Source organism: Klebsiella sp. KTE92 (assembly GCF_000398905.1).
GTDB classification, from domain to species: domain Bacteria; phylum Pseudomonadota; class Gammaproteobacteria; order Enterobacterales; family Enterobacteriaceae; genus Klebsiella; species Klebsiella variicola.
Window position 1 is genome coordinate 264,337 of sequence record NZ_KB976100.1, and the last position, 52,999, is coordinate 317,335.

A 52,999-nucleotide genomic window follows, 5' to 3' on the forward strand; every position below is an offset into this window, starting at 1 on the left:
GTCCGGTAGCCCGGGTAAGGCGGAACGCCGCGACCCGGGAAATTCCCCGGCTTGCGCTGCGCTTAGTTTGTAGGCCGGATAAGGCGTAGCCGCCATCCGGCACGAAGGCGGAACGCTGCCACCCGGGATGTCGCCCCTATCCGTGGGCGAGGAAGCGGGCCAGGCGCTGCTGCAGCAGGCGATTTTCGCGGGTCAGCCGCGCGTTCTCATCCAGCAGGGTCAGCGCCACCGCGATCCCCGGCCAGTCCAGCTCCAGCTCGTTACGCAGGCGCACCGCGCGATGGACAATCGTCACCGCGCTGTCGTCGAATAGCCAGGTTTCCGCCTGCGGCTGGTGCGGTTCAATCATCCCCAAGCCGACGATCTCCGTCAGCTCCTCTTCCGATACCCCGGTACGCAGGCACAATTCGGTAATGGTAAACGTCACTGTTACTGTAGCCATCAGGCTTTCCCCCATGTCTTACGCGGATCGAAGCTGGCTTCGGCGGCGGCCAATTGTTGCCAGAGCTCACGCGCTTTTTCATCTGGTTTTGGCGGCATGACAATTTTGATGACGGCGAACAAATCGCCAGTGTGGGTTTTGCTCACCAGCCCTTTGCCCTTGATACGCAGTCGCTGCCCTGCCTGACTGCCCGGCGGCACCGTCAGCAGAATGCTCTCTTTCAGGGTGGGCACCGTGACTTTCGCACCCAGCGCGGCCTCCCATGGCGCCAGCGGCAGGACGATCTCCAGGTTATGGCCGACAATATCGAACAGCGGATGCGGGGCGATGTGGATAACCAGCCACAGATCGCCGTTCGGGCCGCCGTTTTCGCCCGGCGTTCCCTGGCCTTTCAGACGGATACGCTGACCATCGACTACCCCGGCGGGGATCTTCACATTCAGCGTTTTCGGCGTTTCACTTTCGATCATGCCAAACACGTTGTACACCGGCAGGTTATAGCTGATGGTGCGGGTCTGCTCGGCCAGCGTCTCTTCAAGGAACACCGCCACTTCGATCTCCAGATCGTGGCCGCGTGCGGCATGCTGACGGCGACGCTGATGCGCCTGCTGGCCAAACATGGAGGAGAATATGTCGTCGAAATCTTGCTGGCTGTAGCTCTGCTCGTGTGTCTGCTGCTGGCGACCGAAGCCGGGATCGTTGCGATGCTGCCAGAGCTGATCGTATTCGGCGCGCCGCTGCTCATCTTTCAGGACTTCCCAGGCTTCGGCGAGATCCTTGAATTTGGCTTCGGCATCGCTTTCTTTACTGACGTCGGGGTGATATTTGCGCGCCAGGCGGCGGTAGGCGGTCTTGATAGTTTTCAGATCGTCGGTTGGTTGCACCCCGAGAATGGCATAATAATCCTTCAATTCCATGATTTTATCTCATCTATGCTCAGTGCGGTGGTTACATATTCCCTGGAACAGGCGTCAGTATAAAGCGTAGGGCAAATGCGCCCTGAAGGGGAAGAAAAGTGGCGGAAACTTGACGCCGTCGGGGTCGGCGGCGTCGTGGGCGAGGCTACTCTTTCGCCTGCGGCCGTGGGCGGCGGCGCCATCCTTCAAACAGCACCAGCAGCGCGCCGACGGCGCCAGCCACGCGCGCGGTGCCGTCCCCGGCGGCGGGAAACAGTTGCTGAATGGTGGGATCGCTGACCAGCATTGAGCCGGCAATCCAGCCGATGAGCATTCCGCCCAACAGCACCACGGCGGGAAAGCGGGTGAGCAGGACCAGGACCAGTTTACTGCCCGCGACGATAATCGGAATGCTGATCGCCACGCCGAGGGCGACCAGCGCAATGTGCCCTTTCCCCGCCGCAGCGACCGCCAACACATTATCCAGCGACATGATCACATCGGCGACGGTGATGGTGATCGCGGTGCGCCACAGGCTCGCGGAGCTGCCGACCTCGCTCTCTTCTTCCTCATTACTCACCAGCTTCATACCAATCCACAGCAGGAGCAACGCGCCGACTATTTTCAGCCACGGCAGCGACAGGAGATACAGGGCGAGTGCCAGCAGCAGCACGCGCGCCAGGATCGCCCCCACGGTACCGATGATGATCGCTTTGGTGCGCTTTTGTGGCGGCAGTTTGCGGCAAGCCATGGCTATCACCACGGCGTTATCGCCGCCCAGCAGTAAATCGATGGCGACAATCTGCAGCATAATCACCGCCATGTCCCATTGTTGGAGTAACGCATTCATTTCGAGAGAAACCACCTGAAAAAAGAGCAAGAAAAACCGCTGCGCAGGGTACTCCGCCTGGGGCGCATTGACCACTGACGCAGACCCACGCCGTCGCGCGGGAAAAGCGTGCCTGAAAAATAAAGTTACGAATCAACGCGCCGTTGGGCAAGGCTTCGGCGAAAAAGGGTGATATTTTGTCACCCAGACTCACCTGCCGTTCACTTATCGCAAGGATCCCCACTATGTCTGGCCACAAGAAATACCTCTCTGTCGCCCTGCTGAGCGCTGTCTTACTGCCGGCGATGGCCTCTGCCGCTGACGCGCCGGCGACTTTCACCCCGGAACAGGAGGCGAAAATCGGCAAAATCGCCGCCGACTACCTGGTCGCCCACCCGGAAGTCCTCCTGCAGGCGAGCCAGAAATTGCAGCAAATACAGGCTGAACAGCAGGCCAGCGCGGCCACTCAGGCAGTGCTGAAAAACGCGGCTGTATTGACCCAGGATAAAAATACCCCGACCTACGGCCCGGCCAACGGCAAAGTCACGGTGATCGAATTCTTCGACTACCAGTGCGTGTACTGCAGCCGTCTGGCGCCGGTGATGGAGCAGGTGATTAAAGCGCACCCGCAGACCCGCTTCGCCTTTAAAGAGTGGCCGATTTTCGGCGGCCGCTGGGAAAGCTCGCTGGAGGCGGCAAAAACCGGCCTGCAGATCTATCAGCAGAAAGGGGCGGATGCCTATCTGGCCTACCATAACGGGATTTACGCTACCGGCCATAACGAAGGTAAGCTGACGACGGCGGATATCCAGCAGCAGGCGAAGAAAGCCGGCTTTGATGCGAAGAAGGCCACCGACGTCGAACCGGTGCTGCAGAGCATTAACGATCTGGCGCAGGAGATTGGTCTGAGCGGTACGCCGGGCGTGATCGTGATGCCGACCACCGGCGCCACGGAAGCCAGCATCACCGTCTTCCCGGGGCTGGCGGATCAGGCTTCGCTGGAAGCCGCCATCAAAAAAGCCGGCGGCTGATCCCCGGCGTCGTAACCCATACAGGCCGCCGACGGCGGCCTTGCTCTCATGCGCGCTCGCTCTCTTCCTGCGGCGGCGGTAACGCGTGGCTTTTTAAATCAATAATCTGCCCGATTTGATCGTGGTAAACGGTGAGCAAATTATAGCGGCTCATCTCCGAGATAATTTGCGGCGCAACGTTAAAGCTGCTCGCCAGCTCATCATGTCGCAGGGTGAGCACCGCGGTATGATGCCGGGTGCGAGCGCGGCGCCGGTTGTAATGATACCAGAGGATCAACAGCCAGCCGTTCAGCGCGGCAATCAGCAGATACACCAGCGCCGTATTCAGTGAAGCCATCAGCGACTCCCAGCGCGGAGAGGGCGGCGCGATGAACTGCATCAGCAAATTGGCGTACAGAAAGAACAGAAAACCGAGCCAGGCCAGCAGCGTTAAACCGGCGTCGACCAGCCGGGGCAGCACACGGTGTTCGGTTAAGATGAGCGTATTTTCATTCATCACAGGCTTCCTTTTCCCCGGTCCGGACTCACCCAGCGCGCGCGGGAACGTTGACGTTTCACCATCACTTTCGGAAAAGCGACCAGCGTGGTCAGCAGGCCGATCATCCAGTAGACCATCGGGAACCAGATCACCCAGAACAGTGATTTGGCGACCTTTTTCTCGTAGCGTCGCTCGATATACAGACTGGCGACGAACTGCAGCAGGCACATCACGCCAAGCAGCATGCCGGTGAACTCCGGCGGAAACAGGCTGTGCACCGCCAGATTGTCAGGCAGCGGCATCAGGCGGCTGAGGATAAACAGCAGAATGGTAACCGCGTAGGCAAAGGCCCACAGCGTGGAGCAGGCATACTCCAGAAACAGCGGCCACATCCGATGATGCTCCCAGTGAAACAGGCGACGGAGGTTGACCAGAAAAACCTCCGCGCCGCCCTGCGCCCAGCGCAGACGCTGCTTCCATAACCCTTTGAGGGTCTCCGGCATCAGGATCCAGCACAGCGCCCGCGGCTCGAAAAAGATGTCCCAGTGGCGGAGCTGAAGCTTCCAGCTGATATCAATATCTTCGGTGATCATATCCGGGCTCCAGTAGCCGACGTCCGCCAGCGCCTGGCGCCGGAAGGCGGCAATCACACCGGAGACGGTAAAGACCCGGCCATAGATCCGCTGCGTCCGCTTGATAAGCCCAATGATCGACGAGAACTCACCCACCTGAATGCGGCCGATCAGCGTGGATCGGGTGCGGATCCGCGGATTGCCGGTGACCGCCCCGACGTGCGGATAGTGGATCAACGGCGCGACCAGCCAGGCCGCGGTATCCCGGTCCAGCAGGGCGTCGCCATCGATGCAGACCAGCAGATCGCCGCGGGCGGCGGCGGCGCCTGCTTTGAGCGCTACCGCTTTTCCCTGATTGGCGGCAAGGTGGATCACCCGCAGCCTCGGCTCCTCCTGCGCCAGCTGCTGGAGCACCTGGGCGGTGTTGTCCGAAGAGCCGTCGTTAATGGCGATCACTTCGAGATTGGCGTAACGCTGGGCCAGCGCCGCGCTGATGGTTTCCCGAGCGTTTTTCTCCTCGTTAAAACAAGGGATCAGGATCGAAATCAGCGGATTGCCCGGCAGCGTCGGCGGCGGGGTATCCTCCCCCCACGGCCAGTGGCGTTCCAGCTGAAACCAGAAATAAAGGCCCCCGGTGATCCACAGCACTGACATAAACAGCGGCCAGAAAAAGACAAAGTCGAGGATAAGCTCGCCGGTAAATACCGCTGCGACGCCTAACGGCAGCCCGAATACGAGGCATAAAATGCACAATGCGATAATGCGATCAGTCATGGTCAGGGTACCACCAGGAAGAAAATTGCGGCCTGATACGGGAGATATCAGGCTGGTTGTTAATAAAATCGTCAGGGTAGTAGCCGTAGTTTTTGACGCCGTTCAGCCGCAGCAAACGCATCCAGTCCGCCAGCTGCTGGTCGGGAATGGCGTTTTGCTGGCGTCGGTTCCAGTCTCGGGCCTGCAGTTCAAAGATGGTTTTCTTCAGCGCGCCCGGGTGGCTGGCGACGGCCTGGACCAGCCGCGTCAGCCAGGCCTGGCTGGCGTCAATCGGTACGGACTCCATCAGCGGCATCGCCATGGGTACCGTCCAGTCATAGGCGGCAAGGAAGTCATCCAGATTCTGCGCGAACCAGGCTTCGCTCTGCGGCTCCAGGATCGGCAGGGCGAAGAGATTACGCGCCGTTTTCACCTGCGGGCCGCGGATGGCCTGCACCGCCTGGCGTAGATCCAGAGTGAAGCGGGTCAGGGTTTGGCTTTTGAAACGCATCCATGCCTGGCGCTCTTGCGGACGTTGGGGCACCGGGCCGGCATCGTGCCCCAGACCCGTCTGCCGCCAGGCGGCGACCGCCTCCGGGCTCACGTCTTCAAAATCGGTCAGCACGGCGTCATCGTGAAACAGAATCCCGCTGAAGCTGGCGTGCCGGGCCAGATCTTCGTAGATGTCGGTGATCCGCTGGCGAACCCGGGGATCCCAGGGCGACAGACGGACGTACGGCTGGCGGGCAAGTAACGCCTTCCCGGTTTGCGGATCCCAGCGCTGAACGCGCGGCAGATCGGACGAGAGATCGAAGGCCAGCACCGGCATCCAGGCATACACCTTCACCCCGCCGCGGGTCTGCAACTGCCAGGAGACGAAGTTAAACAGGTCGGCGCGCATCGGCAGCCAGCGGTTGGGGAAATAGAGCGACTTGACCGTGCCGTCGCCCTGCGGGTCGGAAAAGGCCTGCAGAAAGACATGGCTGATTTTCATGTCATAGACGCGCTGCACCAGCTTATCGATATTTTTCGCCTGCTGGACGGGATTGGGGTCATAGACATAGTCCAGATCCACATGCATCACCCGAACAGGATCGGCTTCCTGAATCTGGGTTACGGCGTTGGCAAAGGCCTTGATCGACGGGTTACCGGCGATCAGCATGCGCGGAATATTGTCCAGATCTTTCACATTGCCCAGGCCGTCGTTCAGCGTAAACGCCAGCTGATACCCCTGCTGTTTGGCGATAGCCAGGGTGCTGCCGCTGGCGGCGCCATAGGGCCACACCCAGGCGCGCGGCGCTTTCCCGGCGACCTCGTGGATTTTCGCCGTCACTTTCTGCACGTCATCGGCCATGCGCCGGGTAAACTGCGCGTCGCTTTCATAGCGGCCGGTGGTTTTATCCCAGCCGCGGTTGGCGGCGGCGGGCTCGCGGCTGCCCTGCGGATTGGCCGGCAGACCGTAGTGCGAGGCCCAGGTGTGCGCGCCGATCTCCACCAGCGGCGAGCGGCTGAGCTCGCGCACCATCTCCCAGGTAGCGAAGCGCTCGCGCGGCGTCATCAGGCCGCCAAAATTAACGGGCTGGTCAGCGGGAGTGTCCACCCAGCTGCCCACCGGCGCCCACAGCGCCGGAACATTCCAGGCTTTAAGTAGCGGCCAGACGCGGGTGTAAAAGCTGCTATAGCCATCGTCGAAGCTGAGAAGAAAAGCCCTGGCCGGCAGCGGCTTAATGCCATGGTGTGCATCGAGAATGTCCTGGACGCTCACCGCATGGTAGCCGTGATGCAGCAGCCAGGCGATCTGCTCGTTGAGCGCACTGGTGCGCACTGAAAGATAACGCTGGTCGGCGGCATCGTCTTCGACGTCATGGTAGGCCAGCACCAGAAAGCGATCCGCCGGCCAGGGTTGATTGGCCTCCGGTTGGGGGCGCTGCTGCGGGGCGAGGAAGGGGACTTCCTCAGCACGCACGCTGAAGATAAGGCACAGCCAGACGAGAAGCATCAGGCCGTTGCGCAGGGTCGTGTTCAGCATGGTCATCCTTAAAACCGTATAGTTGCATCAAGAGTGATGGCGAGGTTGTTTTCGCGTTTACCGTCGTAGGGGCGTTTGTCCCAGTTCAGCATCACCCCGGTGTCGACGACGTTGTTCCAGCGCAGGCGCTGCCCATAACCCAGCACCGTGATCGCCCCGGCGGCGTGATTTTTTTGCCAGTAGCTGCCGCCGCCGGCGAGCAGCTGCTGGCTCCAGACGGTGTCATAGCGCTGGTAAAGCGTGTGATCGACGGCCAGCGCCGCGGTGGCGGCGAGGTCCCGTGCCGGACTGTAGTAGGCGGTGTCGGTGCGGCTATTGGCGCTGGCCGACAGACCGGGCTGCAGATCCAGCGTTAACCACGCCGTCTGCCAGAGGCGCTCTTTACCGGAGAGGGTGTACTCCTGGCGGCGGTTGTGGTCGGTAAACCGGCTGGCGGCCACGCTGACGCGGTACTCCCGGCGTTCGTTTTGATACCAGCGCAGCCAGCCTTCGCCGCGGTTGGCGCTGACGCCGTTGCGTAATGCGCGCAGCGGAGTCTGCTGCGAAATCCGCTCCAGTTCGCCGCCCAGCTGCCAGCGATCGCTGACGTCGTGGGCGGCGGAAAGGCGGACGCCGGGCTTGTTCTCGCCGTGAAAATTGACGCTGGAGAGTTCAAGCTCGCCCCAGTAGTCGCGCGGGCGCCATTCAACGCCGGCGAACAGCTGGCGACGGCTGCCTTTCCCCTCTTCAAAATTGCCTTCAGCGAAGCGGTGCCCGCCGAACAACCGCCAGCTGTCGGCTAGCGGCGGGCTGTAGATCGCCGTCTCAAAACTGAGGTCGTGGGTGCCGCTCACCGGGTTGTCGGAGTGCAGCCCTTTGCCAACGCTCAGGCGAAGTTCGGAAAGATGATGGACCTCGCGCGCTCTGGCCAGGCGCTGGGTATTCAGATCCCGTGGCGAGCGGGCGACGACGTCGTCAGTCAGCAGATCCATTTGCCGCCACTCCTGCAGATCGAGGGCGACCCAGGCCTGCTGGCGCTCCAGCTGCAGGCTGGCGGGTTCCAGATATTCCGCTGCTTTTAGCTGGCTTTCGGCGGCTCGCGGTAGCCCTCTGTCCTGCAGAAGGGCGGCATAATCTATCTGCAGGCCCTGATTGCCGGGGGCCGTTGCCGCCAGGCGCTGCATCCGGGCTTCGGCCTGCGGCAGGGCGTTGGTGGCCGCTAAATAGTGCACGTTAAGCGACTGTGCGGTGAGCCAGTCGTCATTCGGCTGCGGCGTCGGCGAACCGTAGAGACGACGGATGTAGGGTGCATTCCGGGTGAGGCGGGCGACATACTGTTGGGCCGCCGGGTACTGACCGGTGTCCAGCAGGGCGTAGAAAAGCTCGTGTTCCTCATTCTGTTGGCTTGTCAGCCACGAGGGATGCTGGTGAATAAGCGTCAGCGCAGGCTCAATTTGCTTAAGGGCGATATAAGAGGAGATGACCCAGCCGATGGCCCAGTCGGGAACGGTCTGCTGCTGCGCGATGAGATTTTGGTATTCACGGATGACCTGCGCGTAATCTGCATTGGCGTACAGCGCACCCAGACGATCAATGCGCGCCCGGATGATGTCGGGCGCAGCCTGTGGGTCGGGGTGCCAGGCGGCAATCATCGCGTCATACTGCGTGAGCGCCGTGCGGGCCAGCGCGTAACGCGCGTTTTCTTCGCGGGAAGGGGTATCGGCAAGGCGCACCAGTTCGGCGGCGGCGTTCAACTGCAGATTGCGCTTTTCCGCAGGCGTCAGTTCGACGCTATCCGCCAGGCCGAGAGCAGGGGAATCGATCCGGTTGCGGGTAAGGGTCGCCATCAGGCTGGCCAGCGCGGCTTTGTTTTGCGGTTCGCGATCGAGGATCTGCGTGTCAACCAACAGCTGGTCCCAGCTTTTGCCAAGCCGCAGGTAGACATAAGAGAGCGTCTGCAGGTGCGCAACGCTCGCCTGCTCCGTCACCAGGCGACGCGCTTCGCTGAGCGCCTCGCCGTCCTTGCGGGCATCGGCCAGCGTTTTGATATAGCCGATACGATAATCGTCACTGTCAGGGGCCTGGCTGAGAGCCTGCTGCCAGAGGGTGAGCGAGGCTTGCCACTGTTTCTGGTTACGCAGGGCCTGTGCCGCCGCGGCGGTACCGCGTGCGGGAAGCGGCATATAGACTTGGTAGCGTCGCCAGACTTTCACCACTTCATCGTCCTGGCCGGCCCAGAGAGCTACCTGCAGCCAGTCCGCCACCTGAGAAGGGGTTAAGGCATGCCGCAGCTGGTACTGCTGAAGATAAGAGAGAAAGGGGGCGTACTGGCCTTGACGCGCTTGCAGGATCTGCTGGTCATAGAGCGAATCTGCTCCCTGAACCAGCGCCGGGAAGAGCAAAAGCAAGCCGATTGACAGCGAGAGTTTCGTGTTGCGATTAAACAATAACGTATTTGAATAAGGTGATCTTTCCATTTCTATTTGCCATATGTTCATCAAGAATCCATTGCACAACACGACCGTCCTTTGACGGTGAGTTAAAGGATGAGGATGGTCCCATTTAGCTGACTGGCACTGCGGGTGAATGACTTATTGCAAACTAATAAACATATCTCCTGTTGATAATTGAATGGATAATTTATACCCGATACGGCAGCGGATAAATATGGATAAATGATGAGCTGCGTTTTAAGATAATTCTGTAAAATCGACTTAATTCGAGCGGCGTTGTTGAAGTTGGTTTCTTTAACTTACTGAAATAAATAAAAAAGAGAGAGGGTTGGAATTTTGTTTCAAAATTGATGTGCTGCTTATATTGTGAAGAGGTTGGTGGTTTTTACTGGATATTTAAGATGATTTCTGACAAAAATTCTCAATGCCAAAAAAAGCATCTTTTCTGTGGATTTTTTTTATTTATAATTAATCCGTTTATTTTCCATCAGAACGCAAGGAGGGTTTTCACAGCCAGAGTCAGATGCCGCGCTAATGAAAAATCACAGGTCTCGTTATTTTTACCGCCATGCGAAGCGTCCAAAGGGGGAAGGAAAACGTCTGGTTGACGAGAATTTGTTGATTAAATGTTAAAGGGACGATTTGTGGCAACTTCAATGATATTGGTTACTCAGGATTACTATCTTTTTCAAGGGGTTAAGAATTTCTTTCCTGATATCATTCAGTTAGATTCTAGCGGAAAAACGATTTTAGATAATGAGGTTGATGAGGTCTCTCTGCTGGTTGATAGCCGTTCGCCGCTTTGTCATTACGATTACCTGGTGATGGAGGCGGCACAATCCAGAAAGCGAATATGTTGTATCGTCCTCGATATGCGCCATCGGGAAGAGCATTTACTGAGTCTGAAATCGTTTTTAAACATGTCATTATCACCCGCCGATATGGCGACATTATTTGGGCTTTTTCTGGAGATGAAGAGCAAGCGGCTGACCAAAGAGTGGTTTGACGATCTGCGCTTAAGTTTGTCTGAACAGTTAATGCTACGTTTGCTTGGGGCGGGTATGACCATGGAGGAGGTGGCGGTGAATCTGAATACCTCGGTAAAAAGCCTTTACCGGAAGCGCACTGCGCTTTATGAGCGACTGGGGTTAGATAATTTTAATGAAGCCTGCTTATTTATCTTCAGAAATAAACTGCTGGAGCACTCCGTTAGGTCGCCATGAGGCTTGGTTGTACAGGGAGTAGATGACATCGCAAGGTATTTGATAACGGAAATATAATAAATTAAATAGCTATTGATAGGTACAACCGTCGATACCATCCGGTATCCATGGCGGCATTCGACATATAATTCCGGAGCTCTTTGGAAGTAATTACCGCGAATGCGGTTTGCTATGCACAGCGATTATTATAATGAATATATTCCTTGCGCTGCACAGGAATAGTTTTGTCATAAATTAACTCTACCATGGTATTCCGGCCCAGGTGTCGGAATACCATGGGATATCGTGAAAGCATCAGAGGAGCGAGGTGGATGAGAATAAGGGACAGTATTGCTGAACGGTTAGAGGCGAGTGGGCTCTACCGTCGGGCGGCATCCAGATGGATTGAGGTGATGCAGCGCTGCCTGAACGATGATGACAGAGAGTGGATCCGTCACCATCGTAATCAGTGTCTGAAAAAGGCGCAACGTCCGCCAGCGCCGAAAGAGGAGTTTGCCGACCTCCACCAGGCGGCCAAAGAGACGCAATATCGCATGGGTATCGCGAAGCCCTATGGCGAAGCGTTCAGGCTGCCCGGCAAAGGGAAAACGGCCGCCGAGTAATCCCTTTCTTCATGGCGTTTGCCTGACGGCTTCGTCTTATCCGGCCTACGGGTCCCCCACAGGTTCAAACAGCGTAGGCCCGTGCAAGCGCAGCGCCGCCGGGCGATACACATCAGACGGCGTACCCGCGGTTGTGCCTGATGGCGGCATAAATGCCTTATCCGACCTACGGGTCCTCCACAGGTTCAAACAGCGTAGGCACGCGCAAGCACAGCGCCACCGGGCGATACACATCAGACGCCGTACCTGCGGTTGTGCCGGATGGCGGCATAAATGCCTTATCCGGCCTACGGGTCCCCCCGCAGGCTCAAACAGCGTAGGCCCGCGCAAGCGCAGCGCCGCCGGGTAGGGGATCATAGAGTGGAGTTCGATGAAGAGTCCGGATGCAGAAAAGCAAAAACCCGCCTTTTGGGCGGGTTCTTTAAATAGTGGTGCCCGGACTCGGACTAACGCCGCAGGCGTTGAACAGCGCGCTTGTCGCGCTGGCCCCGAAGGGGTGAGCCGCTGTACGGCGAATAATCGAACGGAGTTCGATGGAGAGTCCGATCGTAGAAAAGCAAAAACCCAGCCATAGGCTGGGTTCTCTAAATAGTGGTGCCCGGACTCGGAATCGAACCAAGGACACGGGGATTTTCAATCCCCTGCTCTACCGACTGAGCTATCCGGGCAACGGGGCGCATTAAACCGTAATCCGCCCACCCCGTCAACCAAATTTCTTAAATTACTTATCGATTGCTTATCTTTGCGGCAATTCTGCGTTCAAAGGCGCGTTTTGGCTTAACTTCACTGCATGCCGTTATCACCCTCGCGGGTTTTCCAGCCGCTGGTAATGGCGATTACGTGGCGCAACCCGGAGATAATATAATCGCCAATGACCTCTTCATCCTCGCGCGGGGAGCTCAGCGTAATTTCCGCATCCACGCCGTGGCGATAGGCGCCATGGTGGCTAAAAATAGTGCCGATATAGCACTTCCCGTTCAGCCAGACCGGAATATAGGCCACTGTCTCATAGATATAGTTGATGGCGACGCCGCTGTAGTAGTTATCCGCCTCGTCGGCGGAGGTGCCCGGTGGGATGGGGCAGATCGGCGCATCGTTGTCGCTGACGGGTTTGTCTTTCAGCAGGCTGCCCTGCATGACCTCCAGCGAACGCAGCAGATCCGCTTTATCGCTGTCGCTGAGGGGTGGGGTTAACGGCTGGTCTTTCTCCGGGGAGCGGATGCTGTTCAGCGTATAGCGATAGCGAACCGTCACCGCGGGCGTCTGGCTCGCAGTGCTGAACGGGCGCAGCAGGTAGAGATTATCTTCGCCAAACTGGCCGTTGTACCACAGGGCATACACCTGACCGTTGATTTTGACCCAGTGGTTCCATTGGTTAGCCCCGCGGCCATTGATAGAAAAGAGGGCGCCGGGCACCCCGGCATCGAAATCATCGCCGTTATCACTGTCGCTGCCGTCGACGGCGGCAAAGTCATTATCGCCGCGCCGGAGCACCCCGGTGTAGCTGAAGAGCCCGGTGCCGCCCACGTAGCTGTCGATGATCAGATCGCGTTTGCCGTCACCGTCGAGATCGATCAGGGTAAAGCTGACTTTACCGTTTTCTGAATCTGCGCTGATCGAGGAGCGCAGAAACGCCTGCCACTCGTCATCGCTGATATCCGGGGAAGGTTTGCTGGTCGAAACCAGGGTGTCATCGGCGTAGGTGAGCGTGAAGTCGGTAATATGGCCGGTTAACGGAAACTGCTCGGCGACCTTATTCAGCGACAATTCTGGATCGCTTTTTTGCGCTTTCAGCACTGCGTTATACAGCGTGCGCAGGGCGAGGTTATCCGCCTCTTTCTGCTGCCTGGGGATCACCTGGCTGACAAAGGTCGGCAGCATCCAGGTGCCGCCGGGGGTGATTTCCCGACACATACCGGTGCTGTACTTCAGGCTGGGGGTAAAGGTTTTACCGTCCCAGACGCGGGTTTCGCCGGTTAGGCAGTCGGCAATGCCCCGTTCTTTGTGCAAAAAGACGATAGTGCCGTTGGCGTAGCTCGAGGCCTCGGTGGTCAGCAACCGTGGCTTGTTCAGCTGGGCGTTATCGACCAGCCACAGCGCATAGCCGTCGTTATAGGGCGCTCGCCAGCAGAGCGCCTGCACCAGAGAATGGGTTTTATCCAGCGCGGTCAGCGTGATCTGGCGCTCTGCCGCCGGGATGGCCGGGTTCTGCCAGTCGTCACAGCGCTGGTTCAGCAGCGGCGTCAGGGAGGGCAGCAGCTTCTGACGCTGAAGTATGCTCAGCGCCACCGGCTGCGCGTTATGGATCACCGGGGCGGCGATAATCTCCGGGGCGGCAGTGGCTGGCAAAATGGCATCGTCGCCGGCATCGCCTTTATCCAGCAGCGCGTCGGCGGTGCCAGTGCGTCGCTGAAACGCATCCATTTTACCCAGCACCTCGCGGCTGCCGGCGCTGGAAAGCGGCAGGTGCTGGCCGTTCAGGGTGAATTCGATTTTGCGCTGATTCGCCAGGGCCTGTAGCAGGGCGGCAGTCTGATCGCTGTCCAGACGGAAGTGGCTGTCGTCCTGGGCGTCCAGCGCGCCAAGATCCCGGTCGTCGATCAGCAGGCTAGCGGTGGAGTCGGCGGGGATATCGTGCTCGATTTGCGCAAAGGTGGCCGTGGCGGCGAGGTGCTGTTCGCTGCCGGCGTTGCGGGTCAACAGCACGCTGACCTCGCCCATGCGGACGCCGTAACCCGCCGCCCGGCAGGTGCCAGTGTTATCGCAGGCGAGCTCCCAGTCTTTTTGCGTAAAGGAAAAACCTTGCAGGGGAGCCGCCAGCAGAGGCGTGGAGCACAGCCCCAGCCAGGCAGCCCAGAAGAACGCGCGCATATCAATCCCTGTCAGCAATCAGTGAGGGGGAAATTATAGGCGCGACGTGGCGGTTAGGATATCAGAATCAGGTTAAGGCGCCGCCCATACGACACTGGGCGAAGCGCAGAATATCTTCTGCCAGCCGCCGGGCCGTATCCACATCCGTCTGGCTACGCTTGATCAGCAGACGGCTCAGGCAGCCCTCGACGATCAGCTCCATCTGTTTAGCGACCATTTCCGGGTCATCCACCTCCAGCTGAGTCAGCAGCTCATGAGTATAGGCCAGCGAAGCCTGCTTCTGCTGTTCCGCCAGCTGGTGAATGGGGTGCTGGGGATCGGGATAGAAGGTGCAGGCGGCGATAAACAGACAGCCGGGGTAGCGGTGGTTACTAACGCAGGTGGTGAGCGCGGCATAGCGTGCCAGCAGCTTTTGCTCTGCGCTTAAGGTGTCGTCCAGCAGCAACTGTCGGCGCCAGGCATCCACCTGCTGGCTCAGATAGCGAAGCGCGTCGTACAGCAGCGCTTCGCGATCGGGCCAGAAGCGTTTCAGGTCGCTCGTCGGACAGGACACGCGCTCAGCGACCATCTCCAGCGACGTGTTGGCGATACCTTCAATTTCAAGAATTTTAATGGCTTCTGCCAGGACGTCTTCACGTAGCACGGTGTTCTCCTCCATCTTTCCTCCTAAAGTGTCGCTCACGCTTGCCAATCGCGCAAATGGGCGCTGAATGCCGCGGCATCCATAAAGCCGGTGACTCGCCGCTCAGGCTGTTCCTGACCCTCAGCGTTGAAGAACAAGATCGTCGGCAGACCGAGCACCTGCAGGTGTTTCAGCAGCGCGACGTCTTGCGGGCTGTTCTTCGTCACATCAATCTGTAATAACACGGTGCCTTTCAGCGCCTGCTGCACGTCAGGTGAACTAAAGGTGTATTTTTCAAACTCTTTGCACGCCACGCACCAGTCGGCGTAAAGATCGAGCATCACCGGTTGGCCTTTTGCCTGCGCCAGCGCCTGGTTAAGCTCGGCCACCGAGTTGACGCGGGTGAACGTCAGATGCGCCTGCTGCTCGACTGCCGGAGCGCCAAATGCCCAGTCCTGCAGGGGCCGCGCGCTGACCAGCGCGGCAGCAAGCAGGATGATTTGTACCAGCCGCATCCACGGCCGGGTAGCGCCCAGCGAGGTGATAAACGCCCAGCTGAAGAAGGCGACGCCAAGCATTGACCACAGACGTAATCCCCACGGGTCGCCGACAATGCGCTCCAGCAGGAAAACGGGCAGAGCCAGGATCACGAACCCGAAGGCGGTCTTCACATGGCTCATCCACGGGCCGCTCTTCGGCAGCAGACGGTTGCCAAATACGGTGACGAGGATCAATGGCAGGCCCATGCCCAGCGCGTAGAGGTACAGCGTGCCGCCGCCCAGCCAGAGATTACCGCTCTGGGCGATATACAACAGGATGGCGCTCAGCGGCGCGGTGGTGCATGGGGAGCAGATCAGTCCGGCAATGGCGCCCATCGCGAAAACGCCACCGGGCGAGCCGCCCTGGCGCTTATTGCTGAGCAGCGCCAGCCGCGTCTGCAGCGACGAGGGCAGCTGGAGCGTGAACAGGCCGAACATGGAGAGCGCCAGCAGAATAAATACCACCGACAGTCCTGCCAGGACATACGGGTGCTGCAGGGCCGCCTGGAACTGCAGACCGGCGGCGGCCACCACCAGCCCCAGCGCGGTGTAGGTTAAGGCCATCCCCTGGACGTAAATAAAGGCCAGCAGCAGGGCGCGCGCGGTGGAAAGCCGCTGCTTTCCGCCCAGCACAATGCCGGAAATCAGCGGGTACATCGGCAGCACGCAGGGGGTGAAGGCGATACCAATACCTATCAGCAGCGCCCACAGCGCCGTAAAGGGCAGGCGGGCAGGCGTGTCTGCAGGCGGCACTGCGGCAGGCGCAGGTGATGTGGCGAGCTCCGGGGCCGGTCGCGGCTCAACCGGCAGCGGCGGGTTGAACGCCGGACGGCTGCTCGCCGATGGCGCGGGCTCGATGGCGGTTGCCTGACCGTCGGATGAAGCCGCCAGCACGGCGCTCAGCGGGACCACCTTCGTTTCCGGTGGATAACAGAATCCGGCATCGGCGCAGCCCTGCCAGGTGACGGTGAGGGTGGCGCCTTTCTCCGCCTGCTTCACCGTGACCGGCACGGTCAGGCGCTGGCGGAAAATCTCGCTTTTGCCGTAAAACTCATCTTGATGCCACTCTCCTGCCGGGAGCGCCGGTTCGTCGATCGTCGCCCCGGCGGCGCGGAAGGTAAACTGTTGACGATAAAGATAGTAACCATCCTTGATTTGCCAGCTTAGGTTGACATCGTGCTGTTGCTGCTGAAAGTCAAAGGCGAAGGCCTGGTCAGCAGGCACGAAGTTCGAGCGCCCCGGCGCGTCGAATAACCCGGCGGTGGCTGACGTGCTGCACAGCAGCAGGATCAGCGTAATGATGCGGTAAGCCATGAGAGGTAATCGTTGTCTCCATGAATGACGGGTAGAACCAGCAGTTCAGGGGTTTGATACGGGTGGTGAGACTTCAGGCAATCCAGCAGTGCCTGCTGATGGGCAAGGTCGGTTTTGAGCAGCATCTGAACTTCATACTCCTGCTCGAGTTTCCCTTCCCAGTAATAGAGCGAGGTGGCGCCCGGCAGCAGCGTGGCACAGGCGGCCAGCTTGTCCGCCAGCGCTTTTGCCGCCAGATCCTGGGCGGTCGCTTCATCCGGCGCGGTACAGAGCACAACAACAGCATCAGGCGTAGTCATCATGAACCTCGTATCAGCGAAAAGAGGCACTATAGCACGCAAGATGCGGGGATATTAGCGTCACGATCGGGGGTAGGGGAGGGAAACGGGCAGCGGGCCCGCGCTGGGCCCGCCGCCAGCGGTATTTACAGCATAATCCCGCCAAAGATAAAGCCCAGGATTACGCACAGCGTGATAGCGATAACGCCAGGGATCAGGAAGGCGTGGTTAAAGACGTATTTGCCGATGCGCGTCGAGCCGGTGTCGTCCATCTCCACCGCCGCCAGCAGGGTCGGATAGGTTGGCAGGACGAACAGCGCCGAGACGGCGGCAAACGAGGCGATCGCCGTCAGCGGGCTGACGCCGAGCAGCAGCGCAGCGGGCATCAGCGCCTTGGTGGTGGCTGCCTGTGAGTAGAGCAGCGTGGCGGCAAAGAACAGCACCACCGCCAGCAGCCATGGGTAATTGTGCAGCAGGTCGCCGGCCACGGCCTGGATATCGCTGATGTGCGCTTTAACGAAGGTATCGCCCAGCCAGGCGACGCCGAGGACGCAGACGCAGGCGCTCATCCCGGACTTAAAGGTGCTGGCGTTGAGCACTTCGCCAGTGTCGATTTTGCAGGTGATGCTAATCAGGGTGGCGATGGTCAGCATAAACACCACGATCGCTTCGTTACGCGGCAGCACCGGGTTCTTAATCAGGCCGACGGTATCGCTGATGGCCGTGGCGTAGAACATCACCGCCACGATGCCGATCAAAAACAGGAGGACAGAGCGTTTGGCGTGCGGCTTCAGCTCAAACACCTGGCTGCCGCGCAGTCTAACTTCCCCCTTGGCCAGCCGCTCCTGGTAAATGGGATCGTCTTTCAGTTCGCAGCCGAGGAAGTTGCAAACAATCGCGGTGAGCATTACCGCCAGCAGGGTGACCGGAATACAGATGGCCAGCAGCGTCAGGTAGCTAACGCCCAGCGGCTCAAGGATCCCGGCAAAGAACACCACCGCCGCGGAGATAGGCGAGGCGGTGATCGCTATCTGAGAGGCCACGACCGCAATCGACAGCGGACGAGATGGGCGAATGCCTTGCTCTTTGGCCACTTCGGTGATCACCGGCAGCGTGGAGAAGGCGGTATGGCCGGTGCCGGCGAGTACGGTCATAAACCAGGTCACCAGCGGGGCAAGGAAGGTAATGTACTTCGGGTGGCGGCGCAGCATCCGTTCGGCGAGGCTGACCAGGTAATCCATCCCGCCGGCGACCTGCATGGCGGCGATAGCGGCGATGACCGCCATGATGATTTCAATAACGTCGAAGGGGATCGCACCCGGTTTGATTTGAAAAATAAGCGTCAGGACAAGGACGCCAAGGCCACCGGCAAAGCCGATACCAATGCCGCCGAGCCTGGCGCCGAGATAAATCGCCAGCAGGACAATAACCAGTTCTGCACCAAACATATATGCCTTCCTTGTTTTTTAACAAGTTGATATTGGATTGTTGTATTTTAGTAAAACTAAAAAGCAAAAAAGGCATGTCATCGCTGACATGCCTTTCAATGACTAACCGGAAAGATTACTGTTCGCTTTCATCGGTATAACGCTTCGCTTTATAAGCAGGATGCATCAGGTTTTGCGCGGAGAAAATATCATCCAGCTCCGCCGCCGTCAGCAGCCCACGCTCCAGCACCACTTCCCGCACGCTCTTGCCGGTTTCGGCGCAGATCTTGCCGACGATATCGCCATTGTGGTGGCCGATAAACGGGTTGAGGTAGGTGACGATGCCGATGGAGTTGTAGACGTAGCCTTCACATACCGCTTTATTGGCGGTGATGCCGTTAACGCATTTCTCCAGCAGGTTGTAGCAGGCGTTGGTCAGGATATGTATGGATTCGAACATCGCCTGGCCGATCACCGGCTCCATCACGTTCAGCTGCAGCTGCCCGGCTTCGGAGGCCATGGTCACCGTGGTGTCGTTGCCGATGACTTTAAAGCAGACCTGGTTGACCACCTCCGGCACTACCGGGTTAACCTTCGCCGGCATAATAGAGGAACCCGCCTGCAGCTCCGGCAGGTTGATTTCGTTGAGGCCTGCGCGTGGACCAGAAGAGAGCAGGCGCAGGTCGTTACAGATCTTGGACAGTTTCACCGCCAGGCGTTTCAGCGAGCTGTGAACCATGACGTACGCCCCGCAGTCCGAGGTGGCTTCAATCAGATCTTCCGCCGGAACGACCGGTAAGTTGCTCACTTCCGCCAGCTTCTGCACCGCCAGCTGTTGATAGCCGTCCGGGGTGTTGAGACGTGTACCGATGGCGGTGGCGCCGAGGTTCACCTCCAGCAGCAGCTCCGCAGTGCGCAGAATACTTTTGGTCTCTTCATTAAGCAGCACATTGAAGGCATGGAACTCCTGGCCGAGGGTCATCGGCACCGCGTCCTGCAGCTGGGTGCGGCCCATTTTGAGAATGTCCTGGAACTCCACGGCTTTCGCCTGGAAGCCTTCGCCCAGCTGTTTAATCGCATCGATTAACTTCAGGATGGAGGCATACACCGCGATGCGGAATCCGGTCGGGTAGGCATCGTTGGTGGACTGGCATTTGTTGACGTGATCGTTTGGGTTCAGGTACTGGTATTCGCCTTTCTGATGGCCCATCAGCTCGAGGCCGATGTTCGCCAGGACTTCGTTGGTGTTCATGTTTACGGAGGTGCCGGCCCCGCCCTGGAAGACATCGACCGGGAACTGGTCCATGCATTTGCCGTTATTCAGGACTTCGTCACAGGCGGCGATAATCGCATTTGCCGCGCTTTTGGGAATGGTCTGCAGCTCCTTGTTCGCCAGCGCGGCGGCTTTCTTCACCATCACCATGCCGCGCACGAATTCTGGTATGTCGCTGATTTTGCTGTTGCTAATGTAGAAGTTTTCAATCGCTCGCAGAGTATGAACGCCGTAGTAAGCGTCCGCGGGAACTTCCCTGGTGCCCAACAGATCTTCTTCGATACGAATGTTGTTTAACATGTGAACCTTCTTTTCAAGCTGCCAATGAATTCACCAAATACACAGAATATCCAGGATTCAGTATATTTTCTGGCCGACGATTATTTCCTTAACCGGCCTGGTGCCCAAGATCATATGCTGATGATAGCGAATATCAGTAAGCTTGATCACTTATTACATCGCGGGTGTGAGAAGATTTATTAATCTGTGAAATGGGTCACCGCTTTCCTATTGCTGGAAAAAATAAGCATTTCCGCTGATTGAAAAGCCGCGCAGCATCCCCATCTTAGAGGGATGCGATCAGCAAATTGATGATTACGGGGGCTGAGCTCAGCGCCCGTTGATGAAGGAGACGCCGGTGCGTTGGATTCCGTTTATTGCCTTTTTTCTTTACGTTTACATTGAGATATCGATCTTTATCCAGGTCGCGCACGTGCTGGGCGTCTTTATGACCCTAATCCTGGTGATCTTTAGCTCGGTGGTAGGGATGTCGCTGGTGCGTAACCAGGGCTTCAAAAACTTCCTGCTGATGCAGCAGAAGATGGCCGCAGGCGAGAGCCCGGCAGCGGAGATGATCAAGAGCGTTTCACTGATTATTGCCGGTCTGCTGCTGTTGCTCCCGGGGTTCTTTACCGACTTCCTTGGCCTGCTGCTATTGCTGCCGCCAGTGCAGAAGCACCTGACGATGAAGCTGATGCCGCATCTGCGCTTCAGCCGGATGCCGGGCGGCGGCTTTAGCGCCGGAACTGGCGGCGGTGAGACCTTCGAAGGGGAATTCCAGCGTAAGGATGAGCATCGCGATCGTCTGGACCATAAGGACGATCCCCGCGATTAATACACGCCCGGCCCGGTCAGCAAATGCGACCGGGCCGGTTTCTTTCCTGGCTTACACGCTACCTGTCGCCAGCTTGCGCCTGGGTAAAAACAGCCACAGCCCCGCCAGCATCACCAGCGCGTACAGACTCTTCCAGCCGACCATCGCCAGCAGCAGCAGACAGAGAATACTGCCCACCACCGCCAATAGCCGATAGCGCCCGCGCAGCAAACGACAGCCGGCCAGCATGCACAGCAGATAGATCATGATGAAAATGCCGTTGGCATAGACGATCAGCGCGTCCAGGTTGATATCGAGCAAATAGATACACAGGGTGCTGACCACGCAGGAGCCCAGCACGGCGTTGAGGGCATTGCGCGGGATCTGCCGTGGCGACAGCCGTGCGAGGTAGCTTTCGGGCTTATGCTGCGCCTGCGACCAGACCAGGCGGGCGAAGCTTTGAATATAGATGTTGAGGCTGGCGAAACAGGCGAGATAGCCGATGACGCAGGCCACCCACAGCGCTTCGACACCGAACAGACGGACCACGATGTTCGGTAGCGACGCGGCCGCCGCCATCTCCTCGCCAAAGGCGTGGAAGTGCAGCACCAGCACGGTACAGGCCCAGTAGACCGAACCGGCAAGCAGCAGGCCTATCATCAGCGCCCTGGGGAAGTCACACTCGGGATGTTTAAACTCCGAGGCCAGGTGAGCAAAAGCTTCCAGACCGACAAAGCACCAGAACATGACCGATAGCGCGGAGAAGAGCTGACCATGGTCGATCTCCGTCAGGGCGGGGAAGGGGATCTGCGCCGGGCTTATCCCGCCACGCCACCAGACGGCGACGATCAGCGCCACAATCAGCACGGCAACCAGCGTCTGCAGGTTGGCGCTGGAGCTGGCGCCACGCGAACCGATCCACCAGACGATGGCCAGGGTGCCCAGCTCCGCCAACAGTAGCTGCGCATCATGCCAGCCGAACAGCGCCTGGCCGAAGCCGGTGGCGATGTGCAGCGCGGCGGGGAGTCCGACCGGGATAACGGATAAAAACAGCCAGCCGGTGACGCTGGCCAGACGTGGGCCAAATGCCATATCGACAAAGTGGGCCACGCCGCCCGCGCTGGGAAAATGGCGGCCCAGCAGGGCAAAGACGATGGCAATCGGGAAAACAAGGAGAATGAGCAGCGGCCATGCCCACAGACTGTTATCGCCAGCGACCAGCGCCGCCAGCGCCGGGACGGCGAAGACGCCGGTACCCAGCAATGAGGTGGAAAGTAATCCGACTCCCTGTCCCAGTCCCAACTCCTGTTTTAAACCACTCATGATTCCATCCTGCGCCAGTGAAAAAAAAGAGAGTATCACAATCGCTTTTCCTTATGACGCATTGGCCGATAGCGCTGCTTTTTGCGCGCTAGCGCAAAGGTAAAAATTTTTTTTGATTTTGCCCTTGAAGCGGGAAATGGCCACCCCCATCTCTCTCTGCACTAGCCGGTAAACCGCGTTCGGCCCGGCGTCACCCATAACTGATAATGACTTTCTCGAAGGAGAGCTATCAATGAGTATTCGTCCGTTACATGATCGTGTGATCGTCAAACGTAAAGAAGTTGAAACCAAATCTGCAGGCGGCATCGTTCTGACCGGTTCTGCGGCAGCTAAATCAACTCGTGGCGAAATCATCGCTGTCGGTAAAGGCCGCATTCTGGAAAACGGAACTGTGCAGCCGCTGGACGTTAAAGTTGGTGACATCGTGATTTTCAACGATGGCTACGGCGTGAAGTCTGAGAAGATCGACAACGAAGAAGTGCTGATCATGTCCGAAAGCGACATCCTGGCAATTGTTGAAGCGTAATTCGCACGACCCTGAACGAATTTGAGGAATAAAAGAAATGGCAGCAAAAGACGTAAAATTCGGTAACGACGCTCGTGTAAAAATGCTGCGCGGCGTAAACGTACTGGCAGATGCAGTTAAAGTGACCCTGGGCCCGAAAGGCCGTAACGTGGTTCTGGACAAATCCTTCGGCGCGCCGACCATCACTAAAGATGGCGTTTCCGTTGCTCGTGAAATCGAACTGGAAGACAAGTTCGAAAACATGGGTGCGCAGATGGTGAAAGAAGTTGCCTCTAAAGCGAACGACGCGGCAGGTGACGGTACCACCACCGCAACCGTGCTGGCTCAGGCTATCGTGAACGAAGGCCTGAAAGCTGTTGCAGCAGGCATGAACCCGATGGATCTGAAACGTGGTATCGACAAAGCTGTCATTGCCGCCGTTGAAGAACTGAAAGCGCTGTCCGTACCGTGCTCTGACTCTAAAGCTATCGCTCAGGTTGGTACCATCTCCGCTAACTCCGACGAAACCGTCGGTAAACTGATCGCGGAAGCGATGGATAAAGTCGGTAAAGAAGGCGTGATCACCGTTGAAGACGGTACCGGTCTGGAAGACGAACTGGACGTAGTTGAAGGTATGCAGTTCGACCGCGGCTACCTGTCTCCGTACTTCATCAACAAGCCGGACACCGGTGCCGTTGAGCTGGAAAGCCCGTTCATCCTGCTGGCTGACAAAAAAATCTCCAACATCCGCGAAATGCTGCCGGTTCTGGAAGCCGTAGCGAAAGCTGGCAAACCGCTGGTTATCATCGCTGAAGACGTTGAAGGCGAAGCGCTGGCGACCCTGGTGGTTAACACCATGCGCGGCATCGTTAAAGTGGCTGCGGTGAAAGCACCGGGCTTCGGCGACCGTCGTAAAGCCATGCTGCAGGATATCGCTACCCTGACTGGCGGTACCGTTATCTCTGAAGAGATCGGTATGGAGCTGGAAAAAGCGACTCTGGAAGATCTGGGCCAGGCGAAACGCGTGGTTATCAACAAAGACACCACCACCATCATCGATGGCGTTGGCGAAGAGTCTGCAATCCAGGGCCGTGTAGCTCAGATCCGTAAGCAGATCGAAGAAGCGACCTCCGATTACGACCGTGAAAAACTGCAGGAACGTGTCGCTAAACTGGCTGGCGGCGTGGCAGTAATCAAAGTCGGTGCGGCTACCGAAGTTGAAATGAAAGAGAAAAAAGCACGCGTCGACGACGCCCTGCACGCAACCCGTGCTGCGGTTGAAGAAGGCGTGGTGGCTGGCGGCGGCGTAGCGCTGGTTCGCGTTGCGGCGAAACTCGCTGGCCTGACCGGTCAGAACGAAGATCAGAACGTCGGTATCAAAGTTGCGCTGCGCGCAATGGAAGCACCGCTGCGTCAGATCGTGTCCAACGCCGGTGAAGAGCCGTCTGTTGTTGCTAACAACGTGAAAGCTGGCGACGGTAACTACGGTTACAACGCAGCAACTGAAGAATACGGCAACATGATCGACTTCGGTATCCTGGACCCAACCAAAGTGACCCGTTCTGCTCTGCAGTACGCGGCATCCGTGGCTGGTCTGATGATCACCACCGAGTGCATGGTGACCGACCTGCCGAAAGGCGACGCGCCTGATTTAGGTGCTGCTGGCGGTATGGGCGGCATGGGCGGTATGGGCGGCATGATGTAATCGTGCGCTCTACGGCATAAAAAAGCAGAAACCCCTGGCCAGCAATGGCTGGGGGTTTTTCTTTTGGCGCGCTTTTTAGTATAAGGCTTATACATAAAAATCATTTAAGCTGCATCAGAGCGGCAAGCACCTCCGTTTCGGGCGTGAACTGACAAGCGCGACCGGGGAGGAAATGAACGCGGCTCATGCCGACGCAGTTTGAAGGATGACAGATTTACATCCGGGCCAGTGCGTCCAGCTCATCGATCATGGGGAATAACATGCAGGTAAAATATTTAGCAGGGATTGTCGGCGCAGCCTTACTGTTGGCAGGTTGCAGTTCCAGCAATGAATTAACCTCTGCCGGCCAGAATGTGCGCTTCGTGCAGGAGAAGCCGGGCGCAGAGTGTCAGCTGTTAGGGACCGCGACGGGTAAACAGAGCAACTGGCTCTCCGGCCAGAATGGCGATGAGGGTGGTTCTATGCGCGGTGCGGCGAACGCTCTGCGTAACCAAGCGGCAGCGATGGGCGGCAACGTGATTTACGGCGTCAGCAGCCCGACGCAGAATCTGCTGTCGAGCTTTGTACCTACCGACAGCGAAATGAACGGCCAGGTTTATAAGTGCCCGAACTGATGCGTGACGCCTCTCTCTGCGAGCGCGGAGAGAGGCGTGGTCGCTAGATGAGGATCAGGCGCTAAGCTCCGCTTTCTTCTCCAGATAGAAGGCGTGCAGAGGACGCAGGCACTCTTCCAGACAGAGCATTCTTCCCGGCTGGGAAGGGATAATGGTACTGAAGATCTGGCATGGCGCCAGCTCCGCGTGCATCGCCTTGAGCTTGGGGCTTTTCTCGATAAGCTGCATCACGATGTTGTTTTCCAGTTCAGACAGATGCGGTACGCTGGTTTTGACTACCGCACCGGAGACAATTTTCTTCCCTTCCTCCGTCTCGCAGCAGTACAGCACGCCCAGGTAATGGGAAAACAGGTTCAACTTCCACTCTTCCTGAGGATGCTGCTGATAGTCAATATTCGGCTGAGTGGTTAAGTCGACAGTATAGCATATTAAGAAATCAAGGTTTGCAGCTAAGTAATTTATGACATCTAGATCATTAACAGTTTTCAACGCTTGCTGAATACCAGCGAGTAATGCCTCTACCTGCCTGTCTTCAATACATAATGTGCAAATTTGCTCATTCTGCAGAACCAGAATGAGAGTCGATTCAGTCTCGCTTGGTTTAAGAGTAATCGACATAATACGCCGCTCAGGATTCGGCTGCTGAATCTCCGCCATCTCTACGGCAGGGATGTTAGCGATCAGCGATTCATTATAAGCGATAAGCTCTTCTTTATAGGTTTCCCCTTGTTCGTGTAATCGCTTATACGTCACAAGCAGACGATTTTGAAGTATGAGAACAAGATCGAGTAGTATGGGCGCTTGCAGATAATATTGCTGACAGAGCCCATTTTCCTGCTTTATTTTTAATAACAGCGCCAGAAATCGATCTTCAAAGGTAATGCCTGCAGTATTAAAACCAATAAACGTTCCTTGCATAGTTTTCTCCTTTTAGACTGGCATGAGGTTCTTTGTCTGCGACAGGTCGATAACGCGATCGGCTGAGGCAATTGTGGATGGCCGATGAGCGACGATAATTCGGGTAATGCTTAACGCCGAGATTGACTGGTTGATAACGGATTCATTTTTTAGGTCAAGATGGCTGGTGGCTTCATCCATAAACAGTATGCTTGGTTTACGATACAAGGCACGGGCGATGAGGATACGCTGCTTTTGCCCACCGGAAATACCTAGTCCCAGTTCACCGACGATGGTTTCATAGCCCATCGGCATCTTCATAATTTCGTCATGAATGTTGCAGTGTTTGGCGCATTCCATCACAAAATCAAGGTCGGCGTTATCTTCAAAGCCGCTAATATTATCGATAAGCGAACCGGAAAAAAGGCGGTCTTCCTGCAGTACACAGGCGGTGCCAAGTCGATAATTATTAATACCAATTTTAGTGATATCAAGATTATCCGCTAAAACATCGCCACTGGTTGGTGAAAGCAGACCACACATCACTTTTAACAGCGTGGTTTTACCAACGCCTGAAGGACCGACCAGGGCCACGGATTCTCCTGGCTCAACCGTGATATTTAAATTTGAAAAAATCGGCTGAGAAAATGGATCATATTGATAACAGAGGTTTTTGACCTCCAGTTTGGCGCCTGAATCCGGAGAAAATACTTCTCGCGCGGGGAGCTCTTTTTCCGGCTCGCTAAAGACGATCTCTGACAGACGTTCGTTATGTAAAGAGAGCATTCGCAGTTGCATACACAAATCGACCAGGCTGGAGGCGCGCTGCGAGAATTGTCCACGGTAGGCGTTAAATGCCATAAACATACCGAGGGTCATATTATTATCAATAACCATGATGGCACCCAGCCAGAGGACTGCGACCTGATCGATAGCGGTAATAAAAGTGTTCACCCCTCCAAACATCATATCAAAGCGGGTTTGTTTAATACCGGCGTTGCAGGCTTCGATATTAATATTGAGCCAGTGCTGGGAGCGCCGCTCTTTAAGATTGAGCGCTTTGATAGTCGAGATACCGTACAAAGACTCCATAAAGTGCGAGCTGGAACGGGCCCCCTTAATAACCTGCTCTTCTGCCACGCGACGATAGAAATGATAAGTTGCCAGGCGCATAATCGCATAGCACAGGGTAAAACCAACGACTACCCAGGTCAGCCAGCCGCCGTACAGCGTCAACATGATCAGCAGGCCAATAGTCATGATCGAGTCAATAATGCCGCTGACAATACTATTCGTAAACGTCGAGCGTATCGTATCCAAAGAGGAGAAACGAGACTGAATATCCCCAAGATGACGTTTTTCGAAGAACGACAGCGGTAGACTGGTCAGATGATCGAAAAGGGTGGTTTTCCACTGAATATTTGTTAGCGTATTCAGCGTCAATGAGGTCCAGGCGCGCAGCATACTGATGAAGGTGCGAAACAGCGTAAAAAAGACCAGACCTATACAGATGACCGACAGCAGACTTTGGTCGTGCGCCATAATGACATGGTCGGTAACCAACTGGGTACCTATCGGCAGCAGTAAACCAATCGCTTCAACGACCACCGAGAAGGCAAAAATTTTCAGTAGCGCTGACTTCAATCCGACAATATTACGCATCAAATCCAACAGACGCAGGCGGGACTTAGCTTTTTCCTGCTGAAAGTTTTGATCGGGCCAGAGTTCCAGGGCGATACCCGTAAAATAATTGGACATCTCCTGATTACCAATGATGCGCTTGCCTAGCGCTGGGTCGTGCACCACAAAGCTGGATTTGCGGACTTTGGTCAACACCACATAGTGGTTCATCCCCCAGTGCAGCACGCAGGGGAGTTTAAGCTGGCGAATCTCGTCAAGGTCTAATGACAGCGCACGACTTTTTAAACCAGCATGTTCTGCTGTTTTGCTCAAAGACATCAGCGTGACGCCCTGTGAAGGACTACCAAAGCGCTGGCGGAAATTAAACAGATCAATCTCCAGTCCATAATAGCCGCAAATCATGGCCAGACAGGCGATCCCACACTCAGCGGCTTCCGATTGTAATATAACGGGAGTTTTCTTCAGGAGAGAAAAGTTAACTTTTGCGATGATCTTTTCAAACAGTTCGTTATTCATTAACAGGGCCGCTCACGCTTTGAGAAATTTTATAAACAGGGGTGAACATCCACATATAAAGCGGGCGCTCTTCAAGAAAGACGACGGCTTGTGCCTTAAGACCATTAGATAAACGCAACGTTTTACCATCGTGTTTAAACTCTTTATCTTTAATTTTGACAATTGCTTTGTAAAGTGCCAGTTCCTGTTGTGCTGTGCCATCGCCAACGTTAGTGTATTCAGACATTTCCTGTCGGGATGCCGGCATAGAAGATATGGAGAGAATCGTCCCAGGAAATTGGCCAAATTTATCCGAAGGAAATGCATCATATCTAATATTAATCGGATCACCGACTTTAAGATAAGGGATGGCATTATTCGGTAACCAAAGGATAAGATAGTATTCTACATTTCCAGTCGGTTTAATCTGCGCCAGGCTACTGCCGTTTTCAACGGTCTGACCTTGCGTTGCCGATAAAGACTCAACTCTACCATCACTGGTCGCTTTAATAATCAAGTTGCCATTGGCATTTGATTCTACCAGTTGATTTTTATAGTCATTAGCCTGGTTATACTGGCTGGAAATCTGGTTATCAAAGTCTGCAGCTTTTGTCACCCTGTCACTATTTAACTGGGTGATCTGTGATTCAAGTTGCATCTTTTGACTTACCAGCGACTGATAAGCACTCTGTTGCTGAAAGTATAAAGAGTGTTGGTAGTTATATTGATCCTTGGTGATTAATCCATTGCTAAGGTATTTATCGTAGCTTGCAAGGTTAGCATGCATTTTTTTGAGTCCGGCCTGGGTGTTTTGTAACATCCGGTTGGTCTCTTTCAACGAATCGGTTGATGTTTTTAACTGTGCGATTAACGCATTAATCGTCTGATTTTTATTATCAACCAACTTTTTGATAATATCATTTGAGTTTTCTATTTTTTCGTTGATAGCTTCAACCTGTGCAGCGCTAACGTTACCGCTGGAGGTGTTGCGAGAAACGTCTATCTCATACAGAGGTTGGTCTTTTTTAACGTAGTCACCAATTTGTACGTATTGTTTAATAATAAACCCATGCTGAGGGGAAAATACGTTAATAGAGTGTGGTAGGGTAATTACTTCTCCCTTTACGTCTATTCTTTGAGTGAATTTACAGAAAATTATCGCTGAGATTAATGCAATTAAAAAGATAGTGGATAGTAAAGTGACTGCCCATGCGGGTAAGCCAGCTAACAATAATGCTTTACCTCTCCAGTGGTTCCTTTTATATTCGATCGCTTCCTTGCGATAGAGGTTAGTATTCATATTGGTAACTTTTATTTATGTGGCTAGAGGAAAACAAAGGCCTTTAAGGCCTTTGTTTTAGATATTAAACTCTTAATGAGACCATGGAACAAAGGTACCATTAAGAATACCTTCCACCGTTTCTTTTACATATCCCAGTGTCCCATCCCAACCTATGGCAGCGCCACCAATCGCTCCGCCGATAGCCCCCATGGCTAAACCCCAAAACATCCCTACGAGATTACCCAGCAGACCAAAACCTAACAAACCACCATTAGCTCCTGACTGTGTTCCGCCAATTAATGTTCCTGCAACGGCAGCAATAGTACCGCCCAGAATAGCTGCGCCTACAGCTTCTACGCCGTTAGAAACCAACGAGGTCAGGCTAGAAGATAAAGAGGAGAAATCCCAGCTATAACCACCAGAAATTTCTTCCATTTCGAATACAGTTAATTCTTTCATTGGTATAATCCCTTAAATAAATATTATATGTTGAAAATAGCGGGGATAATTAATAATCGCCCGGTGCAAAAAGATAGTGGAAAGTTTTAAGATGATCAATAAAAATATTGTGATTTATATGTGAATGGATAACTTCATACTTTATTTCATGTTTTAGAGTAGACGTTAATATGACAGTGAGAGATGAAGTGATAAGGAACTTGAATGATTTCATATAACTCACTCCGTTATCGTCATATTTATATTAATGTCTTTGAGTTTTATTGTTGTAATAGGGGCAAGTTCATGCCCCTATTAGAGGTTAGGAGGGAGTTAATCCTCCTGAATAACAACTTCCATCATTCCTTTTACCAGTCCCAGTGTGACATCAGCGCTACTATCACTTTGTCGATAATAGTCGGCAGTTAAATTGATGGTTTTGTTGAGGTCATTGCTGGTATTTATTTTATAATTGTAACTATCGGTATCATAGAAAACAACAGGGCTGCCCGATAGCTTGAATATGACTCCTACCTTATTAGCTGCTTCTGTTCCGGTAAGCATGTTGTCGACAATACCATCACCTGAAGTGCTCATCCCACCTATCGGGTTGAACCAGTAGGTCACCGTGTTACCGACTGAATCATTCGGACAGCTAATGTTCATTGGAATGGTCTTCTGCGCTGGCGTTGTTGCCCCACGAGCCAGTGACATGAGTTGTCCTTTGTCAATACGATTCAGTGTCACCTGCGACCGTGGCGTAGAGATATTACAAGATGTAGTACGATAATTGATGTTTTTAATTGAAATGGAAATTGCTTCGTATATGAGTCTATCGTTTGCGACCGGGTTGGTTTTTAGATTCCCTACCGAAAAGGAAACGGAGGGGTTTGAGCTGGACTTGGTGCTGGTATCAATTACGGTTTTAGTTTTGACTAGCCATACGGTAATAAATTGATAGTTATTCTCGGATGATTTTGTTATCGGCACCAGGGTCGAACCTGCCTCGGCAGCGACCAGAGCGCCATTTTTACTGCGCAATAAATCCGAGACTTGAAACCCAATGCCATCAATCCCCGTTTCATATACGGTACCGCCCTGAATACCGGTAACGCCTGAAACAGCGGCGGCCCCGACATCAATAATATATTGGTCATCGGTGCTTTTATCACAAGTGAAACCTTTATACGATCCAGTACCAAACTTATGGGTATACAATACAGTCCCTACCGGAATGGAAGTATCCGTTGGAATTTTGACATTGTTCAGCGTTAAGCCTTGACGCTTGGTAGTGCCGCTATATGTGCACTTAGCAGCAGCCTCACCACCCAGCATCAGCAATGTTATTAGGATAAAAATTCTTTTCATCAATATATTCCCCTATGGATGACTAACGGCAAACCGCTTCGATTTGACTGATGCCAGTCGCTTTGCCTTCCCTGGCCGGTAAAGTAAATGAAGCATTGCACTGCTGCGCGGCGCTTTTGCCCCACTGAACGTTAAGGATCCCGGTCTGCTGCAAGCCGGACATATAGACCATGCCCGCGTCGCTGACGATACTTGGCTGCGATTTACTATTTCCGGCGAGCAGGACCATTGCGCCATAAGGTACGTCCTGACCATTGGCGGTTTTCAGATGCACAAAGGCCCGCTGGCCGATATTGCCGTCATAACTTGCACGCACGATGGCACCACGCGTCGGAACAACGCTCTTCGTGGTTTCTGGCAGTTCCATATCTTCACCAAGGGTGGTGCTGTCCAGTGTGATATCGGTGCGACGATAAGGCGTAACGTACGGGACAATAGCGTAACCGCGATAGTCGGTGGAGATGGTGTTATCGTTGGCCAGTCTGACGTTATCCAGCCCTGGTGCTTTAATCAGCACGGCAGCGTCGGTGATGTCCTGGCCAAGCGTGATGCCATCGGCATGGGCAAGAATGCTGCCGTTGGCGCCGTAGTCAATACGTTGGCTGTTATTGTCATAGCTGTAGCCGGCATTAACGCTGCCGCGGGCGCCGTTATAAGTTCCGCGCATATCGCCGCTGTAGTATTCCCGGTTGCTGTACCCTTGCTGCAGGCTCCACTCGAGGCTGTCGTTATCCAGCCCGACCCCCCCTATGGATACCGACTGATCGGTTGATCCCGGATTGCTGTTGGTTAACTGATAGCTGGTATAGGTACCCGGCAGCCAGTTGCTCAGCGGCAGGGTCACCGTCAGGGTGATGCGCTGATCGTCCTGGGCGTCTTTACCGGAGCTATCCCCGCTCCAGGTGTAACGGTTATAGCTATAGCCCAGATAGTAGTTCACATTGCGGAAGCCGCCGTTGTACCCCACGCTGATCGACTTGTTGGTGCGCTTATCGTCCCAGTAATCTTCAATTAATCCACTAACGGACAGGCTACCCAGGTCTTTACCCAGGCTTTGGTTAACCGTCAGGTTGGTACGGTTACGCAGCGAACGCGGGCTATAGTTGCCGTCATTAGAGTAGCTATCCAGCACCTCGGAGAGGGTATTAAACCCGCGGGTGGAATAGCGGTAGCCCGCGATGGTGACGTTAGTGCCGGTTTCGACGATGTTTTTCCCGTAACGTACGCGCCAGGACTGCCCGGAGGTCTTTTCATCGTCTTTCATTTTCGACCAGGCTTGGGTGACGTCTGCCGAGGCGGCGCCTAGCTCGCCGAGGTTATAGCCGAGACCCGTCGATAGCGCCTGGTAGCGCGAGGCCGCCTGCATGCCGCCATATACTGTCAGGCTACTGGAGACGCCGTAGGTCGCGGTAGCCTGAGTAAATGGCGTTTCATCGACTCCACCATCGTAAGGTCGATATTTACCGGAAGTAATCTCATACTCCAGTTGATTTTCACGCACCATGACCGGCAGGGTGGCGAACGGCACAACAAATTCTTGCTTGGATCCGTCGGACTCTTCCACGCTGACGTAAAGGTCGCCGCTACCGCCGCTCGGGTACATATCGGTGATTTCAAATGCCCCGGGCGCCACGTAGGTCTGGTAAACCTGGTAGCCGTTCTGTTTAATGACGACGCGGGCGTTGGTTTTGGCGATACCGCGAATAATCGGCGCATAGCCGCGCATACTTTCCGGCAACATCGTGGTATCGGTGGCCAGCTGAATACCGGTAAACGGCACGCTGTCGAAGATGGTTGAGAGCGATGAACTTTCGCCCATCACCAGGTTACTGTTGATCGGACGAATGCTGCGCTGCATATAGAGATAGGCTGAATCCCAGTCCCCGGCATCGCCATTGTTTTTATTCCATGTGCTGAGGTTGCGGATACGCCATGGGCCAACGTTGAGGCCAGACTGCAGGTTCAGGCTGTAGTATTCATCATTGGCCTGCATGTCGTTCGAGCCGCTGAACTGGTAGTTCACCAGCAGGGCGTTGATGCCATCATCAAACTGATCCGGTGGAATATATCCCTGCGCGGTGGTGGATAAGGCCGCCTGCGGAATAGAGATATTTAAGCGCTGGGCGGTGAAGTCAAAGTCCGCTTTGGTGTCCGGAATGACAGAAAAGTTTGCACAGCCGTTTTGATCCTCGGCTAATTCTGGAAAGGCTTTTATCCTTACGCCATATTCCGCGAGAGCTTTTAGACTCAGGCAGGGAACCAGAGCGGGTTCGCGGTTATCGCTGCTGGCGCGATTGTTGGCGACAAACTTTATCGTCCTGGTATCCAGGTAGCGACCATTAAACATGATATCGACCCGATAATCCCCCGGCGCCTGCGCGTTCTGGGTCTGAAATACGGATAAGTCAGGAGTGGTTGATGGATCGCTACCATTCAATGAGCTAATGAATGAGGGATCGAAAAAGTCACGTGCTTGCGCTTTATTATTCAAACCAGAAAGCAATGCCGGAAGCATTGCAAGGAAGATGGTGGATAGTTTGAATAATCCATTATTCTTATTTGGCATAGACACATCCCTATAATGATAAAATAAATTTCTTATTACAGCGATGAGGAGTAGAGCGACCCAGCTCCGCCATAATCATTGACAACTTTCCAGGTAATGCTGGAGGCATTAATATTTTCTTTTAACGTCACTTCTTTAGTCGTCATCGGGGCGACCGAGTTGACTTCCGGCTTCACTTCTTTGCTGCCAATCTGGATGCTATGGAAATAGAAGAAAAAGGGCGTTGGATTTTTGATCGTCAGCTTAGTGCCAGATTTTCGCCATTCGAGCTTTTTCGCTTCCGTATTAGGGGAGAGGTCGAAAAGTGCTTTAGGGCGATAGACCAGACGCATGCGGTGACGGACTGCTAGTTGAATGGTGTTGTTATTCGCTTTGGCATCATCTGCCGGAGGAATCGCCATGACGTTAAAATAGTACATGGATTCCCGGTCGGTCGGCGCATTAACGTTTCCGTTAGAAAACAGACGAACCGTATTCTGTTGTTTCCCTTCAAGGCGGAACAGCGGCGGTGTAGCCATAAAAGAGGGCGCTTTTCCTGCCGGCGCTTCAACCCAGGATTTAATCAGATAGGGAATATCATCTTTATTTTCTATTTGCGCGGTGATTTCACGTGCGCCTTCTTTATACAGATAGCGGGTGGATTCCACTACAATACCGGCATGGGCAATACTGCTGAGGAGTAATGCACAGGAAGCGGTGAAAGTTAATAAAGTCCTGAACATGTTTTTTCTCTGAATGCAAAAAAGGGCCCGCCGTGAAGCGGGGCCCTTTGGGGAAAAATTAGATGGTGTAATCGATAGTAAAGGTCGCAACACCTTTAACCGGGCCTTCGGTTACCGGAGTAGCAGAGTTCACTTTTACATAACCAGTGGTGTACTTCAGCTGAGTACCGGTAGTAGCAGAGTAGCTTTCGGTCATGGTGTCAGAACCGTCGAAGGCTACGCGATGGGAATCGCTGAGACGCTGGATACCGATACCGATACCGGTAGCGCCGCCAGCTGCGGTGTTGTCCAGGATGGTTTTATCGCTGGAGGTGATACCGGCAACGTTTACAGTCAGGCCAGTAACCGGGTTAGCGCTGCCCTGTGCGCAGTCAGTAACTTTAAAACCGAAGTCCTGAGTTTTGAACAGAGTACCTGCCGCTTCAGCATTCGCTTCCGCAGTGGTCACAGTGATCAGCTGAACGATACCGTTGTTCAGGGTACCAGTCGGAGTCACGACGCAAGAGTTAGCTGCATCAGAGACTTCACCCAGTACAGTTACCTGAGCAGTGTTAGTTGCCATTGCCTGAGCACTCAGCACTGCAGATGCAGCGACCATTACAGCTACGATTGTCTTTTTCATTTAATTAATCCATATATAGATACTTAGTCCTGTGTAGAGTCGATAACAGTTATCAAGGGAATGGAGTATGCATTCGCATTGATATTGAAAATAAGCGCCAGCATTCCTTTATATAGTGCTGAGACTAATCATCCTGTTGAACAACGCTACCATATCGCTTGCCATAGCGAACCATGGGAAAGCGGGAGTAATTTAAAAGCATGGTGCAAAAAATGCTTGTGAATTCTTTATGAAATGCCTCTGAATTTAATGCTTTTATAGTAGATTGAGATGCTGCCATTATTTGAGGTGAATTTAATCTGAAAATGCGGGGGCTAAACAAGATAACTGTCGCATATTGATTTATCTCCTGTATTCTGTGTGGCGCCGGTCAATGTGAACTAAACTCGTTCCTTTTTGAAATGATAATGTTCATAGACCATGTTGGCTGAACTAATTAGAATTTATTATGGATAATGGTTTTTCGTGGGGCAGGGATATGGATAACGCTGCGTTATTTAATGGGTGTATGATTAATCATGAAGTTATCTTTAATGCAAATATGAATGAGCTGCGGCCGCTTTCAGGTGACGGAGAGTGTGTCAGCCTCAATGCGCCCACTGCCAGATGCTTGCTGTTACTCTTGCAGAATAGCGGTAAAGTGATTTCGCGGGATGAATTTCTGGCTGCTGTTTGGGAAACCCGGGGAGTGGTGGTGTCACAAAATACGTTCTATCAAAATATCTCTTTGCTGCGAAAATCATTGCTCAAAGCGGGGCTGTCGGCGGATATCATTATCACCGTCAGGCAAAAAGGGTTTAGCGTCGCGCCAGATACCCTGATCATCCCTCTCTCTGATGAAGAGTGCGAGAATATGAATCGGGCGACATTAACGCATTATCAAAATAATAAGGTTGCCGACGTTACTGCCGAGAGCAAAGGTCATTCTGACGATCACGTAGTTATTCCATTAACAGAAAGCTTAGCGATTCAGGGCAATGAGTTGATAGAGAATAAAGTGGAGATACCAGGAAAACAATCGGAACGATTACAGGTAACTTTTAAAATGCCCACCTGGTTAATCGCGCTGATTGTAGTGATGATTGTGATTAATATCGTGGTGCTGGTGGTGCTTCACCGTTAGCTTGTCGCAATAGGGGGTTATCACGTAATGCGATAGCTGATAGCTGATAGCTGATAGCTGGTTACCTAATCCTCTGGCAAGAAATGGCTTCACATGGTTTGTCTGCCAGACCGTCCTGGCAGACAAGTGAATCTGACGTTTATCGCTGCTTCAGCCCTAAATCCAGCGGCGTCTTGCTGGGTTCCCCGCCGATCTCGCGCGCCAGCTTCGGCACCATGTAGCCGGAGATGAGGGTCAATAGTTCACGCATGATTTCACGGGCTTCATCATCGCTAACCATGAAGTGCGCCGCCCCTTGTACCCGATCCAGCACGTGCAGGTAGTAGGGCATTACCCCGGCGTCAAACAGCGCATTGCTGAGGTCGGCCAGGGTTTGCGCGTTGTCGTTCACCCCGCGCAGCAGCACGCTCTGGTTGAGCAACGTGACGCCCGCCTGACGCAGCATGGCCATCGCCGCGCGGAACTCATCGTCAATTTCATTGGCGTGGTTGACGTGGTTAACCAGGATTACCTGCAGCGACGAACGCTGGAAGCGGCTGGCCAGCGTCTCGGTAATGCGCGCCGGGATCACAATCGGCAGGCGGCTGTGAATACGCAGACGCTTAACGTGCGGAATAGCTTCCAGCTGGGTCATCAGCCAGTCAAGCTCATGGTCCTTTGCCATCAGCGGGTCGCCGCCGGAGAAGATGATTTCATCAAGCTGCGGATGCGCCGCGATGTAGTCCATCGCCGTCTGCCAGTTGCGCCTGGTGCCCTGATTTTCGGCATAAGGGAAGTGGCGGCGGAAACAATAACGGCAATTGACCGCACAACCGCCTTTCACCAGCAGCAGTGCCCGGTTGTGATATTTGTGCAACAAGCCGGGCACCACGCTGTGCTGTTCTTCCAGCGGATCGGTGGAGTATCCGGGGGCGACGATAAACTCTTCCTCGGCGGTAAGTACCTGACGAAGCAGCGGATCGTTAGGGTTGCCTTTCTCCATGCGGGCGATAAACGCGCGCGGGACGCGCAGCGGGAACAGGCGTCTGGCCTCGCGTCCGGCCAGCAGTTTTTCATCAGCGTCTACATTTAAAAGACGCAGCAGTTCATCAGGACTGGTCACAACATTGGCAAGTTGCGTTATCCAATCTTCTCTGGATGGGGTATTTAGGGTTACAATATGCGCCATTTTGTGGCTTAGCTACCAGTTAAACAATTTCAGAGGGCCTTATGGCGACTTACTATAGCAACGATTTTCGTGCTGGTCTTAAAATCATGTTAGATGGCGAACCTTATGCGGTAGAAGCCAGCGAATTCGTTAAACCAGGTAAAGGCCAGGCGTTTGCGCGCGTTAAACTGCGCCGCCTGCTGACTGGCACCCGTGTTGAGAAAACCTTCAAATCTACCGATTCGGCAGAAGGCGCGGACGTTGTCGATATGAACCTGACTTACCTGTACAACGACGGTGAGTTCTGGCACTTCATGAACAACGAAACTTTCGAACAGCTGTCTGCTGACGCGAAAGCGATCGGTGACAACGCTAAATGGCTGCTGGATCAGGCTGAGTGCATCGTGACCCTGTGGAACGGCCAGCCGATCGCGGTCACCCCGCCGAACTTCGTTGAGCTGGAAATCATTGAAACCGATCCAGGTCTGAAAGGCGACACCGCGGGTACCGGCGGTAAACCAGCGACCCTGTCTACTGGCGCCGTGGTTAAAGTTCCGCTGTTCGTCCAGATTGGCGAAGTGATCAAAGTGGATACTCGCTCTGGCGAATACGTATCCCGCGTGAAATAATTTCGCGCCATGTTGACTGGCGCAGCCTCCGTGCTGCGCCGCTCTTTACGCACAGGTACGACGAACACGAGACATGAAGCGCAGCGTAAAACTTCTGGTGTTACTGTTTCTGAGCAGCGCGTTACTGGCTGGCTGCAACACCGCCCGCGGAGTGGGTGAAGATATTCAGGGCCTGGGCCACGCCATCTCTCACGCCGTGAGCTAAATTTCCTTCCGTTTTGCTAGTGGCGGTTGCCTCCTGGCGCGCCAGCTTCCTCCACGAATATTCCTTTTCTCTTAAAAATCGCAAAGATCCCTTCATCTGTGGACGGTTTGTCTATGCTTATAGGGCATGAAAACAAAACTGACACTAAGGATGACATTATGGTGAAAAAAACGATTGCAGCGTTCTTTACGGTTTTGGTCCTCTCTTCAGCACTGACTGCTTGTAACACTACGCGCGGAGTGGGTCAGGATATTTCAGAAGGCGGCAGCGCAATCTCTGGTGCGGCAACCAAAGCTCAGCAATAACGCCGTCGACGGTACGGTTTACGCCGTACCGTTCTTCACTTCCCCCATCCTGTTGGATATACTCACTGCGACTTTTCATCCACCTTACGGGACGACCCGTAAGCGTTTCTCATCCGGGGACGGCCCCAGCAAAGGAGCCTTATGTCCTGGATAGTCTTATTTATCGCTGGTCTGCTGGAAGTGGTATGGGCCGTCGGCCTGAAATATACCCATGGCTTTAGCCGGCTGGTTCCCAGCGTCATCACCATCGTGGCGATGGTCGTCAGCATGGCGCTGCTTTCGTGGGCGATGAAAACCCTGCCGGTGGGGACTGCTTACGCCGTCTGGACCGGAATCGGCGCTGTGGGCGCCGCCGTGACCGGTATTGTGCTGTTGGGTGAATCCGCCAGCGCTATGCGTATCGCCAGTCTCGCCTGCATCGTGGTCGGCATCATTGGCCTGAAGATTAGCGCGCACTAGTTGTAGCGCTGATTGACCCAGATCAGTTTGCTGACATCAAAGCCCTGCCGGGTAGCAATATCCAGCATCTGCTGCCTGACCTCCGGAGCGATGGTGGGTGCCCGCGCCAGTAACCAGAGATAGTCGCGATCGGGTCCGCAGACCAGCGCGTAACGATACTCCTTATCCAGGGCAATGACGTTATAGCTGCCGTAGAAAGGGCCGAAGAAGGAGATCTTCAGCGCGGCGCGGCTGGGCTCGCCGGTAAAGTACGCCACTCCATCCGTTTTCTGCCACATACCGCGGTCGGGGTTATAGCCTTTATTGACCACGTCCAGGCCGCCGTCATCGCGTGGGTGCCAGGCGATCGTGACCTTTTCCAGCCCGCTTTCAAAAGGGTGGTCAAAGCGGGCGATTTCATACCAGGTACCCAGATAGCGCTGAACGTCGAAGGGACTGACCACGGTGACGCCCGGCGGTGGGGTGGGCGTGCTGCAGGCGACAGACAGGAACGAGACGGCAATCGCGGTGATTATCGGCAGGATACGCATGGCATGCTCCTTGCTGGCTTTTAAGCTAAGTGTAGAGTCCAGCAGGGAAAAGGCGGCAAGATTTTTACATGAAGCGAGCCCGGTAGCAGAAATGCGACCGGGCTCTTGCAGGATCAGATAAACAGTACGCCAACGAGGGTGATGACGCTGAGGATTGCCGCCAGGCCGTAGAAGACCCACTTACCGTTGGGTACATGGATTTTCAGGTCGTGCATGGCGTGGTGAATACGGTGTAGACCGCACCACAGCGGCAGAACAATCATCAGAAAGATGAATGCGCGGCCGATAAAGCTTTGGGCAAAAGCCAGCACGCGCTCATAGCTGAAGGCGTCTGTCGGGGCGAGCCCCAGCGGCAGCAAGATGCCGACCAGCAGCACCATCACCGGCGCGACGATCGCGCCCCACATGCCGCCTGCGCCAAACAGCCCCCAGAATACGGGTTCATCGGAACGTTTCGGATTGGGATTAATCATCTCAGCCTCCTTACCAGAACAGGGCCACAAACAGGATCACCACAGTGACCACCGCCGTTACCACCCAGAGCCCTTTAATGACCGGCTCTGGCCCCATTTTTTCGCCTTTGATGATGACGTTGGCGGCTTTCGGCGCCAGCTCAAACCAGGTTTTGGTGTGCAGCAGCGCCGCCGCCAGGGTAATCAGATTGAGGATCACCACCACCGGGTTTTGCAGGAATCCGATATATCCCGCCCAGCTTTCGGCGCCGTGCTTGAGGGCAAACAGCCCGTAAATCAGCACAATGCTAAACCATACTGTCGGTACCGCTGTCCCTTCCCGCACCATGTAGAAGCGATAAAACGGCAGCTTTTTCCACCAGGTGGAGGTCATTGGCCGCACGTAGGGTTTGCGTTTCGTCGTCATAATGCACTCCTTAGCGTGGTTTCAGGGTGGCGATAAGAAAGTCTTTCGAGCTTTCCACCTTGCCCTGCTGGATCGCGGCCGCCGGGTCGACGTGCTTCGGACACACTTCCGAGCAGTAGCCCACGAAAGTACAGGTCCAGACGCCGTTCTGGCCGTTAAGCTGCGCCATACGTTCCTTTTTGCCGTGGTCGCGGCTGTCTTCGTTGTAGCGGTGGGCGAGGGTGATCGCCGCCGGGCCGATAAATTCCGGATTCAGGCCGAACTGCGGGCAGGCGGCATAGCACAGCCCGCAGTTGATGCAGCCGGAGAACTGATGGTATTTGGCCATCTGGGCTGGCGTCTGCTTGTTTGGCCCCTGGTCCGGCGTGCGGTTATTGCCGATGATATACGGCTTAATGGCCTCCAGACTTTCGATAAAGTGGGTCATATCCACCACCAGATCGCGTTCGATCGGGAAGTTGGCCAGCGCCTCAACTTTGATGCCTTTGGTGTAATCGCGCAGGAACGTTTTGCAGGCCAGCTTCGGCACCTTGTTGACCATCATGCCGCAGGAGCCGCAGATCGCCATCCGGCAGGACCAGCGGTAGCTCAGGTCTGGCGCCAGGTTGTCTTTGATGTAGCCCAGGGCGTCCAGCAGCGAGGTCTGCTCATCATAGGGCACGTCATAGAATGCGCTATGCGGTGCGGTGTCGACCTCCGGGTTGTAGCGCACCACTTCGACTTTCAGGTTTTTCATCTCAGCCATGGGTGGTCTCCTTCTTCTCAGCCGCTTCCGCTTCGGCGCCATAGACACGTTTTGCCGGTGGCAGCGTGGTGATCTTCACGTCGCCATATTCCAGACGGGTGGTGCCATCGGCCTCGCGGAAGGCGAGGGTGTGCTTGAGGAAGTTGACGTCGTCGCGCTCGGTACAGCCCTCATCCAGACGCTGGTGCGCACCGCGCGATTCTTTTCGGGCGATGGCCGAGTGCGCCATACATTCGGCAACGTTCAGGCCGTGTCCCAGTTCAATGGTGTACAGCAGGTCGGTGTTGAACACGCTGGAGTTGTCGGTAATGCGCACGCGCTTGAAGCGCTCCTGCAGCTCAGCCAGCTTATCGATAGTTTTCTGCATCAGCTCCGGCGTACGGTAGATGCCGCAGCCTTCCTCCATCGACAGCCCCATTTCGTCGCGGATTTTCGCCCAGTTTTCGTTACCTTCCTGGTTAACGAGATTTTTCAGCCGTTGCTCTACATCGGCGGCCTGTGCATCCAGTGCGGCACTATTTGCCTCAGTCGTCTGTGCGGCGCGCTGCATAGCCTGTTCCCCGGCCAGGCGGCCGAAGACCACCAGCTCGGCCAGCGAGTTGGAACCCAGACGGTTGGCGCCGTGCAGACCGACGGACGAGCATTCGCCCACGGCAAACAGCCCTTTGATCCGGGTTTCGCACTGCTGATCGGTTTCGATACCACCCATGGTGTAGTGCGCGGTCGGGCGCACCGGGATCGGCTCTTTCACCGGGTCGACGCCGACGTAGGCTTTCGCCAGTTCACAGATAAACGGCAGACGCTCCAGCAGTTTTTTCTCGCCGAGGTGGCGGAGATCGAGGTAGACCACGTCGCCGCGCGGCGTCGGGATGGTGTTCCCTTTCCGCCATTCGTGCCAGAAGGCCTGGGACACTTTGTCGCGTGGACCCAGCTCCATATATTTGTTCTTCGGTTCGCCGAGCGGGGTTTCCGGGCCCATGCCGTAATCCTGCAGGTAGCGATAGCCGTTTTTGTTGACCAGAATCCCGCCTTCACCGCGGCAGCCTTCGGTCATCAGGATCCCGGAGCCCGGCAGGCCGGTCGGGTGATACTGAACAAATTCCATATCGCGCAGCGGCACGCCATGGCCCAGCGCCATACCCATACCATCACCAGTAACGATGCCGCCGTTGGTGTTGTAACGATAGACGCGCCCGGCGCCGCCGGTAGCCAGCACGACCGCGTTAGCGCGGATCTGCACCAGGGTGCCTTCCATCATATTCATCGCTACCAGGCCGCGGGCCTGCCCGTCATCGACCAGCAGGTCAAGGACGAAATGTTCATCAAAGCGCTGAATTTGGGGAAACTGAAGGGAGGTCTGGAAGAGAGTATGCAGCATGTGGAAGCCGGTTTTATCGGCGGCAAACCAGGTGCGTTCGATTTTCATCCCACCGAAGCGCCGGACGTTGACGCTGCCGTCGGGGCGGCGGCTCCACGGGCATCCCCACTGTTCCAGCTGGGTCATTTCCGTTGGGCAGTGATGAACGAAATAGTCGACGACATCCTGCTCGCACAGCCAGTCGCCTCCGGCGACGGTGTCGTGAAAATGGTACTCAAAGCTATCGTGATCCTGGGCAACGGCTGCGGACCCCCCTTCTGCAGCGACCGTATGGCTGCGCATCGGATAGACTTTAGAAATCAGGGCGATTTTGGCATTGGGGTTGGCCTGGGCGGCGGCGATAGCGGCGCGTAGGCCTGCTCCGCCAGCACCAATTACGGCGAGATCGGCTTGAAAAGTTTGCACGACATTCCTCCAGTTTTAGTGTATTTCGCCGCCGGGCTGGCGAAAAAGTATCACTGCTCCTTTATAGGTACAGGAGTATAGCTGTAGGGTCAGTAAGGAAAATTGACGTGTTCGATTTTTTTATCGATATGTGCGGTTATTTATCAGTGATATTTATGCATTCAGGTTAACGATAGATTAATGGCATGTAATCTGCCGGGGATTGCACAAAATTTGTTTCACTCGCCGGTTGCGAGTAGACTTCGTGCCCTTAATTTGCAATCGGAGAAAGTACCATGAGCGAGACGGCAACCTGGCAGCCGAGCGCACCCATTCCCAATCTGTTGAAACGCGCGGCGGTGATGGCGGAAATCCGCCGTTTCTTTACCGATCGCGGCGTGCTGGAGGTGGAGACGCCTTGCATGAGTCAGGCGACGGTAACGGATATTCATTTGTTCCCGTTCGAAACCCGTTTCGTCGGCCCGGGCCATTCACAGGGACTCAATCTGTACCTGATGACCAGTCCGGAATACCATATGAAGCGCCTGCTGGCGGCGGGCTGCGGTCCGGTTTTCCAGTTGTGTCGCAGCTTTCGTAATGAAGAGATGGGCCGGCATCACAACCCGGAATTCACCATGCTGGAGTGGTATCGTCCGTGCTATGACATGTATCGCCTGATCAACGAGGTGGACGACCTGCTGCAGCAGGTTCTGGAGTGTCAGCCAGCGGAAAGCCTCTCCTATCAGCAGGCGTTCCAGCGTCATCTGGATATTGATCCGCTCTCTGCTGATAAAACGCAGTTGCGTGAAGTCGCGGCGAAGCTGGATTTAAGCAATATCGCCGATACTGAAGAAGATCGCGACACGCTGCTGCAACTGTTGTTCACCATGGGCGTGGAGCCGCACATCGGTAAAGATCGGCCGACGTTTATCTATCATTTCCCGGCCACCCAGGCCTCGTTAGCGCAGATCAGCCCGGAAGATCATCGGGTCGCTGAGCGCTTCGAGGTTTACTACAAAGGTATTGAGCTGGCGAATGGTTTCCACGAGCTGACCGATGCCCGCGAACAGCGTCTGCGATTCGAGCAGGACAACCGCAAACGCGCCGCGCGCGGCCTTCCGCAGCAGCCTATCGATAACAACCTGCTGGCGGCACTAGAGGCGGGCCTGCCGGACTGCTCCGGCGTGGCGCTGGGCGTTGACCGTGTGGTGATGCTGGCGCTGGGTGCCGAAAGCATCGGCGAGGTGATCGCCTTTACGGTCGACCGCGCCTGATGGCGCTGTCACCTCCTGCCGCCTGAGAGCGGGGGAGGTGACAGACCCGCCCTGACCGATCCTCCCTCACGCTATCCCGGTTTTCGCCCGAATACCCACAATCTCCTTCCGTGCTTTTGCTACTATCCGCGCTCATTTTTTGAGGCCAGGCGTTGCCTGTTGGGTGATGCCCTCGTTTGGATAGATTTATGCATCAACAATTCAAGAAGATGAGCCTGATTGGGCTGATTCTGATGATCTTCACTTCGGTGTTTGGCTTTGCCAACAGCCCGTCGGCGTTTTATCTGATGGGCTACAGTGCGATGCCGTTTTATCTTTTTTCCGCCCTCTTTTTCTTTATTCCGTTCGCGCTGATGATGGCGGAGATGGGCTCGGCTTATCGTCGCGAAGAGGGCGGGATCTATTCCTGGATGAACCACAGCGTCGGGCCGCGCTTTGCTTTCATCGGCACCTTTATGTGGTTTGCGTCGTACGTGGTGTGGATGGTGAGTACGGCGGCTAAAATTTGGGTGCCGTTATCCACCTTTTTGTTTGGCGCGGACAAAACCCAGACCTGGGCGCTGGCTAGCCTGACCCCGACGCAGACGGTGGGCATTCTGGCAGCCTGCTGGATGGGTGTCGTGACCTTTATTGCCGTCAAAGGGATCAATAAAATCGCCAAAATCACCGCCGTCGGCGGCATCGCGGTGATGGGGCTTAACCTGGTGCTACTGCTGGTGAGCGGGGCGATCCTCCTGCTCAACGGCGGCCATTTCGCCCAACCGTTAAACTTCACCTTTTCACCTAATCCCGGGTATCAGTCGGGCATGGCGATGCTGTCGTTTGTGGTATTTGCCATCTTTGCCTATGGCGGAATTGAGGCGGTCGGCGGCTTAGTGGATAAGACTGATAAGCCGGAAAAGAACTTTGCCAAAGGGATTATCATCGCGGCGATCGTTATCTCGGTCGGTTACTCGCTGGCGATTGTGCTGTGGGGCGTGAGCGCCAACTGGCAGCAGGTGCTTGGCGCGCGTTCGACCAACCTCGGCAACATCACCTATGTGCTGATGACCAGCCTTGGGACGACGCTCGGCCAGGCTCTGCACCTGACGCCAGAGTCGGCTGCCCTGACCGGAGTCTGGTTCGCCCGTATTACGGGCCTGTCGATGTTTCTCGCTTACACCGGCGCGTTCTTCACCCTCAGCTATTCTCCCCTGAAAGCGATTATCCAGGGCACGCCAAAAGCGCTCTGGCCGTCGGTGATGACCCGTCTCAACGTCAACGGCATGCCCGCCGCGGCGATGTGGCTGCAGTGTCTGCTGGTCGGGGTGTTTATCGTACTGGTATCGTTCGGTGGGGATAGCGCTTCCGCGTTTTATAACAAGCTGACGCTGATGGCCAATGTCTCCATGACCTTGCCCTATCTATTCCTGACCATCGCCTTCCCGTTCTTCAAGGCGAAAACGCATCTTGACCGACCGTTCGTGATTTTCAAAAACCGTTCGTCGACGCTGCTGGCGACCGGCGTGGTGTTGCTGGTGGTGACTTTCGCCAATATCTTCACCATTATCCAACCCGTCATCGACAGCGGGGACTGGAACAGTACCCTGTGGATGGTCGGTGGACCGATCTTCTTCTCACTGCTGGCGCTGGGGATCTACGAAAGCTACCGTCGGCGCATGGCGTCCGGCGCGCTGGTGATGGAGAGTTAAAGAACCTGCCCGGCGGTGCAGCCGGGCAGGGGATGGTTTACAGGCTACCAGCCGTACGGCGGCTGGTTTTTCCGGCCGAGGTCATGGTTTTACTGCTTTGCCTGCCGTCGATACTTTCCAAACGCATCTGGAACGGAGGGAACGGCATATCAATGCCATGCTCGCGGAAGCCCGCCAGGATCAGCTGATGCATCTCATGGCGCAGCGGCATGCGATGCCCCATCTCCGCGGCAAAAATACGCAGCTCGAAAATCTGGATCCCCTGCTGCAGGTCGACGAGAAACGCCTCCGGCGCCGGGGTATCGATGACCAGCGAGCAGCGATGCGCCGCGGCAATGAGAATTTTCGTGACCTCGTCGGTATCGGCGTCCACGGGGGCCGGCACTGTCAGCACCACGCGGGTGACTGAGTCCGACAGCGACCAGTTGATAAACTGTTCGGTGATGAAGGCCTTGTTCGGCACGATAATCTCTTTCCGGTCCCAGTCACTGATGGTGGTTGCACGGGTATTAATGCGGGTGACGCTGCCCGTCAGGTCGCGAATGGTGACTGTATCGCCGATGCGGATCGGCTTCTCAAACAGGATAATCAGGCCGGAGATAAAGTTGGCGAAGATCTCCTGCAGGCCAAACCCGAGACCCACACCCAGCGCGGCGACCAGCCACTGCAGCTTCGACCACTCAATACCGATCATCGAGAAGCCCACCAGCCCGCCGACGAGCATCAGCAGATATTTGGTGATGGTGGTGATGGCGTAGCCGGTGCCGGGCGTTAAATCGAGATGCTGGAGGATCGCCAGTTCCAGCAGCGCGGGCAGGTTGCGCACCAGCTGAGTGGTGATGATCAGCACCAGAATGGCAATCAACACCGCGCCAAGCGTGATCGGCTCAAGGCTTTCCACCCCTTGTACCGTCGAGGTCACGTCCCACAGCGAGATATTCTCAAGGAAGCCAAACGCCGAATGAATTTCCGACCACAGCACGATGACCGACAGCAGCGCGATCAGCATCAGCAGGGAACGCACAAGCCGCAGCGACTGGGTACTGATGGCATCGAGATCGACCTCGCTGACCTCCGTCTCCACCGACCCCTCCGGACTGCTGACGTGAACGGGCTCATCTTCGCCGCGGGCGCGCTGGGCGAGAATTTCCGCGCGACGGTGGCGGGCCCGGTCGAAGGCCAGCCGGCGGCGCTGGATCAGCATCCAGCGGCGGATGATGTGATAGACCACCAGCAGCAGGAACCAGATGGCGACCGAGGTTTCCAGACGCGCAAGCAGCGCCTGGGCGGTGGCGAGGTAGCCGACGGCGGCCGCCAGCATGGCCACCAGCGGGGCGCCAAGCATCAGGTTCCACAGCAGGCGGTTCACCATATTGTCGCCATTCCCCTCTTTATCCAGATAGAGCGGAATACCGGCGTGCTTAAGGCTCAGGGTAACCACCGCCAGCGCGCCGCAGATCAACAGGAAGCACAGGCGGCCCAGCGAAGCGGAGAACTCGCGGTCGTTAAGATTATCAAACATGATCAGCGCCATAATCAGCGGCACAATCAGCCCGATGCTCATCAGGTAGTAGCGCATCGCTTTCGCCACGCGGTTACGCGGCCAGCCGAAGTGGGCGATAAACAGCCCGTTTGGCCGGGCGAAGGTGGCGCAGATCATCACCACCCACAGCAAAGGCACGGTCGCCGTGACCCCATCGCCTATCGCCACCGCCAGCGGGAAGGGCCAGGCGGACTGCAGGCCATAGCCGAGCGTCATCCACAGCACCGGCAGCGGCGAGGCCACCAGTATCGACCAGAAGACCGTGCGCAGCGTCAGCCAGAAGTGATCCTGGGTGACTTTCCCCACCCGGGCGCTGGAGCGCTCAAGGAAGCGGGTGAAATGGCGTCGGGAGCTGATGCTAAAGCCAACCAGCAGCAGGGCGGCAAACAGCGGCAGCAAGGTCTCTTTGCTGGTGAGCATCATCGCGCTGGCTTTGCCCAGCTCGCTGATGGTATCCAGGGAGATCAGACGCCGTAGATCCTGGACAATCTCCAGCGGCCAGGAGAAGCCGATGGGGCTGACGTCCGAAGTCCAGAACAGATAGCGGTGGGTCGCTTCGTTGATCTCTTTCAGCGCGTCTTCCAGCTGGCCGTTGGCGACCTTCAGCTTAGTGAGCTCCAGCATCAGAGTATCGCCGCCGCGCAGCAGCGAGTTCAGCAGCTCGTTCTGCGTGCGCAGCTGCGCCTGCAGGATCTTGTTCTGCTCGCTGGTCAGCGGTTGGCCGTCGGCCTGACGGATCTGCCGCAGCTGTGGTTGCTTACTGAGTAAATCTTCAAAGCGTAGACGCTGCACGCGCAACTGTGCCATTTCCGTATCCAGCTGCTGTGGGCGAGGGCGTTCCGGCAGTCGCGCCACCTGGGCGCGTAAGGCTTCACCCAGCAGGTTGGAAGAGCCCAGCCACTGCGATTGCTCGCGCAGGGTGTTTAACGCCTGGCGCACCTGCAGCGTTTGATTCGTCGCCTGCCGCTGCTGGGAGGCCACCAGATCCATGCGCTGCGCCTGCTGGTTCAGCGCCTGGGAGAGCTCCCGGTTGACCTTGAACTGCGCGGTGATGTCCGGCGGCAGGTTTTCACTGTTCTCCGCCAGCAGTTCGGTGCTCTCCAGCGCCTTTTCCGCCTCCCGCTGGCGCTGGCTGTTCTGTAAATTGCGCAGCGCCTGCAGATAGGCATCCAGTTGTTCGCTCTGCTTTTGCGCCAGCTCGGAACGGGCGCGCGACAGCTCCTGGCGGTTGTTGGCGGAAAGCTGGGCGAGGTCGAGTTCATCCACCAGCGCCTTCAGGCGCGCCGATTCCGCCTGCAGGGCAAGATTTTGCGCCTGGGCGAGAGCATTGTTGCCGGTTTGCGTGCCGATGCGGCGCTCAACCTCATTGAGCTGACGACGGGCATCGGTTTGCTGTTGCGGCAGCTGGTTCAGGGAGTCGGCGATTTCACGCGCGCGATCCTGCTCCTGCTGCGCCTGGCGGCTCGATTCCAGCAGCTGGCTGCTGACCTGCAGGATCTCCTGGTTCAGCGCATCGGCGGTCAGGCCGGTTGGCACCTGGCGCGGTTCTTCGCTCAGATTATTGAGCTGGGAGCGCAGGCTTTGAAACAGTTTGGGGAAATTATCGATAACGTCCTGATACTGACGGGCGCGCTCGAGGAACGATTTTTGCTCCTCAAGCGCGTTCAGCGCGGACTGCAGAACTTCAACGGTTTCAGGCTGGGCGGGCTTTGCCGCCTTCGCCTGTTCCAGTTCCTGGGTTATCTGTTTAGCATCCGGGGCTGTCGCAGCGTACGCCCCGAAACTGAGGCTCAAGGCCAACAGGAAAGTGTATATCAGGCGCACGGCATAACCCTTTTTGCTGAAGAATTAACCTTGGTCTTGTGTATCGTCAACCAGCGGGCTGGCGCGGTGTTCGGCGCGGATCTCTTCTTCCGGTAACGGCGCGGGTTCAGCAGCGGTGCTGGCTTCCACGGCGGTCGCCAGCGGTTGGCCGATTTTAGTCACGGACAGGCTTTGCAGCGAGTCGACCAGCTTCACCTGGCCCGGGGCAAACAGGTTGATCACGGTGGAACCCAGTTTGAAGCGGCCCATCTCCTGGCCTTTCAGCAGGGCGACGGAGCCTTCGCTGTCACCCGCGGGCCAGGTCCAGCGTTTAATAATGCCTTCGCGCGGCGGGGTCACGGTGCCGGACCACACGGTTTCGATGCTGCCAACGATAGTCGCGCCCACCAGAATTTGCGCCATTGGGCCAAACTCAGTATCAAACAGGCAGATGACGCGCTCGTTACGGGCGAACAGGTTAGGCACATTCTGCGCCGTCAGATGGTTAACCGAGAACAGGTCGCCAGGAACGTAGATCATTTCGCGCAGGATGCCGTTGCACGGCATGTGCACGCGGTGATAGTCGCGCGGCGACAGATAGGTGGTGGCGAAGCTTCCGTTACGGAACAGGTCGGCCATTTGATAGTTGCCGGCCAGCAGGGCTTCCAGGCTGTAGTCATGACCTTTGGCCTGCAGGATTTTATCGTCTTCAATGGCGCCAAGCTGGCTGATCACGCCGTCTGCCGGCATCACCAGCACGTTGGGATCGGTATTCAGCGGGCGAACGTCGTCGCGCAGCGGACGCACAAAGAAATCGTTGAAGGTGCGATAAGCCGCGGTATCCGGCTTCTGCGCCTCTTTCATATCGACCTTGTAGTATTTCACGAACAGATCGATGACCAGTTTCGTCAACCAACCTGCGCGTTTGCTCGCACCCCAGCCTGCGAGGCGGGTGAGCCACAGTTTAGGCAGAATGTATTGCAGTGAAAGTTTAAGATCGTTTAACAAAGTAGCCTCCAGGCCATGATATGTCGTTCCTGACCCCGCCCGCGGGCGGGGTCCTGAAAAAAGGGGACGATTCTATACGTAAACCTCGCCAAATGGCATCCGCGTTAGTCGCAGTTTGACCGCGTCCTGGCAGAGCCTGACGTGATGCTCAGCTTAATGATCAGTCATCGGACGAGGAAAAGTTTTTACGCGTTTTTACCTGTACCTGCTCCATGCTTTCGAGGATGCGGTGGTAGTTCTCAAAACGGCTTTCGGCGATCTTGCCGTTCTCTACCGCTTCGCGAAGCGCACAGCCAGGATCGTTATCGTGTTTACAGTCGCGGTATTTGCAATGGCCTAAATAATCATGGAATTCGACAAAGCCATGGGTGATTTGTTCCGCTTCCAGATGCCAGAGGCCAAATTCACGAACACCCGGCGAATCAATCACATCGCCGCCGTGCGGGAAGTGGTAGAGGCGCGCCGCGGTGGTGGTGTGCTGGCCTAAGCCGGAAACGTCCGAGACATCATTGGTGAGGATCTGATCCTCATTCAGCCCCAGCAGGGCATTCAGCAGACTCGATTTACCGACCCCGGACTGCCCGGCGAAAATGCTGATGCGGTCGGTCAGGGCCGCTTCCAGCGGCTTGAGACCGTCCTGAGTCCGGCTGGAGACCATGAGCACGCGGTAGCCGATATTGCGGTAGATGTCCATTTGCTCATTGACGAAGCGCAGGCCATCGTCATCCAGCAGATCGATTTTATTCAGGACGATCAACGGCTCGATATCCTGCGCCTCGCAGGCCACCAGATAGCGATCGATAATATTCAGCGACAGTTCAGGCAGGATCGCGGAAACCACCACGATCTGATCGATATTGGCGGCGATAGGCTTCACGCCGTCGTAAAAATCCGGACGCGTCAGGACGGAGGCGCGCTCGTGCACCGCTTCGACGATCCCTTTGACGTTTACGCCGTCGGCGGCGTCTTTACCCGGCCGCCAGACCACGCGGTCGCCGGTGACCAGCGAACGGATTGTCCGGCGAATGTTGCAGCGATGGACGCTACCGTCAGCGGATTCGACGTCGGCATGCATACCAAAGCGACTGATGACAATGCCTTCCGACGTTTCGCCAAACAGGTTGTCATCGTAGTCGGCCTTCTCCGCAGTGGTTTTCAGGCGGCGCTGGTGGTTGGCGTTGACGCGGCGCTGCTGGCCTTTGGAGAGTTTATTTTTACTCAATCGAACTGGCTCCTGGTCGCCCTGATGGGGCAAAACCTCTATGATACACGCTATTTTAGATGAATATAGTCACGCAAGAAGGGTGGAAAATAGCATGAGTGCAAATGAAAACAACCTCATTTGGATCGATCTTGAGATGACAGGGCTGGATCCGGAGCGCGATCGCATTATCGAAATCGCCACCCTGGTGACCGATGCCAACCTGAACATTTTGGCTGAAGGGCCGACCATCGCCGTGCATCAGTCGGATGCTCAGCTGGCATTAATGGACGAGTGGAATGTGCGGACGCATACCGGCAGCGGACTGGTGGATCGCGTGAAGGCCAGCGCCGTCAGCGAGCACGATGCCGAACTGGCGACCATTGAGTTTCTTAAGCAGTGGGTGCCGGCGGGCAAGTCGCCGATCTGCGGCAACAGCATCGGCCAGGATCGTCGCTTCCTGTTTAAGTACATGCCGCAACTGGAAGCCTATTTCCACTACCGCTATCTGGACGTCAGCACGCTGAAAGAGCTGGCTCGCCGCTGGAAGCCGGAAATTCTCGACGGCTTTAAAAAGCAGGGCACCCATCAGGCGATGGACGATATCCGCGAGTCGGTTGCCGAGCTGGCCTACTATCGCGAGCATTTCATTAAGCTGTAAACCAATACCGGGCCTGGTGCGGCCCGGTACATCTTTCTGATTATTTAAACCACTTTTGCTGCATCTGCTGGAAGTCAGGCGTCGCCATGACCGCGGTCAGGGCATCGTTGATGGCATTCAGCAACTCCGGATCGTCTTTGCGCACCGCAATCGCATACTGCTTACCGTAATAAGCCGGGTCGGTGGCCCGCTCATCCATGATGGCGTAGTCAGGGTTCTCTTGTTGCCAGGCGTCAAGGGTGGCGAAGTCGCTCATGACGCCGGTTATTTCGCCGGCTTTCAGCGCGGCTAAAGCGCTGGCGACGTCGTCGTAAGGGATCGCCTGCACGGCCTTCTGCTTATCGCGCAGATAGTGCTGGTGCAGCGTGCCTTTCACCACGCCGATTTTTTTGGCTTTCAGATCGGCAAAGGTATGGGCGACATCTTTATTGACGATCACCACCCCGGAGAGGGCCTGGCGATAGGGGCGGCTAAAGGCGACCTGCTTCTCGCGCATTGGGATCACTTCCATACCGGCAATCACCGCATCAAACTTCTTAAAGCGCAATGCCGGGATCAGGGTATCGAAACGCTGCGCCGTAAACTGGCACTGCGCCTGCATCTGCTGGCACAGGGCGTGAGCGAGATCGATATCGAAGCCGACGGGCTGATTTTTGCCGTTGGCGGTGACAAACGGCGGATTGGCCGTGGTAGTGCCAAAATGGAGCGTCTCGGCTGACGCGGTTCCGATGGCCAGCGTGCTCAGCAGCAGGACGGTGAGGACTTTTCTCATGCTAATTCCCTGTTTGGCGTCGTGGTGGCCACGTTATACGTCGCGCCACCGCACTATGATGCGAGCGATTTTGCGTCATTCAGCCGGGCGGAAAAAGCAATTTTGCCCGTTATGACGCTTATTTATACAATTCAGCGGCGTAGGTGGCGAGAAAATGTCCATTTAAACAAAAAACGCAAAAAAGTGATCGTCAGGGGGTTGCAGGGGCATCGAATTCTCGTATAATGCGCCTCCCGTAACGACGCAGAAATGCAAATTACGACGCCATCAAAATATGGCAAAAAAGCAGTAACGCGGGAATAGCTCAGTTGGTAGAGCACGACCTTGCCAAGGTCGGGGTCGCGAGTTCGAGTCTCGTTTCCCGCTCCAAAATTTGAAAG

General features: G+C 55.7%; 47 protein-coding genes, 2 tRNA genes and 2 pseudogenes. 17 read left to right on the forward strand and 34 right to left on the reverse strand.

The window, feature by feature from the left end; translation table 11 throughout:
• Positions 1-136 precede the first annotated feature (136 nt).
• Entirely contained in the window at positions 137-442 is a 306-nt protein-coding gene (gene cbpM / locus A1WC_RS23620; protein WP_012543142.1) for a chaperone modulator CbpM, read from the reverse strand.
• Positions 442-1,359: a curved DNA-binding protein gene (cbpA, locus tag A1WC_RS23615; protein ID WP_008807234.1), complete on the reverse strand. Its 918-nt coding sequence runs from the start codon at positions 1,357-1,359 to the stop codon at positions 442-444. Before cbpA ends, cbpM begins: the two co-directional genes overlap by 1 nt.
• Before the next feature lie 75 nt (positions 1,360-1,434).
• Here cbpA and A1WC_RS27745 point away from each other — a divergent pair.
• Positions 1,435-1,542 (forward strand): annotated as a pseudogene (locus A1WC_RS27745) (hypothetical protein); the annotation flags it as partial.
• On the opposite strand, the gene A1WC_RS23610 reads toward A1WC_RS27745, so the two are convergent.
• Positions 1,505-2,188 (reverse strand): TerC family protein, encoded by a 684-nt coding sequence (locus A1WC_RS23610; protein WP_008807233.1) that lies wholly within the window; start codon positions 2,186-2,188, stop codon positions 1,505-1,507. The pseudogene A1WC_RS27745 and the gene A1WC_RS23610 overlap by 38 nt on opposite strands.
• A gap of 224 nt (positions 2,189-2,412) precedes the next feature.
• On the opposite strand from A1WC_RS23610, the gene A1WC_RS23605 reads away from it, so the two are divergent.
• Entirely contained in the window at positions 2,413-3,198 is a 786-nt protein-coding gene (locus A1WC_RS23605; protein WP_008807232.1) for a DsbA family protein, read from the forward strand.
• Between the two features lie 46 nt (positions 3,199-3,244).
• On the opposite strand, the gene pgaD is transcribed toward A1WC_RS23605, so the two are convergent.
• Genes pgaD through pgaA form a run of 4 tightly spaced genes read right to left on the reverse strand, consistent with a single transcriptional unit; the run spans position 3,245 to position 9,486 of the window.
• Positions 3,245-3,694 carry a poly-beta-1,6-N-acetyl-D-glucosamine biosynthesis protein PgaD gene (gene pgaD / locus A1WC_RS23600; protein WP_008807231.1) on the reverse strand — a complete coding sequence of 150 codons (450 nt, stop codon included), beginning with the start codon at positions 3,692-3,694 and terminating at the stop codon, positions 3,245-3,247.
• Positions 3,694-5,022: a poly-beta-1,6-N-acetyl-D-glucosamine synthase gene (gene pgaC, locus A1WC_RS23595; RefSeq protein ID WP_008807230.1), complete on the reverse strand. Its 1,329-nt coding sequence runs from the start codon at positions 5,020-5,022 to the stop codon at positions 3,694-3,696. The genes pgaD and pgaC overlap by 1 nt, the downstream gene beginning before the upstream one ends.
• Positions 5,015-7,030, reverse strand: a complete 2,016-nt coding sequence (pgaB, locus tag A1WC_RS23590; RefSeq protein WP_016160128.1) for a poly-beta-1,6-N-acetyl-D-glucosamine N-deacetylase PgaB — start codon at positions 7,028-7,030, stop codon at positions 5,015-5,017. The genes pgaC and pgaB overlap by 8 nt, the downstream gene beginning before the upstream one ends.
• Positions 7,031-7,038: 8 nt before the next feature.
• The gene (pgaA, locus tag A1WC_RS23585; protein WP_172437954.1) at positions 7,039-9,486 is read right to left on the reverse strand and encodes a poly-beta-1,6 N-acetyl-D-glucosamine export porin PgaA; all 2,448 of its coding nucleotides are present in this window, start codon (positions 9,484-9,486) and stop codon (positions 7,039-7,041) included.
• A 632-nt stretch (positions 9,487-10,118) separates the two neighbouring features.
• On the opposite strand from pgaA, the gene A1WC_RS23580 reads away from it, so the two are divergent.
• A complete protein-coding gene (locus A1WC_RS23580; protein WP_012969132.1) occupies positions 10,119-10,685 on the forward strand; it encodes a helix-turn-helix transcriptional regulator in 567 nt (188 codons plus the stop codon).
• On the opposite strand, the pseudogene A1WC_RS27750 reads toward A1WC_RS23580, so the two are convergent.
• A pseudogene (locus A1WC_RS27750) lies at positions 10,683-10,802 on the reverse strand (hypothetical protein); the annotation flags it as partial. The gene A1WC_RS23580 and the pseudogene A1WC_RS27750 sit on opposite strands and share 3 nt — an antisense overlap.
• Positions 10,803-10,996: 194 nt before the next feature.
• Between A1WC_RS27750 and A1WC_RS23575 the strand changes: the two are divergent.
• Positions 10,997-11,287, forward strand: a complete 291-nt coding sequence (locus A1WC_RS23575) for a PerC family transcriptional regulator (protein ID WP_008807226.1) — start codon at positions 10,997-10,999, stop codon at positions 11,285-11,287.
• A gap of 592 nt (positions 11,288-11,879) precedes the next feature.
• Here the strand turns inward: A1WC_RS23575 and A1WC_RS23570 are convergent.
• From A1WC_RS23570 to aspA, 7 genes are all read right to left on the reverse strand, one after another.
• Positions 11,880-11,955 (reverse strand) — tRNA-Phe (locus A1WC_RS23570).
• A gap of 115 nt (positions 11,956-12,070) precedes the next feature.
• Positions 12,071-14,158 carry a DUF1176 domain-containing protein gene (locus tag A1WC_RS23565; RefSeq protein ID WP_016160130.1) on the reverse strand — a complete coding sequence of 696 codons (2,088 nt, stop codon included), beginning with the start codon at positions 14,156-14,158 and terminating at the stop codon, positions 12,071-12,073.
• Positions 14,159-14,225: 67 nt separating this feature from the next.
• Positions 14,226-14,801, reverse strand: coding sequence for a transcriptional regulator (locus A1WC_RS23560; protein WP_032691323.1), 576 nt, complete (start codon positions 14,799-14,801; stop codon positions 14,226-14,228).
• Positions 14,802-14,836: 35 nt separating this feature from the next.
• Positions 14,837-16,633 (reverse strand): protein-disulfide reductase DsbD, encoded by a 1,797-nt coding sequence (locus A1WC_RS23555; protein ID WP_016160131.1) that lies wholly within the window; start codon positions 16,631-16,633, stop codon positions 14,837-14,839.
• Positions 16,609-16,932, reverse strand: a complete 324-nt coding sequence (cutA, locus tag A1WC_RS23550) for a divalent cation tolerance protein CutA (RefSeq protein ID WP_008807222.1) — start codon at positions 16,930-16,932, stop codon at positions 16,609-16,611. The genes A1WC_RS23555 and cutA overlap by 25 nt, the downstream gene beginning before the upstream one ends.
• A gap of 125 nt (positions 16,933-17,057) precedes the next feature.
• Positions 17,058-18,359 (reverse strand): anaerobic C4-dicarboxylate transporter, encoded by a 1,302-nt coding sequence (locus A1WC_RS23545; protein WP_008807221.1) that lies wholly within the window; start codon positions 18,357-18,359, stop codon positions 17,058-17,060.
• A gap of 115 nt (positions 18,360-18,474) precedes the next feature.
• The gene (gene aspA / locus A1WC_RS23540) at positions 18,475-19,911 is read right to left on the reverse strand and encodes an aspartate ammonia-lyase (protein WP_002885424.1); all 1,437 of its coding nucleotides are present in this window, start codon (positions 19,909-19,911) and stop codon (positions 18,475-18,477) included.
• 337 nt (positions 19,912-20,248) lie between these two features.
• On the opposite strand from aspA, the gene A1WC_RS23535 reads away from it, so the two are divergent.
• A complete protein-coding gene (locus A1WC_RS23535; RefSeq protein ID WP_016160132.1) occupies positions 20,249-20,725 on the forward strand; it encodes an FxsA family protein in 477 nt (158 codons plus the stop codon).
• Between the two features lie 51 nt (positions 20,726-20,776).
• On the opposite strand, the gene yjeH is transcribed toward A1WC_RS23535, so the two are convergent.
• The gene (gene yjeH / locus A1WC_RS23530) at positions 20,777-22,027 is read right to left on the reverse strand and encodes an L-methionine/branched-chain amino acid transporter (protein ID WP_016160133.1); all 1,251 of its coding nucleotides are present in this window, start codon (positions 22,025-22,027) and stop codon (positions 20,777-20,779) included.
• A 232-nt stretch (positions 22,028-22,259) separates the two neighbouring features.
• Here yjeH and A1WC_RS23525 point away from each other — a divergent pair, with 232 nt between their 5' ends.
• The 3 genes from A1WC_RS23525 (at position 22,260) to A1WC_RS23515 (ending at position 24,851) form a co-directional block, all read left to right on the forward strand.
• Positions 22,260-22,553: a co-chaperone GroES gene (locus tag A1WC_RS23525; protein ID WP_003855929.1), complete on the forward strand. Its 294-nt coding sequence runs from the start codon at positions 22,260-22,262 to the stop codon at positions 22,551-22,553.
• A 37-nt stretch (positions 22,554-22,590) separates the two neighbouring features.
• Complete coding sequence (groL, locus tag A1WC_RS23520) at positions 22,591-24,237, forward strand: chaperonin GroEL (protein WP_008807218.1); 1,647 nt, start codon at positions 22,591-22,593, stop codon at positions 24,235-24,237.
• Between the two features lie 260 nt (positions 24,238-24,497).
• Positions 24,498-24,851, forward strand: coding sequence for a DUF4156 domain-containing protein (locus A1WC_RS23515; protein ID WP_004152419.1), 354 nt, complete (start codon positions 24,498-24,500; stop codon positions 24,849-24,851).
• A gap of 54 nt (positions 24,852-24,905) precedes the next feature.
• Here the strand turns inward: A1WC_RS23515 and yjeJ are convergent, their stop codons facing one another.
• From yjeJ to A1WC_RS23475, 8 genes are all read right to left on the reverse strand, one after another.
• Positions 24,906-25,769, reverse strand: coding sequence for a YjeJ family protein (gene yjeJ / locus A1WC_RS23510; RefSeq protein WP_016160134.1), 864 nt, complete (start codon positions 25,767-25,769; stop codon positions 24,906-24,908).
• 12 nt (positions 25,770-25,781) lie between these two features.
• On the reverse strand, positions 25,782-27,905 hold the full coding sequence (locus A1WC_RS23505; RefSeq protein ID WP_016160135.1) for a peptidase domain-containing ABC transporter: 2,124 nt from the start codon (positions 27,903-27,905) through the stop codon (positions 25,782-25,784).
• Positions 27,898-29,184, reverse strand: a complete 1,287-nt coding sequence (locus A1WC_RS23500; RefSeq protein WP_016160136.1) for an HlyD family secretion protein — start codon at positions 29,182-29,184, stop codon at positions 27,898-27,900. Before A1WC_RS23500 ends, A1WC_RS23505 begins: the two co-directional genes overlap by 8 nt.
• A gap of 72 nt (positions 29,185-29,256) precedes the next feature.
• Positions 29,257-29,625: a hypothetical protein gene (locus A1WC_RS23495; protein ID WP_016160137.1), complete on the reverse strand. Its 369-nt coding sequence runs from the start codon at positions 29,623-29,625 to the stop codon at positions 29,257-29,259.
• A 312-nt stretch (positions 29,626-29,937) separates the two neighbouring features.
• Positions 29,938-30,972 (reverse strand): fimbrial protein, encoded by a 1,035-nt coding sequence (locus tag A1WC_RS23490; RefSeq protein ID WP_016160139.1) that lies wholly within the window; start codon positions 30,970-30,972, stop codon positions 29,938-29,940.
• A gap of 22 nt (positions 30,973-30,994) precedes the next feature.
• Complete coding sequence (locus tag A1WC_RS23485; protein WP_012969125.1) at positions 30,995-33,538, reverse strand: fimbria/pilus outer membrane usher protein; 2,544 nt, start codon at positions 33,536-33,538, stop codon at positions 30,995-30,997.
• Between the two features lie 35 nt (positions 33,539-33,573).
• The gene (locus A1WC_RS23480) at positions 33,574-34,260 is read right to left on the reverse strand and encodes a molecular chaperone (RefSeq protein ID WP_016160140.1); all 687 of its coding nucleotides are present in this window, start codon (positions 34,258-34,260) and stop codon (positions 33,574-33,576) included.
• A 58-nt stretch (positions 34,261-34,318) separates the two neighbouring features.
• Positions 34,319-34,882, reverse strand: a complete 564-nt coding sequence (locus tag A1WC_RS23475) for a fimbrial protein (protein WP_016160141.1) — start codon at positions 34,880-34,882, stop codon at positions 34,319-34,321.
• Positions 34,883-35,360: 478 nt separating this feature from the next.
• On the opposite strand from A1WC_RS23475, the gene A1WC_RS23470 reads away from it, so the two are divergent.
• Positions 35,361-36,005, forward strand: coding sequence for a winged helix-turn-helix domain-containing protein (locus tag A1WC_RS23470; protein WP_012969123.1), 645 nt, complete (start codon positions 35,361-35,363; stop codon positions 36,003-36,005).
• 139 nt (positions 36,006-36,144) lie between these two features.
• On the opposite strand, the gene epmB is transcribed toward A1WC_RS23470, so the two are convergent.
• The gene (gene epmB / locus A1WC_RS23465) at positions 36,145-37,173 is read right to left on the reverse strand and encodes an EF-P beta-lysylation protein EpmB (RefSeq protein ID WP_008807210.1); all 1,029 of its coding nucleotides are present in this window, start codon (positions 37,171-37,173) and stop codon (positions 36,145-36,147) included.
• A gap of 41 nt (positions 37,174-37,214) precedes the next feature.
• Between epmB and efp the strand changes: the two genes are divergently transcribed.
• The 4 genes from efp to sugE all read left to right on the forward strand — a co-directional run bounded on the left by efp (position 37,215) and on the right by sugE (position 38,750).
• Positions 37,215-37,781, forward strand: coding sequence for an elongation factor P (gene efp, locus A1WC_RS23460; protein WP_002885506.1), 567 nt, complete (start codon positions 37,215-37,217; stop codon positions 37,779-37,781).
• A 73-nt stretch (positions 37,782-37,854) separates the two neighbouring features.
• Positions 37,855-37,986: an entericidin A/B family lipoprotein gene (locus tag A1WC_RS0124860; RefSeq protein WP_002885511.1), complete on the forward strand. Its 132-nt coding sequence runs from the start codon at positions 37,855-37,857 to the stop codon at positions 37,984-37,986.
• Positions 37,987-38,144: 158 nt separating this feature from the next.
• Positions 38,145-38,291: a lipoprotein toxin entericidin B gene (ecnB, locus tag A1WC_RS0124865; protein ID WP_004206423.1), complete on the forward strand. Its 147-nt coding sequence runs from the start codon at positions 38,145-38,147 to the stop codon at positions 38,289-38,291.
• A 141-nt stretch (positions 38,292-38,432) separates the two neighbouring features.
• A complete protein-coding gene (gene sugE / locus A1WC_RS23455) occupies positions 38,433-38,750 on the forward strand; it encodes a quaternary ammonium compound efflux SMR transporter SugE (RefSeq protein ID WP_008807209.1) in 318 nt (105 codons plus the stop codon).
• Here the strand turns inward: sugE and A1WC_RS23450 are convergent.
• The 5 genes from A1WC_RS23450 to frdA all read right to left on the reverse strand — a co-directional run bounded on the left by A1WC_RS23450 (position 38,747) and on the right by frdA (position 42,687).
• Positions 38,747-39,280 carry a lipocalin family protein gene (locus A1WC_RS23450; RefSeq protein WP_008807208.1) on the reverse strand — a complete coding sequence of 178 codons (534 nt, stop codon included), beginning with the start codon at positions 39,278-39,280 and terminating at the stop codon, positions 38,747-38,749. The two genes, sugE and A1WC_RS23450, sit on opposite strands and share 4 nt — an antisense overlap.
• A gap of 113 nt (positions 39,281-39,393) precedes the next feature.
• A complete protein-coding gene (gene frdD / locus A1WC_RS23445; protein ID WP_016160142.1) occupies positions 39,394-39,753 on the reverse strand; it encodes a fumarate reductase subunit FrdD in 360 nt (119 codons plus the stop codon).
• Positions 39,754-39,763: 10 nt separating this feature from the next.
• Positions 39,764-40,159 (reverse strand): fumarate reductase subunit FrdC, encoded by a 396-nt coding sequence (gene frdC / locus A1WC_RS23440; protein WP_002885530.1) that lies wholly within the window; start codon positions 40,157-40,159, stop codon positions 39,764-39,766.
• Between the two features lie 10 nt (positions 40,160-40,169).
• Positions 40,170-40,904 carry a fumarate reductase iron-sulfur protein gene (gene frdB / locus A1WC_RS23435; protein WP_004177729.1) on the reverse strand — a complete coding sequence of 245 codons (735 nt, stop codon included), beginning with the start codon at positions 40,902-40,904 and terminating at the stop codon, positions 40,170-40,172.
• Entirely contained in the window at positions 40,897-42,687 is a 1,791-nt protein-coding gene (gene frdA / locus A1WC_RS23430) for a fumarate reductase (quinol) flavoprotein subunit (protein WP_008807207.1), read from the reverse strand. Before frdA ends, frdB begins: the two co-directional genes overlap by 8 nt.
• Positions 42,688-42,962: 275 nt before the next feature.
• Between frdA and epmA the strand changes: the two genes are divergently transcribed.
• Entirely contained in the window at positions 42,963-43,940 is a 978-nt protein-coding gene (gene epmA / locus A1WC_RS23425; RefSeq protein ID WP_008807206.1) for an elongation factor P--(R)-beta-lysine ligase, read from the forward strand.
• Between the two features lie 188 nt (positions 43,941-44,128).
• Positions 44,129-45,631, forward strand: a complete 1,503-nt coding sequence (gene yjeM / locus A1WC_RS23420; RefSeq protein WP_016160143.1) for a glutamate/gamma-aminobutyrate family transporter YjeM — start codon at positions 44,129-44,131, stop codon at positions 45,629-45,631.
• Between the two features lie 37 nt (positions 45,632-45,668).
• Here the strand turns inward: yjeM and mscM are convergent, their stop codons facing one another.
• From mscM to rsgA, 3 genes are all read right to left on the reverse strand, one after another.
• Positions 45,669-48,998, reverse strand: coding sequence for a miniconductance mechanosensitive channel MscM (gene mscM, locus A1WC_RS23415; protein ID WP_016160144.1), 3,330 nt, complete (start codon positions 48,996-48,998; stop codon positions 45,669-45,671).
• Positions 48,999-49,022: 24 nt separating this feature from the next.
• Positions 49,023-49,985: an archaetidylserine decarboxylase gene (gene asd, locus A1WC_RS23410; protein WP_012969117.1), complete on the reverse strand. Its 963-nt coding sequence runs from the start codon at positions 49,983-49,985 to the stop codon at positions 49,023-49,025.
• Between the two features lie 160 nt (positions 49,986-50,145).
• Entirely contained in the window at positions 50,146-51,207 is a 1,062-nt protein-coding gene (gene rsgA / locus A1WC_RS23405) for a small ribosomal subunit biogenesis GTPase RsgA (RefSeq protein ID WP_008807202.1), read from the reverse strand.
• Positions 51,208-51,301: 94 nt separating this feature from the next.
• On the opposite strand from rsgA, the gene orn reads away from it, so the two are divergent.
• Complete coding sequence (gene orn, locus A1WC_RS23400) at positions 51,302-51,847, forward strand: oligoribonuclease (protein WP_004206435.1); 546 nt, start codon at positions 51,302-51,304, stop codon at positions 51,845-51,847.
• A gap of 40 nt (positions 51,848-51,887) precedes the next feature.
• On the opposite strand, the gene A1WC_RS23395 is transcribed toward orn, so the two are convergent.
• Positions 51,888-52,619, reverse strand: coding sequence for a transporter substrate-binding domain-containing protein (locus tag A1WC_RS23395; RefSeq protein ID WP_016160145.1), 732 nt, complete (start codon positions 52,617-52,619; stop codon positions 51,888-51,890).
• A 293-nt stretch (positions 52,620-52,912) separates the two neighbouring features.
• On the opposite strand from A1WC_RS23395, the gene A1WC_RS23390 reads away from it, so the two are divergent.
• Positions 52,913-52,988, forward strand: a tRNA-Gly gene (locus tag A1WC_RS23390).
• The last annotated feature ends 11 nt before the right edge of the window (positions 52,989-52,999 follow it).

Bases quoted from the DNA above. Each gene is read 5' to 3' on its own strand.
- cbpM (WP_012543142.1), bottom strand. From the start codon at position 442: ATGGCTACAGTAACAGTGACGTTTACCATTACCGAATTGTGCCTGCGT.
- cbpA (WP_008807234.1), bottom strand. From the start codon at position 1,359: ATGGAATTGAAGGATTATTATGCCATTCTCGGGGTGCAACCAACCGAC.
- A1WC_RS23610 (WP_008807233.1), bottom strand. From the start codon at position 2,188: ATGAATGCGTTACTCCAACAATGGGACATGGCGGTGATTATGCTGCAG.
- A1WC_RS23605 (WP_008807232.1), top strand. From the start codon at position 2,413: ATGTCTGGCCACAAGAAATACCTCTCTGTCGCCCTGCTGAGCGCTGTC.
- pgaD (WP_008807231.1), bottom strand. From the start codon at position 3,694: ATGAATGAAAATACGCTCATCTTAACCGAACACCGTGTGCTGCCCCGG.
- pgaC (WP_008807230.1), bottom strand. From the start codon at position 5,022: ATGACTGATCGCATTATCGCATTGTGCATTTTATGCCTCGTATTCGGG.
- pgaB (WP_016160128.1), bottom strand. From the start codon at position 7,030: ATGCTGAACACGACCCTGCGCAACGGCCTGATGCTTCTCGTCTGGCTG.
- pgaA (WP_172437954.1), bottom strand. From the start codon at position 9,486: ATGGAAAGATCACCTTATTCAAATACGTTATTGTTTAATCGCAACACG.
- A1WC_RS23580 (WP_012969132.1), top strand. From the start codon at position 10,119: ATGATATTGGTTACTCAGGATTACTATCTTTTTCAAGGGGTTAAGAAT.
- A1WC_RS23575 (WP_008807226.1), top strand. From the start codon at position 10,997: ATGAGAATAAGGGACAGTATTGCTGAACGGTTAGAGGCGAGTGGGCTC.
- A1WC_RS23565 (WP_016160130.1), bottom strand. From the start codon at position 14,158: ATGCGCGCGTTCTTCTGGGCTGCCTGGCTGGGGCTGTGCTCCACGCCT.
- A1WC_RS23555 (WP_016160131.1), bottom strand. From the start codon at position 16,633: ATGGCTTACCGCATCATTACGCTGATCCTGCTGCTGTGCAGCACGTCA.
- cutA (WP_008807222.1), bottom strand. From the start codon at position 16,932: ATGACTACGCCTGATGCTGTTGTTGTGCTCTGTACCGCGCCGGATGAA.
- A1WC_RS23545 (WP_008807221.1), bottom strand. From the start codon at position 18,359: ATGTTTGGTGCAGAACTGGTTATTGTCCTGCTGGCGATTTATCTCGGC.
- aspA (WP_002885424.1), bottom strand. From the start codon at position 19,911: ATGTTAAACAACATTCGTATCGAAGAAGATCTGTTGGGCACCAGGGAA.
- yjeH (WP_016160133.1), bottom strand. From the start codon at position 22,027: ATGAGTGGTTTAAAACAGGAGTTGGGACTGGGACAGGGAGTCGGATTA.
- A1WC_RS23525 (WP_003855929.1), top strand. From the start codon at position 22,260: ATGAGTATTCGTCCGTTACATGATCGTGTGATCGTCAAACGTAAAGAA.
- groL (WP_008807218.1), top strand. From the start codon at position 22,591: ATGGCAGCAAAAGACGTAAAATTCGGTAACGACGCTCGTGTAAAAATG.
- A1WC_RS23515 (WP_004152419.1), top strand. From the start codon at position 24,498: ATGCAGGTAAAATATTTAGCAGGGATTGTCGGCGCAGCCTTACTGTTG.
- yjeJ (WP_016160134.1), bottom strand. From the start codon at position 25,769: ATGCAAGGAACGTTTATTGGTTTTAATACTGCAGGCATTACCTTTGAA.
- A1WC_RS23505 (WP_016160135.1), bottom strand. From the start codon at position 27,905: ATGAATAACGAACTGTTTGAAAAGATCATCGCAAAAGTTAACTTTTCT.
- A1WC_RS23500 (WP_016160136.1), bottom strand. From the start codon at position 29,184: ATGAATACTAACCTCTATCGCAAGGAAGCGATCGAATATAAAAGGAAC.
- A1WC_RS23495 (WP_016160137.1), bottom strand. From the start codon at position 29,625: ATGAAAGAATTAACTGTATTCGAAATGGAAGAAATTTCTGGTGGTTAT.
- A1WC_RS23490 (WP_016160139.1), bottom strand. From the start codon at position 30,972: ATGAAAAGAATTTTTATCCTAATAACATTGCTGATGCTGGGTGGTGAG.
- A1WC_RS23485 (WP_012969125.1), bottom strand. From the start codon at position 33,538: ATGCCAAATAAGAATAATGGATTATTCAAACTATCCACCATCTTCCTT.
- A1WC_RS23480 (WP_016160140.1), bottom strand. From the start codon at position 34,260: ATGTTCAGGACTTTATTAACTTTCACCGCTTCCTGTGCATTACTCCTC.
- A1WC_RS23475 (WP_016160141.1), bottom strand. From the start codon at position 34,882: ATGAAAAAGACAATCGTAGCTGTAATGGTCGCTGCATCTGCAGTGCTG.
- A1WC_RS23470 (WP_012969123.1), top strand. From the start codon at position 35,361: ATGGATAACGCTGCGTTATTTAATGGGTGTATGATTAATCATGAAGTT.
- epmB (WP_008807210.1), bottom strand. From the start codon at position 37,173: ATGGCGCATATTGTAACCCTAAATACCCCATCCAGAGAAGATTGGATA.
- efp (WP_002885506.1), top strand. From the start codon at position 37,215: ATGGCGACTTACTATAGCAACGATTTTCGTGCTGGTCTTAAAATCATG.
- A1WC_RS0124860 (WP_002885511.1), top strand. From the start codon at position 37,855: ATGAAGCGCAGCGTAAAACTTCTGGTGTTACTGTTTCTGAGCAGCGCG.
- ecnB (WP_004206423.1), top strand. From the start codon at position 38,145: ATGGTGAAAAAAACGATTGCAGCGTTCTTTACGGTTTTGGTCCTCTCT.
- sugE (WP_008807209.1), top strand. From the start codon at position 38,433: ATGTCCTGGATAGTCTTATTTATCGCTGGTCTGCTGGAAGTGGTATGG.
- A1WC_RS23450 (WP_008807208.1), bottom strand. From the start codon at position 39,280: ATGCGTATCCTGCCGATAATCACCGCGATTGCCGTCTCGTTCCTGTCT.
- frdD (WP_016160142.1), bottom strand. From the start codon at position 39,753: ATGATTAATCCCAATCCGAAACGTTCCGATGAACCCGTATTCTGGGGG.
- frdC (WP_002885530.1), bottom strand. From the start codon at position 40,159: ATGACGACGAAACGCAAACCCTACGTGCGGCCAATGACCTCCACCTGG.
- frdB (WP_004177729.1), bottom strand. From the start codon at position 40,904: ATGGCTGAGATGAAAAACCTGAAAGTCGAAGTGGTGCGCTACAACCCG.
- epmA (WP_008807206.1), top strand. From the start codon at position 42,963: ATGAGCGAGACGGCAACCTGGCAGCCGAGCGCACCCATTCCCAATCTG.
- yjeM (WP_016160143.1), top strand. From the start codon at position 44,129: ATGCATCAACAATTCAAGAAGATGAGCCTGATTGGGCTGATTCTGATG.
- orn (WP_004206435.1), top strand. From the start codon at position 51,302: ATGAGTGCAAATGAAAACAACCTCATTTGGATCGATCTTGAGATGACA.
- A1WC_RS23395 (WP_016160145.1), bottom strand. From the start codon at position 52,619: ATGAGAAAAGTCCTCACCGTCCTGCTGCTGAGCACGCTGGCCATCGGA.